We start from the raw sequence: 57,671 nt of genomic DNA on the forward strand, positions 1-57,671 counted from the left end.
GCACTCGCCTCACAGCGAGCAAGCTGAAGATATCGCACTACATGAAAGTGTGTTTATGCAGTTGTTGGTGCAACTGTGGCAAGGGTGTCGGGCGCAGGTGGGTGAGGATCAGGAAGGGCGGTTATGCCAATTATTAGACTGGCTACAGAACCACTACAGTGAGGTAATTGAGTGGCCGGAACTGGCTGATCGCTTTGCTTTACCATTACGCACCCTCCATCGGCAGTTAAAAAACCAGACCGGCATGACCCCACAACGTTATCTGACGCGTTTGCGTTTGCTACAGGCGCGTCATCAATTGTATTACAGCGATAATAGCGTTACCGAGATTGCCTACCAATGTGGTTTTGGTGACAGCAATCATTTTTCAACGCTGTTTAAGCGGGAGTTTTCTCAGTCTCCCCGTGATTTGCGCAGTCAACTGTAGTGCAACCCGTGGAGGCGTGAATAGCATCACGGTAAAAATCGGTAGTTTCATGATAATGAGCTGCTTATTAATTGACCTGTAAATATAGGGCGATAAACATGCGGATACCACTGCGGTTAGAAAGCCGGGATTATTTGCCATCGGAGCAGATGCCGGTGGCGGTAACCAACCGATACCCGCAGGAAGTCTTCGCAGAGCATACCCATCGATTCTGCGAGATTGTGATTGTCTGGCGGGGTAACGGGTTACATGTCCTAAATGATCATCCTTACCGCATTACCTGTGGCGACGTTTTTTATATTCAAGCCACAGATCATCATAGCTACGAATCCGTGCATGACTTGGTATTAGATAACATTATTTATTGCCCGGAACGGTTACACCTAAATGCACAGTGGCATAAGTTATTACCTCTATTTGGGCATGAGCAGAATCAAGGATACTGGCGGTTAACCACGCAGGGCATGGCACAGGCTCGGCCGATTATTCATCAGTTGGCACAGGAGTCACGTAAGACAGATTCCTGGTCGATACAACTGACGGAAGCGCTATTATTGCAACTCGCCATCGTACTAAAACGCCATCGCTACCGAGCTGAACAGGCACATCTATTGCCCGATGGTGAACAGCTAGATCTCGTGATGTCTGCCGTACAACAAAGCCTGGCAACGCATTTTGATATGGCGGAGTTCTGCCATAAAAATCAGTTAGTTGAACGTTCACTTAAACAACTGTTTCGCCAACAGACCGGAATGAGTATCAGCCATTATTTACGCCAAATTCGCCTTTGTCATGCCAAATGTTTGCTGCGGGGAAGTGAGCATCGCATCAGTGATATTGCTGCACGTTGCGGGTTTGAGGACAGTAATTATTTCTCTGCCGTTTTTACGCGTGAAGCTGGCATGACACCACGCGACTATCGCCAGCGTTTTGTTCGAGCACCGTTATTCGCGGGTAAGAATAGGCGTGAAGCAGAACAGCCTCAGGGTACAACCATCATTTAGCGATGCCAATTGGCGAGGACGTTGCTTAACGTCACCCGCCAATACCATTTTATCTTTAGTTTTGCGATTATGCTGCCATACCCAAACCGACTATATTTGCTGCCAGAATGATCACCAGACAACCAATACACAGCACCGTCACTGGTTTCTTGCTTGAGCATTTCCACTCTTTGAGTAACAGACCCACAATACCACCACACAACACATAGAAACTCATGTGCAGCATCCAGCTCATATAGTCATACTGTGGTGGGATTTTGGCGTGACCCCAGGCATAGAAGAAGAATTGCAGATACCACATCAATCCCCCCAAGGCTGAGAACAAAATATTAGTGATCAACAGCGGCTTGGCGATAGAAAAATCGGCTTTGACCGACAAATTCTTGAGGCTGGCTAAACGAATAAAACAGTAACTCAGGTTGATGATGGCCCCACCGCCCATGATGATGACGTAACTTGGTAACGCTACATACAGAGGGTTAATCCCTAATGCGCTGGCGGCTTCATGCATCGGTTTCGCGGCATCCATGGCAAATGACATACCGGCTGAGAAAATACCGCACATCACCGCCAGAATAAGCCCTTTCTTCAGGTTGAACTCTTCCGCCTGAATGCCCATGGCGCGTTCTTTCAGTAATCCAGCGTAACTGACAATAGCTACCCCGATCAGTGCCACGACGACACCCAACAGGGTCATTCGGCCGCCAGCAGTGCCGAGTAGTACATCAAAGCGCCCTTGCAGTATGGGGGTCATTAATGTGCCGATAATCAGGGTGATACCGATGGCAATTCCAATCCCCATCGACATGCCGAGGTAACGCATGGTCAGGCCGTAGTTGATATTACCAATCCCCCACATGGCACCGAACAGAAATACTGGCAGTAGGGTTGCTATACTGAAGGAGCCGTAATATTGCCAAAAATCAGGCAATAACAAATAGCTGACCGTCCACGGTAGGATAAGCCATGACACCAGGCCACCAATCGACCACATGGTCTCCCATGACCACTTTTTAACTTGCTTAAACGGCGCGTAGAAACACGCCGCACTGGCAGCGCCCACCAGATGCCAAATTATCCCCAATATAATCGCATTGTTCATCTTATTATCCTTCGTTGTGATGGTGCGGGTAGGCGCAGAACCAGAAGGGCGCATAAACCGCTGATGACGAAGGAGTCTAAATAGTGTGCAGTCTTGTCACCTTCGGCTGACTGCCTTAGGACAAGGAATACTGGCAAAATTCAGTGGGTAAGAATGATAACGATCACAGAATGGAATTCTGGTGGTTGGCGGCTTGTTGGGGGGAGAGAATCGCCGGAGTATTCGGCTCATTTGATGAGCCGAATAGCGGCTTTAATCGGCTCACGTGATGAGCCGATGTCATATTACTTGGTCATCTTCTTATACTTGATACGGTGTGGTTCCAGTGCTTCGGCACCCAGAGTGCGTTTCTTCCACTCTTCGTATTCAGTAAAGTTACCTTCGAAGAACGCCACTTTCCCCTCATCCTGATAGTCGATGATATGGGTAGCAATTCGGTCAAGGAACCAACGGTCATGGGAAATAACCATCGCGCAACCCGGGAATTCCAGTAAGGCGTTTTCCAGTGCGCGCAGCGTTTCGATATCCAGATCGTTAGTCGGTTCATCGAGCAGCAACATGTTACCGCCAACCTGTAGCAGTTTGGCCAAATGGATACGGCCGCGCTCACCACCGGACAGCTCACCCACACGCTTGCCCTGATCAATCCCTTTAAAGTTAAAGCGGCCTACGTAAGCACGGCTTGGAATTTCAAAGTTACCGATCTTCATGATGTCCTGACCGCCGGAAACTTCTTCCCATACGGTTTTGCTGTTGTCCATGTTGTCACGGAACTGATCAACCGATGCCAATTGCACGGTATCACCCAGTGAAATCGTGCCGGAATCAGGTTGTTCCTGCCCAGATAACATGCGGAACAGGGTTGATTTACCGGCCCCGTTTGGCCCGATGATCCCCACTATCGCCCCTTTCGGCAGCGCAAAGGTCAGATCATCAATCAGCAGGCGGTCACCGTAAGACTTGCTCAGGTGCTCAACTTCCAGCACTTTGTCGCCCAACCGTGGACCCGGTGGAATGAACAACTCACTGGTTTCGTTACGTTTTTGATACTCAACGCTGTTAAGTTCTTCAAAGCGGGCCAGACGTGCTTTACCTTTCGCCTGACGGCCTTTGGGATTCTGACGAACCCACTCCAGCTCTTTCTCAATAGACTTGCGACGTGCGGCTTCAGAAGAGGCTTCCAGTGCCAGACGAGCATCTTTCTGCTCCAGCCATGAAGAGTAATTGCCTTCCCACGGAATGCCTTCGCCACGGTCCAGTTCCAGAATCCAACCCGCCACATTATCAAGGAAGTAACGGTCATGGGTAATGGCGACAACAGTGCCCTCGTAGTCGTGCAAGAAGCGCTCCAGCCAAGCCACGGATTCGGCATCCAAGTGGTTAGTGGGTTCATCCAGCAGCAACATATCGGGTTTTTCCAGCAGCAGGCGGCAAATTGCCACGCGACGACGTTCACCACCGGACAGATTGGCAATTTTGGCCTCCCACGGTGGCAGGCGCAGAGCATCGGCAGCACGCTCTAACTGGTTATCCAGGTTATGGCCATCATGAGACTGGATAATCGCTTCCAGCTCGCCTTGTTCCTTCGCCAACTTATCAAAATCAGCATCAGGATCGGCGTACAGTGCATAAACCTCATCCAGACGGGTCAGCGCGCGTTTAACGTCACCCACCGCCTCTTCAACCGACTCACGCACGGTTTGCTCAAGATTTAGCTTAGGTTCCTGCGGTAGGTAACCAATTTTGATACCAGGCTGCGGGCGGGCTTCGCCTTCAATATCAGTGTCAATGCCAGCCATGATACGCAGTAGAGTAGATTTACCCGAGCCGTTAAGGCCCAGCACACCAATTTTGGCCCCAGGGAAGAAACTCAAGGAGATGTTTTTCAGAATATGTCGTTTCGGCGGAACTACTTTGCCGACGCGATGCATGGAATAGACGTATTGAGCCACGTTGCGTCTGCCTCTCTAGATCAGTTTTTATTAGGATATCTGGTGCGGAGTGTAGCCCGTTTTACTATACCCGTCATCTTTCAAGTCGCAGGCGTGTTCGCTGCTGTCGCTAGCCCGAATCACTTAAGTGATTCGGTGAGAGTCGTTTTATATCTCCCTGTCGCACTAGTCGGGAACGCAACAAGGTTAGGGTGCGGTGACTATCATGGCTACTCGGCGGTTTTCTGCTCGTCCTTTAGGGGTACGGTTATCGGCGACCGGCTCTAACTTACCGCGACCTCGTACCTCAATATTGGCTCGTGGAATACCTATGGTTGCCAGTGCATCCGCTACTGCAGAGGCACGTTGCAGCGATAACTGTTGGTTATACTCATCTTTACCGATGGAATCAGTATGCCCATCAACCCGCAGATGAGTAATGCCCACACTCAATAGCGCACGGCCAATGTTTTGTACTGTCTGCCCGCCAGACGGATTCAATTTTTTCACGTCACTATCGAATAACACTTTGTTTGCCAGACCAAATTCCCAGCCATTTTCAGTTAATTTAAATCCTTGTTCCTGTAAGGCTGCAATCTGCTCGGGTGTTAATCCTGGTGGTTTGGTTGCCTGACACCCCGCCAATATCAATAAACTCATGGCGAAAAAACTCATCCAGATATGGCTTATCAGACTGTTGTTTTTCAATACCTGCATGTCACCTATCCTAAGCTTTCAGTAAGAGTAATATCCGATTGGTAGGCAATGACGCTGCCACCGAACTGGAAACGTTTCTTTGCTTGATACATGGCTTCGTCGGCCCGTTGTAATAGCTCTTCGGGGGTCAGCGCATGATCTGGGTAAATCGCAATACCGATGCTGATAGAGGCGGTTATCTCACTACCATCTACCAAATCAATAGGTTGATTCATACTGTCGATAATATTATTAGCGATGGTTACAACATCATCGGTGTCGTGGATCGGTGCCAGTAATACGGCGAATTCATCGCCGCCCAAACGTGCCACCAAATCGGTTTCACGTAACAGTGCGCGGATACGATCGGCAATCGAGGTCAGCACCAGATCTCCCGCTGCATGACCATAGTTATCATTGATTTCTTTGAAGTGATCACCATCAATAAATAACACGGCCAGTTGTTCATCATCGGCGCAATCACTCAACGTGCGGCTTAGCCGGCCCTCAAAGAAAGCACGGTTAGCCAATCCAGTCAGGCTATCATGGGCAGCACGGTGTGCGAGGAAGTCATTTTCTTGCGTTAAATGGTCTTGCCAAACCTCCAGTTCTTCCAGCAAGCCATTGAAGTCATTGCTTAACTCGTTAAGTTCGGCAATTTTCGCTGACGGCACTCGCTGACCAAAACTGCGGTGGCGGCTAACACTATGAGCAACTTCGGTGATTTTGTTCAATGACTCGATAATGCCAAACAGCATCCGGCGCGACAGGAATAGTGCCACTAACGTGCTGAGAATTAGGCAGACGAATAAGCCCATCAACCCTTGCAACAGAAAACGTAGCAGACTACCACCATGACCAATAATCACGATGCTGCCGACTTCATTACCGGCATGCATCATGGGGAGTACCACCGGCTCAGGCAAAACCCAACGGGCGACTTTTTGTTCCATATCATACATTGGACTATCGTTTGGTAGCGTCCAGTTAGCTATTTCTCGGCCATTCACATCGAGAATTTTAGCTTGGGCAACTTCTTCATTTGCCGCAATCAAGGACAGCGCCTCGTTAGCGGCCACGCTATCACCAAACACTACGGCAGCTTCAGTGGTGTAACTGATTGAACGGGCAATTAAATGTAGGTTATGGTCGGCATACACCCGCAAGGCAAACAGTGCCACCAGTGTGAGAAAAATACCTGCCGTTGCGACCGAGACCAATGCCACCGTCAGATGTATGCGACCGAGTACCCGTCCCAGTGTGGGGAGCTTCGCGATGTTTGGCCGATTTTTTGTCTGTTTGACTGACTTATTCTGTGTTGAATTCATAATGCGTCTGTCTTTTTACGCGCAAGTTGCAACACACTGGGATGAACCTTTACCCCACCGCGTGCCAATGCATCCATATTGACTTTGAAAGAAGCCTGCTTACCTTCCAGTAACAAACAAAATGCACTGCCAAATGTACATTCGTCATAATCTTCACTGATGGTAAGAATCGGATATCCCGACAGTCGGGCTGTCAACTCCTGACGCTGTTGTAGCTCGGTACGCCCCAGATAAACGACATCGCAATTGGTTGCAATCGAGCTATCCGAGAGGGAATAGCGCTGAGTTTTAATGGGATGTGTGGTTTCCATAAACGCGGGATTAAACAGCTCTTCTGCATAAATTGTCGGGGCCACCACACACAAGCGAGTTACGACGGGGGCCACGGGCCAGCGTGCATAGCTGATAATACCCAACACCATTTTGGTGGCGGCATTACTGCGTTCATGGATAAGGGCTTCATTGATGTTATCCGCAGCCATTGATGGTAAGGGGGCAAGTAAGCCAGAGAGAAGTAATAAAATAGAAGCACAGGCCCGCCAGACACGCCATAGCGTCATTAGTTTTAGCGGATAGTAGCATTCATAATTGCTGACGCCGTTAATTGCGCAAGTTGCGGTGTTCATTTTTGCGCTTCCTGTAGGGCGGCATGGTTCACATGTTCATTACAGCGATCGCATAATAAATCGCCGCCATTCTATTATAAGATTTAATTGATGCAATAATAGTCATGCTATCGGCAATATGCGATTTATCTTAAATCATATTTATGGGCGATAAAAAAACCCGGCTAATTAGCCGGGTTTTATGTATCGCAACGTATTGATATCAGACCGGATTCGATCCGCGCTTAAAGCGACCGATAACCCACTTTTCGATCTCTACTACCAAGAAGATGGCGATAGAAACCAACAGTGTTAAGCCCCAGTAATAGGCCGGCAATGGTTCGGTACCGAAAGCAGTATTCATGAATGGCAGGTAGATGATGGCTAACTGCAATACGATCAATACACCTGACACTAACCACAGCCCTTTGTTAACAAAGACTTCTTTGTTCAGTGGGAAGCGGTCCATCACTCGGCAGTTAAACATATAAATCCACTGCGCGGTAACCAGTGTTTGCATCAATACTGTACGGATAAATTCAGTGCTGTAACCGCGTGGCTCCATGTAGGCTTCCAAGGCAAAAGCACTTAAGGCAATCAAGGTACCAACAAACGCGATACGCCAGATGGCATGGCCATCTAACACATGTTTTGATGGGTCACGTGGGTTGCGGCGCATAATGCCTCTTTCTGCCGGTTCAAATGCTAAACCGAAAGAGAGCGTGGTAGAAGTTGCCATGTTTATCCAGAGGATTTGCAATGGCGTTAATGGAATAACAGCCCCCGCGAGGATGGCAAAGATAATGAGCAACCCTTGCGCCAGGTTGGTGGGCAATACAAACAGAATGGTTTTCTTCAGGTTATCGTAGACACGACGGCCTTCTTCAACCGCACTGGCAATGGTCGCGAAGTTATCGTCTGACAGCACCATATCGGCGGCTTCTTTTGTCACCTCGGTGCCTTTGATACCCATGGCGATACCCACATCGGCCTGTTTCAGCGCTGGCGCATCATTCACACCATCACCGGTCATGCCGACAATTTCGCCTTTCTCTTGTAAAGCTTTAACCAAACGCAGTTTATGTTCCGGGCTGGTACGGGCGAAAATATCATAATGAACGGCAGCTTGTGCCAGTTCTTTATCGTCCATATGCTCCAGTTGGCCACCGGTAATGGAGTCTTTACCATTGCCAATTCCCAGCATGGCACCAATCGCCATCGCGGTTTCCTGATGGTCGCCGGTGATCATTTTCACGCGAATACCAGCCTGCTGGCAGGTCGCTATGGCGTCGATGGCTTCAGGACGTGGTGGGTCCATCATGCCAGCGATACCAACAAACACCATGCCCTGCTGGATATCACTGTGGTCCAACTCACTGACAGGTTGTTCTGTTGGGCGGAAGGCTGCTGCTACCATGCGTAGACCTTGCTTGGCATAACGCGCCATCTCGGCTTCCCAGTAATCGCGGCGGAACGGTGCAACACCCTGGTCGGTCAGTTCTTGTTGGCAGAACGTAAACAACACATCAGGTGCGCCGGTCAGGAAGATACTATTTTCTGCTTGAACCTGATGGCTGGTAGCCATGTATTTATAGGCAGAATCAAAAGGAATTTTACCGTGCTGAGTCACTTGACCCAGCTCAATACCGGATTTGGCGGCTAATACTTTCAGTGCGCCTTCTGTCGGGCCGCCAGTAATGGCCCAATGACCTTGGTCGTTCTTCTTAATCTGGCTGTCATTACACAAATTCACCGCAGTGATAAATGTCTTTAACGTGCCGTTGGTATCGAGCGAGGCTTGCTGGTCACTCCCTTCCGGGTAAATGTTGCCAACCGGTTCGTAGCTTTCACCTTCTACGCGATAGCAGTGGTCTGCCAGAATCACTGCTTTAACGGTCATTTCGTTCATCGTCAGTGTGCCGGTTTTATCGGAACAGACGACAGTCATAGCACCTAAGGTTTCTACCGTTGGCAGCTTGCGGATAATCGCGCGGTTGCGCGCCATCGCTTGTACACCAAGGGAGAGGATGATCGAAATAATCGCCGGTAAGCCCTCGGGAACCGAGGCCACTGCCAGACTTATCAACGCCAGTAACAGCTCATCGACCGGTAGGTCGCGCAGGATAAAGGCGAAGACGAACAGGAATGCCATCATGACCAGGATCAGGATGAAAATGGCTTTGCCTAAACGATCCATCTGTTGCAGTAGCGGGGTACGGGTTGATTCAACCGTCGACATCATTTGGTTGATATGGCCCAGTTCGGTATCACCGCCGCTGGCAATCACCAAACCTTTCGCGGTACCGGCACTAATGGTCGTCCCTGAGAATAGTAGGTTTTTGCGATCGCCAATCACCGACTCGTTCTCAATCACGCCGATTTGCTTCTCGACTACCGTTGACTCACCGGTCAGGATAGCTTCTTCAATCTGAAGATTGTGGGCTTCCAGCAACCGCAGGTCTGCGGGGATTTTATCTCCTGGTTTCAAGGTGACGATATCACCAGGGACTAGGTCCTGTGCATCAATAATCTGGGCGCTACCATTACGAATGACCACCGCTTTACTGGAAAGCATATTTTGTATGCTTTTCAGAGATTTCTCGGCTTTATTTTCCTGAACATAACCAATTAAGGCGTTAATAACCGCAACACAAAGGATAATAATAGTGTCAACCGAGTGACCCATCAGTCCCTTGACCAATGCCGCCGCTAATAAAATGTAAATCAGAACATCATTAAAGTGGGCTAAAAACTGTAGCAGGGGATGTTTGCTTTTTTTGGCCGGTAACGCATTGGGACCGTACTGTTTAAGGCGTTCCTCCGCCTCTTGTGGCGTTAACCCTTCTTCGCGGCTATTTAAATGCTGCAAAGACTCTTCCGCAGTAAGTTGATACCAGGCCTTACCCTCTGGGGGCGGGGAGGCGGATTTATGGTCTGATGAGTTTTGCATTGAAAGAACCTTCTTAAAAATTAATAAATCTAAAATCTATCTATTCGTTTCATGGTGGGACGGGGCAGAGAAAGTTTTTATCATTTCTTCCGTGAACAGTGCCAATTCCTTAATGGTTTGATTTTGATTAAAAAGCAAAAAAATATTTTGAAGGATATATTTACAACAACATAGTTATATTAAGCAAGGATAGTCGATTTTTATCAAAGCAGTGCCTTGATCTTAGATAATAAACAAGAAACATTTAGCAACATATGGTTGGTAACCTTGTGAATAGTAAGTAGTTACAGGCTGAACTATTCTGCTGTTGATCTTCTTGCTGGTGTTGAATGTTTCGCGGGTATTAAGTGATAACACAAAGTGATTAATCGTCAGTTCCTATTGCTTTATGTTATTACTGGCTATCAGGTGAAACTCTTCGTTAGTATGTTCTGCTGCCGGAACTAATCGGGCATATGCTAATCAGAGGTTGCGGTAAGCGATATAATGATGTGGCGATAAGTAAAGTGCAGTAGCCAACAACCAGTGAGGAAATAGTAAGTATGGACAAGTGGCGATATCTGGCGATTGGCGTGTGTCTGGTGACGACTTCAGGAGTGGCATTCGCTGACTCTATTGATGCCCAACGGCAACGCTATCAGCAAGTTAAACTGGCCTGGGACAGCAATCAGATGGACACCGTGACACAACTGATGCCCACGTTGCGTGATTATCCCCTGTACCCATATCTGGAGTACCGCCAGTTAACGCAAGACCTGAGCCAGGTGAGCGCGGTGCAAGTGAACGATTTCCTTAGCCGTAATCCAACCTTGCCGCCAGCACGTTCACTGTCATCCCGTTTTGTTAATGAACTGGCTCGCCGGGAAGATTGGCGGGGATTATTGGCATTCAGCCCGACAGCACCGAAGCCGGTTGCAGCCCGTTGTAACTATTACTATGCCAAATGGGCCACTGGCGAACAGCAGGTGGCCTGGGATGGTGCGAGTGAAATTTGGCTGAACGGCCAGACACTCCCGGGCAGTTGCACTAAATTATTCAGTGTCTGGCAACAAGCCGGGCATCAAACCCCACTGGCAACACTGGCGCGGATGAAGTTAGCCTTGAAAGAGGGCAATGCCAGTTTAGTGAGTTATTTACTTAAACAACTGCCAGCGGATTATCAGACCATGGGTACTGCACTGGCGAAACTGCAAAGTGACCCGGCCAGTGTTGAAAGCTTCGCCCGTACGGTCGGACCGACAGATTTTACCCGTTCTGCCACTATCATTGCTTTTACCCGTTTGGCTCGTCAAGACGTGGAGAACGCGCGAGCGATGATCCCGACCTTGGCCCGGCTACAAAAAATGAGTGATAGCGAAAAGCTGGAGCTGGAAGAGGCGGTGGCCTGGCGTTTGATGGGGACCGATGCGACTTACGATCAGGCTAAATGGCGAGATCAAGTCACCTTGCGTAGCCATTCAACGTCGTTGCTGGAGCGGCGTATTCGCATGTCTCTGGGCAGTGGCGATCGTCAGGGGTTAGCGACCTGGCTGGCACGCTTACCGGCCGATGCACAAGATAAAGATGAATGGCGCTACTGGCGTGCATCGCTGTTATTGGAACAAGGTAAAAAAACCGAGGGTGAAGCTATCCTGCGCAGCCTGATGCAGGAACGTGGCTTTTACCCGATGGTTGCAGCTCAAAAGTTGGGCGTTCCTTACCCTATTAATGTTGAGGTAGCGACCAAACCGGATGCATCGTTAGCACAGCGGCCGGAAATTATCCGGGTGCGTGAATTGATGTACTGGAATATGGACAATCTGGCCCGTAACGAGTGGAGCTATCTGGTCGCCAGCCGCAGTAAGCCGGAACAGGAAGCACTGGCGCGCTACGCTTTTAACCAGAAGTGGGCGGACTTAAGCGTACAGGCTACCATCGTTGCCAAATTGTGGGACCATCTGGAAGAGCGCTTCCCGCTGGCATGGCCAAAGGAGTTCCGTCAGGCGACAGAAGGCAAAGGGATAACCCCAAGTTATGCCATGGCTATTGCCCGTCAGGAAAGTGCCTGGAACCCGAAAGCACAGTCACCAGTAGGGGCGACGGGGTTAATGCAGGTGATGCCGCGTACCGCTGAACATACGGTAAAACTCAATAATATCAGTGGTTATGTCAATAGCAGCCAATTACTGGATCCGCTTACAAACATTGAGATCGGTACCAGCTATCTGGAAGAGGTTTACCAGCAGTTCGGGCGCAACCGTATCTTATCCAGTGCCGCCTATAACGCCGGCCCATCGCGGGTGAATACCTGGTTGGGTAACAGTGGCGGGCAAGTGGATGCAGTGGCATTCATCGAGAGTATTCCTTTCTCAGAAACCCGTGGCTATGTGAAAAATGTGTTGGCATACGATGCCTTTTATCGGCACTTTATGAATCGCCCAGCGAAGGTGTTGAGTGATGCCGAGTGGCAGCGGCGTTACTGATCCCCCTTTGTACTTGAAGCCGCAGGGGTGTTAGCTACGCGCACTTACCCGAATCACTTACTTGTGTAAGCTCATCGGGGGTTGCTCGCTTGCTGCCTTGCCGCAACGCCAATGACGTTGAGGATATTCCTTTGTTCTGGGCGCTGCGGCGGTGTTAGCGGCGCTTACGACCTTGGCGTTGCAGGCTGTTTACTGGCAGCCCTACAACGCCAAGTTCTTTGGCTATATCTCACGTTATGGTATGCTCTCGTACTAGTTAAATAGTACCTTGGGTATCTATCATGACAAAACTACGATTGACCGATGATTTGTCGGCTGACGAAATAAACATGCCTAATATCCACAGCCCGGTTAATACTGCTTTCGCGCCAGATCCGGCGTTATCCCCTGCAGATAATCAGCACTGGCTGAGCTTTGTTGCGCTGTTGGAAAACGCGATTGCGCAAGACCTGCATTTGCCCTTGCTGCAATTGATGCTGACACCGGATGAGCGTACGGCTCTGGGCACCCGGGTACGTATCATTGAGGAGTTAATGCGCGGGGAATTAAGTCAGCGTGAATTGAAAACCCAGTTAGGTGCAGGTATCGCGACCATTACCCGTGGCTCTAACAGCTTGAAAACGGCCCCGCCACAGCTCAAAAGCTGGCTTGAGACCCAATTACTGACAAATGATGTAAAGCCTTCCTGAGTTTAGTATCACGGTGCCGGGCGTTGATATATTTCGTTGTGAAATGGTACCAGCGCTAACAGCAGTGCCTGGTGATAAACACTGGTGCGGGTCAATTTACCGTCGGTAAAGATACCGATGGCACCACCCTGATGTTTTACATTCGATATGCCGGTTAAAACTGCCATTTCGTCGCCCAGCTCACGGCCTTGGCGAATCCCATGCAATATAATGTCGGGCAGCATTAAGCTGGCAGAACGGGATTCTCCCCGTAACTGTAAGTGTTCAATTACCATCCAGGCAAAGGTCATATTATCTTCAATACCGGCTTCAACCCCAACCCAAAAATCAGCCTCAGGGCGAATCTTACGTGCGTTACTCACACGCTGTCTGGCGCCACTGTGTGTCTCAAGACTGCCGATGGGTTGCAGGGGAACACCGCTATCGACATTGACACCTTCAATACGATACTGGCCGGGGCCATAAACATCATCGAAGGCGAGGGTGATAGCCTTAATCTTTGCAGGGTTGGTAGTTGCGGCAACAACATGGTACATAATGAGTCTAGTATCCTATTCCCTTGGGACTTGAAGCAGCAGGGCTGTTAGCTGTCTATCTGCCACGCCAACGTCTTTGGGTTTATCTAAAGTAATGGTTTTTGTGCCTATTTTACGCAGTATAACGGAAAAACGACATGTTACAGGTATATCTCGTGCGTCATGGTGAAACCCTCTGGAACGCCTCACGCCGCATTCAGGGCCAATCAGACAGTCCTCTGACCGACATCGGTATCCGTCAGGCCAACTTGGTTGCGCAACGGGTTAGTAGCCAGGGCATCACCCATATTATTACCAGCGACCTTGGCCGCACACAGCAGACAGCTAAAATTATTGCTGATGCTTGCGGCCTAACCATGGTGACAGACTCACGCCTGCGTGAGCTGAATATGGGCGTGTTGGAGGCGCGCCCCATTGAAAGCTTATCGGTGGAAGAAGAGCAGTGGCGTAAGCAGATGGTTAATGGTACCGAGGGCGGGCGTATTCCTGAAGGTGAGTCGATGACTGAACTGGGTAGCCGTATGCATGCAGCGCTGGATAGCTGTCTGAAGTTACCTGCTGGCAGCAAGCCGCTGTTAGTTAGCCATGGTATGGCGCTGGGATGTTTGTTGAGTACATTACTGGGTCTGCCCGCGCATGCCGAACGGCGTCTACGTTTGCGCAACTGTTCGTTATCTCGGGTTGATTATCAAGAAAGCCCTTGGCTGGCCTCTGGCTGGGTCATTGAAAGTGCTGGCGATACCGCTCACTTGGATATGCCAGCACTTGATGAGCTACAGCGTTAACGACGGATAGGAATGAGATATTCACATTTCAACGAGGTTGGAGGCTGATCTTTCGGCCTCCCCTGCGGGAAGAAGCGCTCTATATCGTACCCTCGCCGGCGGGTTAGCCCTAATTGCGGCAGACTGGTGCCATAGAGTGTCAGAATGAAGTTTTGCAATCCCTCCAGCGGCCCCTCATAGCTGAACTGCACGTACTCGCCACCTTGCAAGATAACCGGTTGCCCTTCCGGCACATTGCCCGGAACATGTTGTGGCTCAATGGCGGTGGTATAGAAAATCTCCTGCTCATCATCTTTCTCCTGATTAGGGCGGGAGTGATGTAAACCATAGAGCACTGGCGGCAAGTGATCGGCATCACCGAGATATTGTTGCCAAAAATGCGAGCGTAGTTCAGTACGATAAGTTGATATCTGTTCAAGCGTACAAGAGTAGCTTTGTGTCAGACCAATCAGGTGCTGTTCAGGCAAAGTGATGAATTCAGGTTGAGGTAGCGTATATTCCCCCAGCCGAATCGGTGGGCAAATCCCAGCCGAGTGCCAATCTTCTGCCCGTCGGTACAGCGCCGGTGTTTGTGCAAACTGCTTTTTAAATGCCCGGGTAAAGGTTTGCTGCGAATCAAAGCGATATTGTAGGGCAATGTCCAGAATAGGACGGCTGGTTAATCGTAACGCTACAGCGGCTTTAGATAACCTTCTGGCACGGATATAGGCACCGATAGCATTCCCGGTGACATCCTTGAACATTCGCTGCAAATGCCATTTAGAATAGCCGGCTTTGGCAGCAACATTGTCCAGTGCTAAAGGCTGGTCTAAATGACTTTCTAGCCAGCTAAGCAAATCACGAATGATACTGGCTTGATCCATAGATCTTCCTCGTAAAGCGGCCTAAATTTAGGGTGTTAGTCATATGAAAAGAATAGCTCTGGCGAATAGTAGCAACTTTTTATGTTCCCGACTGCTTAAGAATTTTGTGGCATAGTGTGTTAAAAAAGAACCTAAGATTTATAAAATATCTTTTTAACGAATATTTTATTTTTAGTACAAATAGTTAACGCTGAGTAACGTTATTCAGCGGAATGGAGTAAGTGTATGAAAAAGAATTGGATATTCCTTGGTTGTCTGCTTTCATTTGGGGCCATAACTGCTCATGCAGAGGAAATTGGCTCCGTCGATACAGTCTTTAAACTGCTCGGGCCAGATCATAAAATAGTGGTTGAGGCCTTCGACGACCCCGATGTTAAAAATGTAACTTGTTATATCAGCCGCGCTAAAACCGGGGGCATCAAAGGTGGATTGGGGTTGGCAGAGGATACGTCTGATGCAGCAATTTCTTGTCAGCAAGTGGGGCCGATTGAGCTGAGTGACAAAATTAAGAATAAAAAATCTGAAGGTACAGTGGTTTTCCAGAAACGGACTTCTTTGGTGTTTAAAAAGTTACAGGTAGTGCGTTTCTATGATCAAAAGCGTAATGCCTTAATCTATCTGACCTATTCCGATCGCGTTGTCGACGGCTCGCCGAAAAATGCGATCAGCGCCGTTCCGATTATGCCGTGGTAAAAATTGGATAGATATAAAAAAGCCAGCATAGAATGCTGGCTTTTTACTGTGGATAGCAGCCAGAGGTTTACTCTTCCAGGTCACCACAGAAACGGTAACCTTCACCATGGATAGTGGCGATGATTTCTGGTGTGTCCGGCGTGGATTCAAAATGTTTACGAATGCGGCGGATAGTCACGTCAACAGTACGGTCATGAGGCTTCAGCTCACGGCCGGTCATTTTCTTCAACAATTCGCCACGAGATTGAATCTTGCCTGGGTTTTCACAGAAGTGCAGCATGGCGCGGAACTCACTACGTGGCAGCTTATAATGCTCGCCAGCAGGGCTTATCAGTGAGCGGCTATTGATATCCAGCTCCCAGCCATTAAATTTGTAACTTTCAACCAAGCGGCGCTCTTCACCCACGCTACCCAAATTCATGGTACGTGACAGTAAGTTACGTGCCCGAATGGTTAATTCGCGCGGATTGAAAGGTTTGGTGATGTAATCATCAGCGCCAATTTCCAAGCCAAGGATCTTATCTACTTCGTTATCACGACCTGTCAGGAACATTAGGGCAACACTTGCTTGTTCACGAAGTTCTCGTGCTAGCAACAGGCCATTCTTGCCCGGCAGATTGATGTCCATGATAACTAAGTTGATATCATTCTCAGACAGAATGTGGTGCATTTCTGCGCCATCATTGGCCTCATGAACTACATAGCCTTCCGCCTCGAAAATGCTCTTCAGGGTGTTACGAGTAACTATCTCGTCTTCTACGATCAGAATGTGCGGGGTCTGCATGTTTGCTACCTAAAATTGCCAACAAAATAGAAATAGGAAGTACAGAAGTCTTTGTTATATTAGGATTTTTATTGACTTGTTACTCGTCATCCCGTTCATCACATGACTAAAGTACGTAAACGCGTTCTTGATGCACTTTCCATCAAGGTCAACAACATCACTAGCTTGGTCGGGGTGTTACTCCCTACAGCCCCAAAGGTGACAAAAGCGGCGCATATCCTAACCCTATTAACAGCAATATAACAGTGTGAGCCGAATCTACCACCCAACAAAACTACGCTTTGTTGACATATATCAAATTCAATTGTAGCACGTTAACACTTTTGTGAAAAAGACTTACAAGAATACCAGCTTATGCGCGAGTTGGTTAAATTATGTGATCGATTCAGTGTTATTAATATTAAAAATTGAATGTCAAACGTAACAAAAAAATGATTTTTCTAATCTATTGATTTTTATTGTTTAAAATCAATATTCTTTCAGCATTACAGCCATCAAGGGACTTTTCTTGTCAGCGTCCTATTTCGCCTAAAAGCATAAGAAGAATTATCGTCAATGTTAGTTAAATGTAAAGTAATAGAGGAAACTTTTCATATTTGTTGTTTTTTAAGTCACTTATGCAAATCAATGATGATTAATTTGCCATTTTATGGCTTCAATTGGATTTTGCTATCGCGATCCTATCAATTGTTCGTTGGCGTGTTTTCTGTCATTTAGTCGAAAAAAATCTTACAGTGGATAGTAGTGATTAAAATTAATATTACAGATTTATTATCTGGTTTATCGCGGGATTTTTTATTTTTATCTGCTGATTACCCCTATTGAATTAGTTGATTCCCCATTGTGGGTGGGGGCGTTTCTTCAGGAAATTGGATGAAAAAATTTGACTTGAGGGGGCGATTGCTTTAACCAATAGAGGGACAGCTTCATTTATGAGACAGACAGACGACATGCGATATATCAGCCTGAACACAACAATTATTACCACCACCGAAACCACTGGTTACGGGGCGGGCTGACGCGTACAGGAAACAACAGAAAAAAGCCCGCACCTAGACAGTGCGGGCTTTTTTTTTCAATCAAATCTTTGCAAAAAAAGTTTGCGATAAAAAAGCGCGAAAGCGGGAGAGAATCAGAAATGCGAGTGTTGAAATTTGGCGGGACATCAGTAGCAAATGCAGAACGCTTTATGCGTGTTGCCGATATCATCGAAAGTAATGCACGTCAGGGACAAGTGGCTACCGTGTTATCCGCTCCCGCTAAAATTACCAATCATCTGGTTGCGATGATCGACAAAATGGTCGCAGGGCAAGATATCTCGCCGAATATCAGCGATGCGGAGCGGATTTTTTCCGAGCTGTTGCGTGGGTTGGCCGACACTCAACCCGGGTTTGACTATGAACGCTTGAAAGCGCTGGTGGCGCATGAGTTTGCGCAACTCAAACATGTCCTGCATGGTATCTCATTGCTTGGCCAGTGCCCGGATAGCATCAATGCGTCAATCATTTGCCGTGGCGAAAAACTCTCCATTGCCATCATGGAGGCGCTATTTCAGGCCAAAGGTTATCCAGTTACTGTGATTAATCCGGTCGAGAAGTTGCTGGCTCAAGGCCATTACCTCGAATCCACTGTTGATATCACGGAATCTACCCGCCGTATCGGGTCCAGCAGCATTCCGGCCAACCACATCATCTTGATGGCAGGTTTCACGGCCGGTAACGACAAAGGTGAGTTAGTGGTGCTGGGGCGTAATGGCTCCGACTATTCAGCCGCGGTGCTGGCTGCTTGTTTACGCGCTGATTGTTGTGAGATCTGGACGGATGTTGATGGGGTTTATACCTGTGACCCGCGTACTGTACCCGATGCCCGTTTACTGAAATCGATGTCATACCAAGAGGCGATGGAGCTGTCCTATTTTGGCGCTTCAGTTCTTCACCCCCGCACTATCGCCCCCATTGCCCAGTTCCAGATCCCTTGCCTGATTAAAAACACCTCTAATCCACAGGCACCTGGCACCCTAATTGGCGGGGAAAGCAGTGATGATGGCTTCCCAGTTAAAGGTATCACCAACCTGAATAACATGGCGATGATTAACGTCTCAGGTCCGGGGATGAAAGGCATGGTCGGTATGGCTGCCCGTGTCTTTGCGGTGATGTCACGCAGTGGCATTTCAGTGGTACTTATCACCCAGTCTTCTTCTGAATACAGCATTAGCTTCTGTGTGCCGCAGGGGGAGCTAGAGCGTGCCCGTAGAGCATTGGAAGACGAGTTCTATCTGGAATTGAAAGATGGCCTCTTGGAACCTCTGGATGTGATGGAGCATCTGGCGATTATCTCCGTGGTGGGTGATGGTATGCGCACATTGCGTGGCATCTCCGCTCGCTTCTTCTCGGCGTTGGCGCGTGCCAATATTAATATCATTGCGATTGCGCAAGGCTCGTCTGAGCGCTCTATTTCGGTGGTGGTGAGTAATGATGCGGTTACCACCGGTGTGCGTGTCTGCCATCAAATGCTGTTTAACACTGACCAGGTGATTGAAGTGTTTGTAATAGGTGTTGGCGGTGTCGGTGGGGCATTAATCGAACAAATCTATCGCCAGCAGCCGTGGTTGAAACAGCGCCATATCGATCTGCGGGTGTGTGGTATTGCTAATTCCAAAGCCATGCTGACCAATGTCCATGGCATTGCGTTGGATAACTGGCGTCAGGAACTGGCTGAGGTGAAGGAGCCATTTAACTTAAGCCGCTTGATTCGGTTGGTAAAAGAGTATCACTTGCTCAACCCGGTGATTGTCGATTGTACTTCCAGTCAGGCTGTTGCCGATCAATATGCTGATTTCCTGGCCGATGGTTTCCATGTTGTGACGCCAAACAAGAAAGCCAACACCTCGTCGATGAATTACTACCGTCAGATGCGTGCGGCGGCGGCGAAATCTTGTCGCAAATTCCTGTATGACACTAACGTGGGTGCGGGTTTACCGGTAATCGAAAACTTACAGAATCTGCTCAATGCTGGTGACGAACTGATGCGTTTTTCTGGCATTCTGTCAGGGTCGCTGTCGTTTATCTTCGGCAAGCTGGATGAAGGCATGACATTGTCACAGGCAACCTTGCAAGCCAGGGAGATGGGATACACCGAACCTGACCCACGCGATGACCTCTCTGGCATGGACGTGGCGCGTAAATTGTTGATCTTGGCCCGTGAAGCAGGTTACAAACTTGAGTTGACGGATATTGAAGTTGAATCTGTTCTGCCAGCCAGTTTTGATGCTTCTGGTGATGTAGATAGCTTCCTGGCGCGTTTGCCGTCACTGGATGCCGAGTTTACCCGTTTGGTGGCAGATGCGGCGGAGCAGGGCAAAGTGCTGCGTTATGTTGGGGTTATCGAAGAAGGGCGTTGTATCGTCAGAATGGATGCTGTTGACGGTAACGACCCGCTGTATAAAGTTAAAAATGGTGAGAATGCGTTGGCTTTCTATACCCACTATTATCAGCCTATTCCGTTGGTGCTGCGCGGATACGGTGCGGGTAATGACGTGACTGCTGCCGGGGTATTCGCCGATCTTTTACGCACATTATCCTGGAAGTTGGGAGTTTAAATATGGTTAAGATCTATGCTCCGGCATCGATTGGCAATGTCAGCGTTGGATTTGATGTGTTGGGTGCGGCGGTTTCGCCGCTAGATGGCACCTTACTCGGCGATTGTGTCAGCGTGACGGCGGCAGACCGTTTCAGTCTGCGCAATGAAGGCCGCTTTGTCAGCAAACTGCCTGATGACCCGAAAGAGAATATTGTTTATCAATGCTGGGAGCGTTTTTGTCAGGAAATGGGCAAACAGATCCCGGTGGCGATGGTGCTGGAAAAGAATATGCCGATTGGTTCTGGGCTAGGTTCCAGTGCTTGTTCGGTGGTTGCCGGGTTAATGGCGATGAACGAGTTCTGTGGCAAGCCATTGGATAAAGTCACGTTACTCGGCCTGATGGGGGAGTTGGAAGGGCGTGTTTCCGGCAGTGTGCATTATGATAATGTTGCACCTTGCTATCTGGGTGGCATGCAGTTGATCCTCGAACAGGAAGGTTACATCAGCCAGAATGTTCCCGGCTTTGATGATTGGCTGTGGGTCATGGCGTATCCGGGTATTAAGGTCTCGACCGCTGAAGCGCGCGCCATTTTACCGGCGCAATATCGCCGTCAGGATTGTATCGCTCATGGTCGTAATTTGGCTGGATTCATTCACGCTTGTCACACTCAGCAACCTGATTTGGCCGCTAAGATGATGAAAGATGTTATCGCCGAACCTTACCGCACCCAACTGTTGCCGGGCTTTGCTGCCGCCCGCCAAGCCGCCCATGATATTGGTGCATTGGCTTGTGGTATTTCCGGCTCTGGCCCGACGCTATTTGCTGTCTGCAATGATCATGAAACCGCACAACGCATGGCGGGATGGCTACAAAATCATTACCTGCAAAACGACGAAGGTTTTGTTCATATTTGCCGTCTGGATACCGCAGGCGCACGACTACTGGGATAACGCATGAAACTGTATAACCTTAAAGATCACAACGAGCAGGTCAGCTTCGCGCAAGCGATCAAACAAGGCCTGGGTAAGCATCAGGGGTTGTTCTTCCCACTGGAATTGCCAGAATTTGAACTGACAGAAATTGATAAACTGCTGGATCTGGATTTTGTTACCCGCAGTAGCCGTATTCTGTCTGCTTTTATTGGCAGTGAGATTGCCCCTGAAACCTTAACCAAACGCGTTCAGGCCGCATTTGAATTCCCAGCACCCGTGGCTCAGGTTGAGAATGATATCGCCGCACTGGAGCTGTTCCACGGCCCGACACTCGCGTTTAAAGATTTCGGCGCGCGTTTTATGGCGCAAATGTTGGCTGAAGTGGCGGGTGACCAGCCGGTGACAATCTTAACGGCGACTTCCGGTGACACTGGGGCGGCGGTAGCACATGCATTCTATGGCCTGAAAAACGTGCGGGTGGTTATTCTCTACCCACGTGGCAAAATCAGCCCATTGCAGGAAAAACTGTTCTGTACATTAGGTGGCAATATCCACACCGTGGCAATTGAGGGCGATTTTGATGCCTGCCAGGCCTTGGTGAAACAGGCCTTTGATGATGAAGAGCTGAAGCAGGAACTGAGCCTTAACTCCGCCAACTCGATCAACATCAGCCGCTTATTGGCACAAATCTGCTATTACTTTGAAGCGGTAGCCCAGTTGCCACAAGAAGCACGTAATCAACTGGTTATCTCGGTACCCAGTGGTAACTTTGGTGATTTGACCGCCGGGCTGTTAGCGAAGTCATTAGGTTTGCCAGTTAAGCGCTTTATTGCTGCCACCAACGCCAACGACACAGTGCCGCGCTTCTTGGTTAACGGCCAGTGGCAGCCAAAACCTACTGTTGCGACACTCTCGAATGCAATGGATGTCAGCCAGCCGAACAACTGGCCACGTGTTGAAGAGTTATATCGCCGTAAAATCTGGCAGTTGAAGGATTTAGGCCACGGTGCGGTGAGTGATGAAGTGACCAAAGAGACCATGCGTGAGCTGGCGGAGCTGGGTTATATCTCTGAACCTCATGCGGCGATTGCGTATCGTGTTTTGCGTGATCAGTTGCAGGACGGCGAGTTTGGGTTGTTCATCGGTACCGCTCATCCGGCGAAATTCAAAGAGAGCGTGGAAGAGATCCTCGGCCAGGAACTTCCGTTGCCGAAACCACTGGCTGTTCGGGCGCAACTGCCTTTGTTATCCCATGATTTACCAGCCGATTTTGCGCAATTGCGGGCTTTCTTGATGGCTTTGCCAAAATAATTACCCGTCTTACTTGGTGTTGCAGCGTTGTTAGCCGCTGTCACTCACCCGAATCACTTACTTGAGTAAGTGATTCGGGATGTGCCCGTTTGCTGCCTAGCTGCAACACCAATTACTTAGGGTAATGCTTTTTCTACTTGACGTTGTTAAAACTGCTCAGCGCGCTTAAACACCAGTTCATTTTTTGCCGACAGCCCGGTATCAAACTCATAGCCTTCCAGATTGAAATCAACCAGTTGTTCTGGTTTGGTTAACTTATTCTGGATGATAAAGCGGCTCATCAGGCCACGGGCTTTCTTGGCATAGAAACTGATGATTTTGTATTTACCGTTTTTCTCATCTAAAAATACCGGTTTAATCAGTGAACCTGCCAGGCTGGCCGGTTTAACAGCTTTAAAATATTCATCAGAAGCCAGATTAATCAGCACATTATCACCTTGCTGCGTCAATGCCTGATTCAGTTTTTCAGTTATCTGGTCACCCCAGAACGAATAGAGATCTTTGCCGTGGGGATTAGCCAACTTAATCCCCATCTCCAGGCGGTAAGGTTGCATTAAATCCAGCGGGCGTAACAGGCCGTACAAGCCAGAAAGCATACGCAAATGCTTTTGCGCAAAATCAAAATCGGCGGCGCTGAAATTCTGTGCTTGCATGCCGGTATAGACATCACCTTTAAAAGCCAAAATCGCCTGACGTGCATTGTCCGGGGTAAAATCAGGCTGCCAGTCGCTAAAGCGGGCAGCATTTAAACCGGCCAGCTTGTCGCTAATCCCCATCAGACTGCTGATTTGGGCTGGCGTCAGCTCACGACAAATCTCAATAAGCGCTTGTGACTTATCCAACATTTCAGGCTGAGTAAACTTCTTGGTCGCTAATGGACTTTGATAATCAAGGGTTTTAGCCGGAGAGATAATAATAAGCATAACGATATCCTGTTAATCCAGATGAGACACTGTAGCAAAAAGCGCACGTCAGCAAAAAAAAGATTGGGCGATTGCTAAGATAGGTATCCCCATCGGACATGACGTTGTAGGGTTGTCAGCGATGATAGAGCTTGGCTAAATCGTCTCAGCACGATAAGAATGGACGAAATTGCTATTAACCAACCGGTTTCTGGCTGTTTTGCACGGCGAAAACGGTTGCTAAGCAAAAAGCGTGTCTTTGCGCTTTTTTTAATCAGTTTAACTGCCTTGCACCAAGGCTTACGCATGTTATTATCAAGACAAGGCAGTGCGTCCAGATAGCCACTATTGCGAAATGGCTAACATTTCGAAAGAGCAGAAAGCAGCTTGAGAAAACAGATTCTTGAGAACATGCGTTCTTTAGGAAATGAACAGTTTTGACATGCCAAAAGTTCATGCACAAACGACGAGAAACGACAACATGACCGATAAACTTACTTCCCTACGTCAAATTACCACTGTAGTAGCAGATACCGGGGATATCGCGGCAATGAAGCTGTACCAGCCGCAAGATGCAACCACTAACCCATCACTTATCCTGAATGCGGCTCAAATTCCTGAATATCGCAAACTGATCGATGAAGCCATTGCTTGGGCACGCGAGCAAAGCAGTGACCATGCTCAGCAGATTGTTGATGCCACTGACAAATTGGCTGTGAATATCGGTTTGGAAATTCTGAAACTGATCCCAGGGCGCATTTCTACCGAAGTTGATGCTCGTCTTTCCTATGACACCGTTGCCAGCGTGGCAAAAGCCAAGCGCCTGATTAAACTGTATAACGAAGCTGGCATCAGCAATGATCGTATTCTGATCAAACTGGCCTCGACCTGGCAGGGTATCCGTGCTGCGGAACAACTGGAAAAAGAAGGCATTAACTGTAACCTGACTCTGCTGTTCTCCTTCGCTCAGGCGCGTGCTTGTGCTGAAGCGGGTGTGTTCCTGATTTCACCGTTTGTTGGCCGTATTCTTGACTGGTACAAAGCCAATGGCGACAAAAAAGAGTTCGCGCCACACGAAGATCCAGGTGTCGTTTCAGTAACCGAGATTTATCAGTATTACAAAAAACACGGTTATAGCACTGTGGTGATGGGCGCAAGCTTCCGTAATCTGGGCGAAATCATTGAGCTGGCGGGTTGTGATCGCCTGACTATCGCACCTTCTCTGCTGAAAGAACTGGCAGAAAGCGAAGGCCCGATCGAGCGTAAACTCGCTTATACCGGTGACGTTCAGGCGAAGCCTGCACCACTGACTGAAGCTGAGTTCTACTGGCAGCATAATCAGGATCCAATGGCTATCGATAAACTGGCTGACGGTATCCGTAAGTTTGCTATCGACCAAGGCAAGCTTGAGAAAATGATCTCTGACCTGCTGTAATTCGAGTTGTGTGTCAGATAAAAGGTGGCGTAAGCCGCCTTTTTTATTGCCCGTTAACCAGGCAGGTTTGCGCGCCTACCCCCACGCTAATTACGTTGGATATGCTATTATTCGCCCTGGATAACAGGCATTTCGTCGAGGTAGTCGCATGAATACATTACGTATAGGTTTAGTCTCCGTCTCTGATCGGGCGTCGAGTGGGGTATATCAAGATAAAGGCATTCCGGCGCTGGAAGAGTGGCTGGCAAGTGCGTTAACCACCCCTTTTGAAATAGAAACTCGCCTTATCCCCGATGAGCAAACTCTGATTGAGCAGACATTGTGTGAGTTAGTCGATGAAATGGGCTGCCACTTGGTGCTGACCACTGGCGGTACCGGCCCGGCAAGACGTGATGTTACCCCTGATGCCACGCTGGCAATCGCGGATCGGCAGATGCCTGGTTTTGGCGAACAAATGCGCCAAATTAGCTTACATTTCGTTCCCACTGCTATTTTATCCCGTCAGGTAGGGGTTATCCGTAAGCAAGCATTGATTATCAACTTACCGGGGCAACCTAAATCTATCAAAGAAACCCTTGAAGGGGTTAAAGATGCTGAATCGAAAGTGGTCGTCCCCGGTATCTTTGCCAGTGTGCCTTATTGCATTCAACTACTGGACGGGCCTTATATAGAGACCAATGCTGAAGTGGTAGCGGCTTTTCGCCCGAAGAATGCCATTATCGATATAAAAAACTAAATTAAAATTTTTTACAACATAAGGCACCATTCTAACCGTGTGGGGAATTTTGTACGGTATAGTCCTATTAACTTTACAAAAAGCTGAAAATATTTTTCTTCCCCAACTCTGGTTTATTACGGTGTCATATGTCTCAAGAACACAATTCATCTCAAGTCGACTTATCGCAACCTCATGTTGCTCAAGAGCATAATCCTAACCGTCGATTGAATAAGCAAGATTATAAAACGCTCACTCTGGCTGCATTAGGGGGCGCTTTGGAATTTTATGACTTCATTATTTTCGTCTTCTTTGCTGCGGTTATCGGCGATCTTTTCTTCCCGGTAGATATGCCTGAGTGGCTGCGCCAGGTGCAGACATTCGGTATTTTTGCGGCCGGTTATCTGGCCCGCCCACTGGGCGGTATCATCATGGCGCATTTTGGCGACCTGGTTGGCCGTAAGAAAATGTTTACTCTCAGTATTCTGTTAATGGCTTTACCTACACTGGCGATCGGTATGTTGCCGACTTATGCTTCGATTGGTATCGCGGCCCCATTACTGCTGCTCTTGATGCGTGTGTTACAAGGTGCGGCAATTGGCGGTGAAGTCCCCGGAGCATGGGTTTTCGTGGCTGAACATGTACCGCGTCGGCGCATTGGGATTGCCTGCGGTACGTTAACGGCGGGCCTGACTGCGGGGATCTTGCTGGGGTCGCTGGTGGCTACTGCTATGAATACCGCCTTAAGTCATCAAGCCATCTTAGACGGTGGCTGGCGCGTGCCATTCTTCCTGGGGGGGATTTTTGGTCTGTTCGCGATGTATCTGCGCCGTTGGTTGCAAGAAACACCTATTTTTAAAGAGATGCAGGCACGTAAAACTTTAGCTGATGAGTTGCCACTGAAATCTGTCGTGGTTAACCATAAGAAAGAAGTGTTTGTTTCCATGCTGTTGACCTGGTTGCTCTCTGCCGGGATCGTGGTGGTTATCCTGATGACCCCGACGTATTTACAAAAGCAGTTCGGTGTACTGCCCGCGCTGGCATTGCAGGCCAATAGTTTGGCGATTGTCGCACTGGTGTGTGGCTGCGTGATTGCCGGGCTGGTCATTGACCGCTTTGGTGCCAGTAAAACCTTTATCGTTGGCAGCCTGATGTTGGCGGCATCGACATGGTCGTTCTACCACACTAATTTAACTGATCCAACTCAACTCATTACGCATTATATGATGGCTGGATTTTGTGTCGGCATTGTCGGTGCGGTACCTTATGTGATGGTCCGTGCATTCCCAGCAGAGGTCCGTTTTACCGGGATATCCTTCTCTTACAATGTGGCCTATGCCATTTTTGGTGGTCTGACACCGATTGTGGTGACCCTATTAATGAAAATGACACCGATGGCCCCGGCCTATTACATGCTGTTGTTATCGCTGGTAGGATTGTTGCTGGGGATTTATCTGCGTAATGATATTAATAGCGATGTGAAAGTGCATCTGCCAAAGAAGGTTTTGGTTGAGTAAGAGAGCGGGTAAATAGATCTCATCTTCAAAAATAGCCCATACAATTTATGGGCTATTTTTTGACCCATATAGTTTAAAATTCATTCTTAAAATTAAAGCCGACCTTCTGTTTGACGCGAGCAGAAGGTTGAGAAATGACTTCAGAGTACAATGTACGAGCACCCTGTTGTTGTAAATATCGGCTCAGTTCTCTGACTGCCGCTGTACCAGCACCTCTTACGGTTCCTTCTCGGCCGGGAAATAAGACATAGTCTGGCAGGGTTGCAGATGCGACCAGTTCAACTTCATCCAGGTTATTAAAACGGTCAGCAAGTACTATCGCGATAACTCTTCCCTGCAGTTTAACAATTACATATATTTCACTGGGGCGATGAAGAGTGAGCCTTCGATTGATAATACCCGTCACAATATTTCCTGCACGAAGCAGTTTTATGCGGGCATCATTCATTTCATCTGTAGCTGCATCTGCACTGGCAGCGAGGTCGGGGTAACTTCGGTCATACTGCTGCTCCCAGTGAGTAATGGTTTCTTTCAGCTTTTTCCGCATCGCTTGGGCATTACTCACTGCTACACCTGAAAGTTTTTCCTCCTCCTCGGGGGTTGGTGTTGGGAGCACTTCTATTTCGAATTCCAATTCAGTTTGCTCGACGGGTTCACCTTGTGAAATGATTATTGGAGTCGTCGGTCTAAAGACGAAAGTCTCTAATAACAACTCATAAATGCCTAATGGTAAGAGCTCCACCTGTGATGGTGATTCATTAGATGAAGAAACAGAACTGTAAGATATATAACTAAGCTGAGCATAATCAAAAGCGGTTTTAATATCGGCAAAGGCATTATTAGTGGTTCTATCGGTTATTTTTTCTGTTATAGCATGGATGAACCTATTTTCTACTGCTGCATGTTCGACGGTGACGCCGGTACTTCCTGTTCTTATTATTGAATCTACTATTTGGCCAAAAAATGCAGTATTCCAGGTTGCTAAGCTATTACCAAACAACAAGGTAAAGTCAGTCATAATTTCCAATGTCCAATCAATACAATGGGGCCTTATTTGACGTATTGGACGAGAGTTAAGTAACGAGTGGAACGAAACCATGCAGGCTTTGGCTACCGCTGGGAGACTGAGAGATTGTCTACGTTGGCTGTTATCCATATAAGTTAATGTCATGTAGTTATCGACATCATCAGGCATCTGTAACTCTTCTTCTTTGGCGGACTTTGGTTTTAGTGGGGGACTGTTTCCGGCAATATGTAATGTTTTTCCTTTTGTATTATGGTTAAAAAAATCATCTGCACTGAATACAATGCTATTCAATTGTTGGCATTTACCTCGAACAATATAATTATAAATATTTAAAAAAGGAGTAAAAGCACAGAGTATTTTACTTGTTTGTACTAAATCTCTTTTTTCCCAATCTTTATCTCCTGTATCTGCGGTAAGTATGGTTTTTGCGATAACTAAAGGTTTATCTTTATTGTAGTTGGTTATTACTATCTCTGGAGTTGCACTAATGCCATTATCCCAATCAAATAAAATTATTGGGGATATATTTACTAAATTATTTCGCAATGTTTGAATATATTGTACTTGTACAATATCTTTTTTCATTTGTATAATAAAAGATAGGTTGTCGCTGCGTTTATAATGTTCAAAATAAAACTTAGTGTTCATTTTTTTGTTGTAGAATTCAATTCTACTATTATTAATGTTAATGTTAGCGCCGTTAAATAGCGATAGAACATAATTATCACCTTCGCCTAAATTCATAGTATTAAAAACCAATAAAATTTGCTTATTCTTCAAACGTTCATCATTCCAGTATTTTTTAAATACACTAGCGATTTTTATGGTATAACTATTTATAATGACACATTGTTGATCACAATTAAGGCCTTTTATTTCTGCTACCTTGATGCTAGTAATTGCATTACTCATTTCCAGTGCTTTTAAACTATTATCAGTAATGCTTTCTGTTAACTTAAAAAAAGGAGCATTGAAATTATCATTCTTGTAGATTGTTGCTATCATTCCTTGGGGTATGGTTATGGATTGAATACTATCATTATGAATAGGTAGTACTTCTCTGTCCGACTCAAGGATGTTTTCTGTATCGTGATAAAAATCTATTTGTTGATTGGATGCTAAACAAGTAGTGTCACCCTGAAACTGATCTTCTGTATAAAAACAGATTGCCGGTGCTATTTGATATGATTTTATTCTTTTATAAAACCCTGATGATTTTAGTTGCCGTAGATTAATATCATTCTTTAATGTTATTTTTTTACCAGAAAGATCAATATCATCATAAAGGGTTACAATCATGCCCAGCGGGACCGAAATTGATTCTATTTTATTATTGAATGCATCATTATAAGCAGACATTGATTCATTCTCTGCTGAGCAAAATGATTCCCCACTAAAATCTGCTAGCTCATAAAAACAGACTTTCCCCTCACTTGAATAGACTGATTCTGATATTATTAATATAGCGTTTATCAATAGTTTTGTGACTATTCTCATAGGCTAGCCCTTAAGTCTATTAACTTGAATGTTTCATGTTACTTACCTCATCTTGATGTTATATGATTTGTTTTTTCTTTACTCTATCTATTTTAATTCTTCTATTTAATTATTTTGTAATGCTAATTTTAATCAAGTAATCCATTTTTTTAGACGTAATAAGTAAACATAAAAAAGCCCCTGAAACATGAATGCTCCAGGGGGCTTTAAATCTAAATTTCCTAATTAAACTACATGTTGCGCTTGTAAAGTTGGGCTTGGTTCACCAATAGGCAATACGGTACGGCCATATTGTTCGTTCAATACTTCTGCCATTGCCAGGTAAATTGCACTTGCACCACAAATGATGCCTTCGAAACCGGCGAACACCAGCAGTGAATGGTTGCCGGTGAAGTTACCGACGGCCAGCAGCGCAAACAGCAGCGTCAGGCTACCGAAAACAAACTGCAAAGCACGGTTAGCGGGCAAAGTCCCGAAGAACATAAACAGTGTGAAGATGCCCCATAAACCTAAATAAACGCCGAGGAATTGTGCATCAGTTGCGTCAGCCATACCCATCTTAGGTAACATCAGCAAACCGACCAGGCTCAGCCAAAATGCGCCATAGGAGGTAAATGCAGTGGCCGCGAAAGTATTACCCTTCTTATATTCCAGCATACCCGCCAGAATTTGTGCCAGACCGCCGTAAAAAATCCCCATACTCAAAATAACAGAGGTCAGGGGGAAGAAACCTGCATTGTGTAGGTTGAGCAAGACGGTTGTCATCCCAAAACCCATCAGGCCTAACGGGCCAGGATTTGCCAACTTGGTGGTGTTCATAAGTCCTCTGCAATTAACAGAATGCTAAAAAATGGATAGTTATCCGAATAAGTATCAAACGCCTGAATGACCAAAAAGTCGTCGATTCCCTCAGTGCGCGCCGCATCATAATGATCCACGCGGTTGGAAACAATGATCTCGAGGGTGATAAAAAGTAATTTTTTTTCATCTCCCCCCTTGATGCTGCGTTTCGTGGCCCCATCTTATTCCCAACCGCAGGGACTAATCGTGGATCAGCGGACACATGCATCAGTAAAATATTGGGCATGAAAACATTGATTAACAAAATACGGGCAGTTGAAAACAAACAATCCGCCCACATATAGATTAGTAACTTGACCGAATATGACTTTTTAGTGGAGGCGTTTTAGATGGGTAAAATTATTGGTATCGACTTGGGTACTACCAACTCTTGTGTAGCAATTATGGATGGCACTAAAGCTCGTGTGCTGGAAAACAGCGAAGGCGACCGTACTACGCCTTCTATCATCGCTTATACCCAAGATGGTGAGATTCTGGTTGGTCAACCGGCTAAACGTCAGGCTATTACTAACCCACAAAACACACTGTTTGCCATCAAACGTTTGATTGGCCGTCGTTTCCAGGATGAAGAAGCGCAGCGTGATAAAGATATCATGCCGTACAAAATCGTGGCAGCCGACAATGGTGATGCTTGGGTTGAAGTAAAAGGCCAGAAAGTTGCACCACCACAGATTTCTGCTGAAGTTCTGAAGAAAATGAAGAAAACAGCGGAAGATTTTCTGGGTGAACCAGTAACTGAAGCGGTTATCACTGTACCGGCTTACTTCAACGATGCTCAGCGTCAGGCAACGAAAGATGCTGGCCGTATCGCCGGTCTGGAAGTAAAACGTATCATCAACGAACCAACCGCAGCGGCACTGGCCTACGGTTTGGACAAAGAAGTCGGCAACCGTACTATCGCGGTTTATGACCTCGGTGGTGGTACTTTCGATATCTCTATCATCGAAATCGACGAAGTTGACGGTGAAAAAACCTTCGAAGTTCTGGCAACCAATGGTGATACTCACTTGGGTGGTGAAGACTTTGATAGCCGTCTGATCAACTATCTGGTTGACGAATTCAAGAAAGACCAGGGTATGGATCTGCGTACCGATCCACTGGCAATGCAGCGCCTGAAAGAAGCCGCTGAAAAAGCAAAAATCGAGCTGTCTTCAGCTCAACAGACCGACGTTAACCTGCCGTATATCACGGCTGATGGCAGCGGTCCAAAACACATGAACATCAAAGTGACCCGCGCTAAATTGGAGTCACTGGTAGAAGATTTGGTTAATCGTTCTATTGAACCACTGAAAGTGGCTTTACAAGATGCTGGCCTGTCTGTTTCCGATATCCAGGACGTTATCTTGGTTGGTGGTCAGACTCGTATGCCAATGGTTCAGAAGAAAGTTGCTGATTTCTTCGGTAAAGAACCACGCAAAGACGTTAACCCAGATGAAGCTGTAGCCATTGGTGCGGCAGTGCAGGGTGGTGTTCTGTCTGGTGAAGTGAAAGACGTTCTGTTATTGGACGTTACCCCACTGTCACTGGGTATTGAAACCATGGGTGGTGTGATGACCCCACTTATCACTAAAAACACCACTATCCCAACTAAGCACAGCCAGGTGTTCTCTACTGCAGAAGACAACCAGTCTGCGGTAACCATCCATGTGCTTCAGGGGGAGCGTAAACGTGCTCAGGATAACAAGTCTCTGGGTCAGTTCAATTTGGACGGTATCCAGTCTGCTCCTCGCGGTATGGCGCAAATCGAAGTGACTTTCGATATCGACGCCGATGGTATTCTGCATGTGTCTGCTAAAGACAAGAATACCGGTCGTGAGCAGAAGATAACCATCAAGGCATCTTCTGGTTTGAACGAGGAAGAGATCCAGAAAATGGTACGTGATGCAGAAGCTAACGCAGAAGCAGACCGTAAGTTTGAAGAACTGGTTCAGACTCGCAACCAGGCTGACCATCTGATTCACGGCACCCGTAAACAGTTGGAAGAAGCCGGCGACAAACTGCCAGCAGAAGACAAAACTGCGATCGAAGATGCTTTGAAAGCGCTGGAAGCTGCTCTGAAAGGCGAAGACAAAGCTGAAATTGAAGCGAAAACTCAGGCTCTGGTGCAGGTTTCTGGCAAATTGCTAGAAATGGCTCAGCAGCAGCAAGCAGCCGCAGGCGGCGATGCTGGTGACACCAGTGCCAAGAAAGAAGACGACGTGGTAGACGCCGAATTCGAAGAAGTGAAAGACAAAAAATAATCGCCCTTAAGCGGGCACAGCAGTGGTAGGCCTTACTGTTGCTGGAAACCAGCACGGGCGTCGAGGAAACTCTACGCCCGTGCACGCATGTTAAGGGTAGGAAAAAAAGAGAATGGCGAAGAGAGATTATTACGAGGTTTTAGGCGTCAGTAAGGGCGCCGATGAACGTGAAATCAAAAAGGCCTATAAACGCCTGGCAGTAAAGTATCACCCGGACCGTAATCAGGACGAGAACGATACCGGTGAAAATTTTAAAGAAGTTAAAGAAGCTTACGAAATTCTGACTGACCCACAAAAACGTGCAGCATATGATCAATATGGTCATGCAGCCTTTGAACAAGGTGGCATGGGCGGCGGCGGTTTTGGTGGTGGCGGTGGTGCTGATTTTAGCGACATTTTTGGTGATGTTTTCGGTGATATCTTTGGTGGTGGCCGCCGTCAGCGTGCTTCCCGTGGTTCCGATCTACGCTACAACATGGATCTGACACTGGAAGAAGCCGTACGCGGCGTGACTAAAGAAATTCGCATCCCAACGCTGAATGAGTGTGATGTTTGCCACGGTAGTGGCGCTAAGCCGGGAAGTTCGCCAGTCACTTGTTCGACTTGCCGTGGTGCAGGTCAGGTACATATGCGCCAAGGGTTCTTTACCGTCCAGCAGGCATGTCCTACTTGTCAGGGGAATGGTCAAATCATTAAAGATCCTTGCAACAAGTGCCATGGGCATGGCCGTGTTGAAAAATCCAAAACACTGTCGGTTAAGATCCCCGCCGGTGTTGATACCGGTGACCGCATTCGCTTAAGTGGCGAAGGTGAAGCGGGTGAACATGGCGCGCCAGCAGGTGATTTATATGTTCAGGTGCAAGTTAAAGCGCACCCAATCTTCGAACGTGAAGGCAATAACCTGTATTGTGAAGTGCCAATTAACTTTGCTATGGCAGCCTTAGGCGGCGAGATTGAAGTCCCAACGCTGGATGGCCGGGTTAAGCTGAAAGTCCCAGCAGAGACCCAAACCGGCAAGCTGTTCCGCATGCGTGGCAAGGGTGTTAAATCTGTGCGTGGCGGAAGTCAGGGTGACCTGTTATGTCGTGTTGTGGTTGAGACACCAGTCCATCTGAGCGAAAAACAGAAACAGCTACTGCGCGAACTGGAAGAGAGTTTCGTCGGTGCTGCGGGTGAGAAAAATAGTCCCCGATCTAAAAGCTTCTTAGATGGCGTTAAGAAATTCTTTGACGATTTGACTCGCTGATCAATGAGTTGTTAATCGGCTAAGAACGTGCAAGAAAACGAAAAATCCTCGATTAACGTCGGGGATTTTTTTCATCGCCAACTAAATATATATGTGAAGTAAATCATTAATAGCTCGGTTTTTTCGATCATTTGATGCCATAAAAACGACTTTTTTCGAGTTGAAGACTATCTTAAAATTGATGCATTGATTCGCCGAGCACAGGCTCACTGTCCGATGTAAGGAGTTATTCATTGTGACAAACATGATCCGTCAATTTTTACGCCAAGAGGCCGCAGGTGGGCTGATTCTAATTTTAGCTGCCACCGTCGCCTTATTTATGGCTAACAGCCCCCTATTTAGCATTTACCAATCATTTCTTGATGTACCGGTATCGGTAAAGATAGCCTCGCTGGATATCAGCAAGCCACTATTACTGTGGATTAATGACGGTTTAATGGCGATATTCTTCCTGATGATTGGGTTGGAGGTTAAGCGCGAATTGATGGAAGGTTCGTTAGCTGGCCGCGATAAAGCGGTTTTTCCGGCCATAGCAGCATTAGGTGGTATGCTGGCACCGGCTTTGATTTATCTATTATTTAACGGTGCTGATGAGGTTACCCGCCAGGGCTGGGCAATTCCTGCGGCTACTGATATCGCCTTTGCGTTAGGGGTGATGGCTCTGTTGGGAAATCGGGTTCCAACCAGTCTTAAAGTCTTTTTACTGGCACTGGCCATTATTGATGACTTGGGTGTCATCATCATTATTGCGTTGTTCTATACCCACGAGGTTTCACTGCAAGCCTTAGGCATAGCTGCTGCGGCTATTGCGCTACTGGCTTACATGAATTGGCGTGGGGTAGGGAAAACCTCTGCCTATCTACTGGTGGGATTGGTATTGTGGGTCTGCATCCTCAAATCAGGTGTGCATGCGACCTTAGCCGGGGTCATTGTCGGCTTTATGATACCGCTGCACACTAAAGATAAGCGTTCACCGTCAGAATCGCTCGAACATGGTTTGCACCCATGGGTTGCTTATTTGATCTTGCCACTGTTTGCGTTTGCCAATGCGGGGGTTTCATTGCAAGGCGTTTCACTCGCTGGATTGACATCGCTATTGCCTCTGGGGATTGCGAGCGGTCTGTTTATTGGTAAGCCACTGGGGATTTTCCTCTTTAGTTGGCTCGCGGTTAAGTTAGGGGTGGCTAAACTACCTGACGCGATAAACTTTAAGCAGATTTTTGCGGTGTCGGTGCTATGCGGTATCGGTTTTACTATGTCGATATTTATCGCGTCGCTGGCATTTGATGGCGCCGATCTCGCTTTGCTTACCTATTCTAAGTTGGGCATATTATTAGGCTCCACCACCGCAGCCATTGTGGGTTATAGCTTGTTGCGTATGGCCTTGCCAGCAACAAGAAAAATAACTCGCTGATTAATATTTGAATGACCAGTGCCGCTCATAAAGGTACTGGTGTTCTACCTGATGGATTTCTAGGCTTACCGTCAGAACAGGGAACGTTTAGTCGTGCATGAGGTTATATACACCCTAAATAATTCGAGTTGCAGGAAGCCGGCAAGTGAAAGGCAGATTGGTTGTAAACCATTTTGAACGCTGCCAATGCACATGCAACTTGAAGTAGGACGGGTATATCTGGCTCGCCGATATGTTAAGGGGATAACAACATGCGAATGTCACATATCAATTTCAATCATCTTTATTACTTTTGGCAGGTCTGTAAAGAAGGTTCAGTCGTCGGTGCAGCAGAAGCATTATTCCTGACGCCACAAACAATTACCGGGCAAATTAAAGCGTTGGAAGAGCGTCTGGGGGGGAAGTTATTTAAGCGACAAGGGCGAGGCTTGGTGCCATCAGAGTTGGGGCAGTTGGTCTTTCGTTATGCGGATAAAATGTTCATGCTTAGCCATGAAATGCTGGATATCGTTAATTATCGCAAAGAATCTAATCTACTTTTCGATGTTGGTGTTGCCGATGCATTATCCAAGCGTTTGGTGAGCCAGGTTCTGGAAACGGCTGTCGTTGAGAACGAAAAGATTCATCTGCGCTGTTTTGAATCGACCCACGAAATGCTGCTGGAGCAGTTGAGTCAGCACAAACTGGATATGATTCTGTCCGATTGTCCGGTTGACTCCAGCCAACAAGAAGGGTTGTTCTCTGTCAAACTGGGCGAATGCAGTGTGAGTTTTTATTGTCGTCAGCCCATCCCTGATTTACCTTTCCCTGCTTGTTTGCAGCAAAAGCGTTTGTTGATACCGGGCCGTCGTTCCATGCTTGGGCGCAAATTGCTGAACTGGATTAACAGTAAAGGGCTACAGGTAGAGATTTTGGGTGAGTTTGATGACGCGGCCCTGATGAATGCTTTCGCTATTTATAACAATGCTATTTTTGTTGCACCGACAATGTACGCTGCTGATACCTACGCTAAAGATGACCAGATAGTCGAAATTGGCCGCTTAGACAGTGTGCAGGAAGAATATTATGTGATTTTTGCCGAGCGTATGATCCAACATCCGGCAGTGCAGCGGGTATGTAACAAAGATTTTTCCGCGCTCTTTAGTGGCTAAATAGCCACGTTACCTTGCAAACTACAGCTGTGTTGATTGCACTCGTTGATAAATATGTCAGCTTATCGGGATTAATGAGTGCCACCCTAGGGGCTGACATAAATGCTGTTACATCGGGCTTATACCAATTTGTCATTTGATGGCTGATTTTCTGACTTTCTGACTTTCTGACTTTCTGCGTTTTGAAGTCTATAGGCTATAAATGGGTCTTGCCGTGAATAGGCTAAATTATAAGCAATTCAAAAAATAGATATAAAAAAACCGGCCTGGGCCGGTCTTTTTACTAAGCAGTCGACGTAATGCAATTACTGCATTGCGTTGATTTGCGCGACTAAGTTAGACTTATGACGTGCTGCTTTGTTTTTGTGGATCAGACCTTTACAGGACTGACGATCCACGATTGGTTGCATTTCATTAAATGCTTTTTGCGCTGTGTCTTTATCGCCAGCTGCGATTGCCGCATACACCTTCTTAATGAAGGTACGCACCATTGAGCGACGGCTAGCGTTATGCTTGCGGCGTTTCTCAGACTGTACGGCGCGTTTCTTAGCTGATTTGATATTAGCCAAGGTCCAACTCCCAAATATATTCTATTGAGGACAATTCAAAGGCCAAGGAATATGCCCTTTCAGCCTTCGTTTGTCAATGGATTTGTGCAAATAAGCGCCGTTTGTACGGGCGGCACTTGCTACGTTGTGATGGAGCGGGATTTTACCAGCTTCGCGCTGCGGAATACAGTCTTTCGAAAGAAAAATCCACAGTTCACTGCCTTGAAGGGATTCGACGGTGGTTCTTGTAAAAATCTCAGCCTGCTTCTGTATTCAAACTCCGTGCGCATTCTACAGGATAAAGTCAGTAAAAGGGATTTTACCTGCACAATATTGGCAAAATGGTATGACTTTCGGTTAAAGGTGCCAATCGCGGGTTAACCTTAACGGCTGTACAAGGTATAATCCGGCGATTTCCACTGTTTTGAGCCAGCTATGGAGCTAATTCGCGGTATACATAATATCCGGGCACGCCACCATGGTTGCGTGCTAACTATCGGTAACTTTGATGGTGTCCATCGTGGACATCAGGCCTTATTGGAGCAGCTAAAGTGTGAAGGTCAGCGCTTGGGTTTGTCCGTAATGGTTATGATATTTGAACCGCAACCACTGGAATTGTTTGCAGCGGACAAAGCACCAGCAAGGCTAACGCGCCTGCGGGATAAAGCCAGATATCTGGCTGAGGCCGGCGTTGATTATCTGTTGTGCGTAAAATTTGATCCGCGTTTTGCAGCTAATACTGCGCAAGCTTTTGTTGCTCAGTTGCTGGTAGAGAAGTTGGGTGTTAAGTTTTTAACTGTTGGTGATGACTTCCGCTTTGGCGCAGAGCGTCAGGGGGATTTTCAACTGTTACAGCAAGCCGGTGCTGAATTTGGTTTCGATGTTATCAGCACAGATAGCTTTTGTGATGGTGGGTTACGCATTAGCAGCACCGCAATTCGTCAGGCACTTTATAATGACGATTTGGTGTTGGCTGAGGCGTTGCTTGGCCACCCCTATAGCATTTCCGGCCGAGTGGTTCATGGTGATGAACTGGGGCGTACGATTGGTTTCCCCACGGCGAATTTGCCATTAAAACGTTTAGTCGCTCCGGTGAAAGGAGTGTATGCGGTTGATGTGTATGGCTTGGGTCCAAAGCCATTACCCGGAGTTGCCAATATTGGTACCCGGCCTACCGTTGCTGGTGTTCGCCAGCAACTAGAGGTTCATCTGCTGGATGTAACTATGGATCTTTATGGGTGCCATATTGACGTGGTGCTCCGCGCGAAACTGCGCAACGAACAGCGTTTTGCTTCGCTCGATGCCCTGAAGCAGCAAATCGCCCATGATGTGGTGACGGCCCGAACATTTTTCGGGCTAAAGACACCGGTTTAATATTTCTAGCCGAAACGGAACCGAGAATCTAATGAGTGACTACAAGAATACCCTGAACTTGCCTGAAACAGGGTTCCCGATGCGCGGCGATCTGGCTAAGCGTGAACCTGACATGCTGAAACGTTGGTATGAGCAGGATCTGTACGGGATTATTCGTACGGCCAAGAAAGGTAAAAAAACCTTTATTTTGCACGACGGCCCTCCTTATGCGAACGGCAACATTCACATTGGTCACTCTGTTAACAAAATTCTCAAAGACATTATTGTTAAATCGAAAGGAATGGCGGGTTACGACTCCCCTTATATTCCAGGGTGGGACTGCCATGGTTTGCCGATCGAGTTAAAAGTTGAACAGTTAATTGGTAAGCCGGGCGAGAAAGTCAGTGCCGCAGAGTTCCGTGCTGCCTGCCGTAAATATGCTGCTGAACAGGTTGAAGGCCAGAAGAAAGACTTCATCCGCCTGGGAGTATTGGGCGATTGGGACCATCCTTATCTGACGATGGATTTCAAAACTGAAGCCAATATCATTCGTGCATTAAGCAAAATCATTGATAACGGCCACCTGCACAAAGGCGCGAAGCCAGTGCATTGGTGTACCGATTGCGGTTCGTCACTGGCTGAAGCAGAAGTTGAATATTACGATAAAACCTCACCTTCTATCGATGTGCGCTTTAATGCCGTCGATGTAGCGGCTGTTGCCGCCAAATTTAATGTTGCGGCGATTAACGGCCCGATTTCACTGGTTATCTGGACGACAACTCCGTGGACCTTGCCCGCTAACCGTGCGATTTCACTGAATGCTGAATACATTTACCAACTTGTTCAGGTCAATGGCGAATGCCTGATTCTGGCAGAAGACCTGGTTGAAAGTGTCATGAAGCGCGCAGGTATTGCTGAATGGACGGTATTGGGGAGCTGCAAAGGTTCTGATTTGGAACTGCTGCGTTTCAATCATCCGTTTATGGGCTTTGATGTGCCAGCAATTTTAGGCGATCACGTCACACTGGATGCCGGTACTGGTGCGGTTCACACTGCACCTGGTCACGGCCCGGATGACTTTGTTATCGGCCAGAAATACGGTTTGGAAGTTGCCAATCCGGTTGGTCCGAATGGCTGCTATTTGGCGGGGACGTATCCTACTCTGGATGGCATGTTCGTCTTTAAAGCCAACGATGTGATTGTTGAGTTGCTGCGTGAAAAAGGCGCACTGCTGAAAGTTGAAAAACTGGTTCACAGCTACCCGTGCTGCTGGCGTCATAAAACACCTATTATCTTCCGTGCTACACCACAATGGTTTATCAGCATGGATCAGAAAGGCCTGCGTAAGCAGTCGCTGGAAGAGATTAAAGGCGTGCAATGGATCCCCGATTGGGGTCAGGCGCGTATCGAAACCATGGTGGCAAACCGCCCTGATTGGTGTATCTCGCGTCAGCGTACCTGGGGCGTGCCGATGTCCCTGTTTGTGCACAAAGAGACTGAAGCACTACATCCACGTAGCACTGAGCTGATGGAAGAAGTCGCCAAACGCGTTGAGCAAGACGGTATTCAGGCATGGTGGGATCTGGATCCTGCGGAAATCCTCGGTGCTGATGCCGCCGATTACACCAAAGTGCCAGACACCTTGGACGTATGGTTTGACTCCGGTTCAACTCATTCGTCGGTGGTTGACGTGCGTCCTGAATTTGGTGGTCATAGCCCGGATATGTACCTGGAGGGTTCTGATCAACACCGTGGCTGGTTTATGTCTTCACTGATGATAGCAACCGCGATGAAAGGCAAAGCGCCTTATCGCCAAGTGCTGACCCATGGTTTTACCGTTGATGGGCAAGGGCGCAAAATGTCCAAATCCATCGGTAACACGATCAGCCCGCAAGATGTGATGAACAAACTGGGTGGTGACATTCTGCGTCTGTGGGTGGCATCAACCGATTACACCGGTGAGATCGCGGTTTCTGACGAAATCCTGAAACGCTCTGCTGACTCTTATCGCCGTATCCGTAACACTGCGCGCTTCTTGCTGGCGAATCTAAATGGGTTTGATCCTGCGCTGCATCAGGTGAAACCGGAAGATATGGTAGTAGTGGACCGCTGGGCAGTCGGCCGTGCCCAGGCAGCTCAAGCTGAGATCATGGCAGCGTACGAAAGTTACGATTTCCACTTGGTGGTGCAGCGCTTGATGCAGTTCTGCTCGGTTGAAATGGGATCCTTCTATTTGGATATCATTAAAGACCGCCAGTACACCGCGAAAGGCGACAGTGTTGCCCGCCGCAGTTGCCAGACTGCGTTGTTCCATATCGCAGAAGCATTGGTGCGCTGGATGGCACCTATTATGTCCTTTACCGCAGATGAGATCTGGAACCAACTGCCAGGCAGTCGTCCACAGTATGTCTTCACCGAAGAGTGGTATGACGGTCTGTTCGGGTTGGCGGGTGATGAAAGTATGAACGATACTTTCTGGGCCGAGCTGTTAAAAGTCCGTGGCGAAGTCAACAAGGTGTTAGAGCAGGCCCGTAGTGATAAGCGTATCGGTGGTTCATTGGAGGCGGCAGTTACCTTGTTCGCCGAACCTGAACTGGCTGCGCGATTGAACAGTTTGCAAGATGAATTGCGTTTTGTGCTGTTGACCTCAGCTGCGAAAGTTGCCCCTTATGCTGATGCGGGTGATGATGCGCTGCAAAGTGAGTTGATTGCCGGGCTGAAAATCACCTTTAATAAGGCTGATGGTGAGAAGTGCCCGCGTTGCTGGCATTACACTCAAGATGTCGGTTTGGTAGCGGAACATGCTGAATTGTGCGGCCGCTGTGTCACTAACGTTGCCGGAGACGGTGAAGAGCGTAAGTTCGCCTAATGAGTAAACCTATTTGTTCGACCGGATTGCGCTGGTTATGGCTGGCGGTATTGGTGGTTATTTTGGATCTCAGCAGCAAACAGTGGGTCATGACCCACTTTGCCCTGTATGAGTCAGTGCCGGTGATCCCGTTTTTTAACCTGACCTACGCACAGAATTTTGGCGCAGCCTTTAGCTTCCTTGCCGATAAAAGTGGCTGGCAGCGTTGGTTCTTTGCGGGCATAGCTATCGGTATTTCAGTGGTATTAATGGTGCTGATGTATCGCTCTACTGCCAAACAACGCCTGCTCAATTGTGCTTATGCTCTGATTATTGGTGGGGCATTAGGTAACTTATTTGATCGCATGGTGCATGGTGCGGTGATCGATTTTATCGATTTCCACGTCAATAACTGGCATTTCCCAACCTTTAACATCGCCGATACCGCTATCTGTATCGGTGCTGCGTTGGTTATCTTTGAGGGTTTTTTAAGCCCTGCTGAAAAAACGGCCATGAATAAAGGTGAATGAGATGTCCGAGCGTGTACCAGCTAATCAAGTACAAGACCATTTTGTACAAGACCATGTTATACAAGACAAAAGCGCCGTATTGGTGCACTTCATTCTGAAACTGGAAGATGGTTCAACGGCGGAATCAACACATATTCACGGTAAACCTGCGCTGTTTCGTTTAGGTGATGACAGCCTCTCTGATGCACTTGAGCAGCAGTTAATTGGTTTGAAAGTAGGTGATAAGCATGCTTTCACTTTACAACCTGAAGATGCGTTTGGTTTGGAAAGCCCTGATTTGATTCAGTACTTCACCCAGCGTGACTTTGCTCAAACTGGCGTGCCAGATGCCGGTACTATTATGCTATTTACCTCCCGTGATGGCAGTGAAATGCCAGGTGTGGTGCGGGAAGTGGCGGAAGAGTCTATTACTGTTGATTTTAATCACCCGTTGGCAGGGCATTCCATTAGCTTTGAAATTGAAGTGTTGGAGATTGACCCGCAACAGGAGGCAATGCATGCAGATATTGCTGGCTAATCCACGCGGCTTTTGTGCCGGAGTTGATCGGGCTATCAGTATTGTTGAACGCGCGATCGAAATGTATGGCGCGCCAATTTATGTGCGCCATGAAGTGGTACACAACCGTTATGTGGTTGATAGCTTGCGTGAACGTGGTGCTATCTTTATCGAGGAGATTTCAGAAGTGCCAGATGGCTCTATTCTGATTTTCTCGGCCCATGGCGTGTCGCAGGCTGTGCGAGCAGAAGCTCGTGAGCGCAAGCTTACTATGCTGTTTGACGCAACCTGCCCATTGGTGACCAAAGTTCATATGGAAGTCGCACGTGCTAGCCGCAAGGGTAAAGAAGCCATCTTGATAGGCCACGCCGGTCACCCGGAAGTGGAGGGTACCATGGGGCAATACAGCAACCCGAAAGGGGGGATGTATCTGGTTGAATCACCTGATGATGTATGGGCTTTGCAGGTTAAAGATGAGAACAATCTGTGTTTTATGACACAGACGACCTTGTCGGTTGATGATACCTCTGCAATTATCGATGCCTTACACCAGCGTTTCCCGAAGATTGTCGGTCCACGCAAAGATGATATCTGCTATGCCACGACCAACCGGCAAGAGGCGGTGCGCAATCTGGCTAATGATGCCGATGTGGTCTTAGTGGTTGGCTCGAAAAACTCCTCTAACTCTAATCGGTTGGCTGAGTTGGCACAGCGGATGGGTAAGCCTGCTTATCTCATTGATTCAGCGGCCGATATACAAGAGTTATGGTTACAGGGGGCTGCGTGTATCGGTGTTACCGCTGGCGCATCTGCTCCCGATATTCTGGTACAGCAAGTTATTGCGCGCTTGCAAGCTCTCGGTGCTGGTGGGTCTATCGAACTTAGTGGCCGTGAAGAGAGTATCGTCTTCGAAGTACCTAAAGAATTACGTGTCGATGTAAAACAGATCGACTGATTGATATCGTGCTTCAGCGTTAAAAAGCAGCCCTCAGTGGCTGCTTTTTTATGGGTGTATTTCACCATAACTGCATGAATATGCGAAATAACCGCACTATGCCAGATGAAGTGTTTCCGAGTATTTTACCCTAAATAATTCGAGTTGCAGGAAGGCGGCTTGCGGCGGCCTTAACGAGGCGAGGCCCAAGGGTGGGCCGAGTAACGAACGCAGTCAACGCACATGCAGCTTGAAGTATGACGGGTATGTAAGGAATTAAGTGGTTTCACTGATAAAAGCATGCGTATATCATTTTTTTCTAATACAGATTAAATAGGCTGGCAGAGTCCATAGCGGGCGGCTAATCTGAACCTTGGTCAGGGTAGATGACACAATATGAGAGGAAGTATGACTGATTCAACAATTCGTATCGCTGTTGTCGGCGCGGGTGGCCGTATGGGCCGACAACTTATCCAGGCAATTACTCACACTGAAGGTGTGGTGCTGGGGGCTGCTGTTGAACGTGTCGGATCCACATTAGTGGGGAGCGATGCCGGCGAACTGGCCGGAGCGGGGTTGTTAAACATCACAGTAAGTGATGATTTATCTGACGTAGTTGATCATTTTGATGTGTTGATCGATTTTACCCGGCCTGAAGGCACGCTGGAGCATTTAGCCATTTGTCGTCAATATGGTAAGGCGATGATAATTGGCACTACTGGCTTTGATGATGCAGGTAAAGAAGCCATCAGGGCTGCGGCAACGGACATTGCTATTGTGTTCGCTGCCAATTTCAGTGTTGGGGTTAATGTGGTGCTAAAGCTGCTAGAAAAGGCAGCGAAAGTGATGGGCGACTATACCGATATCGAAATAATCGAGGCACATCATCGGCATAAAGTTGACGCACCTTCAGGTACTGCGCTGGCGATGGGGGAGGCAATTGCTGACTCACTAGGGCGTTCACTGAAAGATTGCGCGGTTTATAGCCGTGAAGGTCATACCGGCGAACGCAAACCCGGCACTATCGGTTTCGCAACCGTGCGTGCTGGCGATATTGTTGGAGAGCATACGGCTATGTTTGCTGATATTGGCGAGCGCGTTGAGATCACACACAAAGCGACCAGCCGTATGACTTTTGCCAATGGTGCGGTTAAATCGGCTATTTGGGTGTCAATGCGGGATAATGGCTTGTTTGATATGCGTGATGTATTGAATTTGAATGAACTTTAAAGGTTTAAAGCACAGCCAGTGATGTGGTTGTTTTTATCATAATCGTTTGATAACAGGGCAATATTTTATTGTCCTTTTTTATTTGTTTTAATAAATAATTATTTCATCAATAATTATTGATATAACCTTTATTTATCTATGTTTTTGTCTATTTTTTTATCTTTTAATCCCTTCCTTGGTCATTGGTTCTGATTTTTACTGCTCTGGAACGATATTTCTCAGTCACTACACCTCGCAACCGTTTACTATGTTAAGTTAGCATGTGTTTTTACCGCTATAATCCACTCATTTTAATGAGAACGGTAAAAAACAGAGAAAAAATGGCACTTTGGCTAGACAAAAGCGTCACTCATCATTAAAATGCGCCCAATTTGCCAAAAATTAGCTTTGGGGGCGGTTTTTGCATTGATTTAGATCGCCAGATATGAATTAATATGCAAATAATGTGACTGTTTATTCCTTGGAGGATGTTTTGATTAAGTCAGCGCTATTGGTTCTCGAAGACGGAACCCAATTTCACGGTCGGGCCATCGGGGCAGAGGGTACGGCAGTGGGGGAAGTGGTCTTCAATACGTCGATGACCGGTTATCAAGAAATCCTCACTGATCCTTCCTACTCCCGCCAGATCGTTACTCTTACTTATCCTCATATCGGCAATGTCGGCACTAATGCTTCCGACGAAGAATCCTCCGCAGTACACGCCCAAGGTCTTGTTATTCGCGACCTGCCTTTGATTGCCAGCAACTACCGTAATGAAGAAGGCTTAGCTGAGTATCTCAAGCGCCACAACATTGTTGCGATTGCTGATATCGATACGCGTAAGCTGACACGTTTGCTGCGTGAGAAAGGGGCACAAAACGGCTGCATTATTGTGGGTGACTTGTCTGATGCCACTTTAGCACTAGAAAAGGCGAAAGTATTCCCGGGCCTGAAGGGGATGGATCTGGCAAAAGAAGTGAGCACGAAAGAGCGTTATGACTGGTTGCAAGGTAGCTGGACTCTGGAAGGTGACTTACCTGCGGCAACGCCACCAGAAGATTTGCCATTCCATGTGGTGGCATACGACTACGGCGTGAAGCGCAATATTCTGCGCATGCTGGTGGATAGAGGCTGTCGCCTGACGGTAGTTCCGGCACAGACACCGGCAGAAGAGGTGCTGAAGCTGAACCCAGATGGCATTTTCTTATCCAACGGCCCAGGTGACCCAGAGCCATGTGATTATGCTATCGCGGCCATTAAGCGTTTTCTGGAAACCGACATTCCGGTGTTCGGCATCTGTTTAGGCCACCAATTACTGGCGCTGGCCAGTGGTGCAAAAACGGTAAAAATGAAGTTTGGTCACCACGGTGGCAACCATCCGGTGAAAGATTTAGATGCCGATTGCGTGATGATCACCGCACAGAACCACGGTTTTGCGGTAGATGAAACCACATTGCCATCCAACCTGCGAACGACACATGTTTCTTTATTCGATGGTTCTCTGCAAGGGATTCACCGCACTGATAAAGCCGCATTTAGCTTCCAGGGGCACCCAGAGGCCAGCCCAGGTCCGCATGATGCAGCGCCATTGTTTGATCACTTTATCGAACTGATTGAAGCTTACCGCGCAACAACTGCAAGCCGTAACAGTAGCCATACCAATAAATAATCAGGAGCCTCAAACCATGCCAAAACGTACAGATATAAAAAGCATCCTGATTCTGGGCGCTGGCCCAATCGTTATCGGCCAGGCCTGTGAGTTTGACTACTCTGGGGCTCAGGCTTGTAAGGCACTGCGTGAAGAAGGTTACCGTGTCATTCTGGTGAACTCCAATCCGGCAACCATCATGACTGACCCGGAAATGGCCGACGCCACTTATATCGAGCCAATCCACTGGGAAGTGGTACGCAAAATTATTGAAAAAGAGCGTCCAGATGCCGTTTTGCCCACTATGGGTGGCCAAACCGCACTGAACTGTGCGCTGGAGCTGGAACGCAAGGGCGTTCTGGCTGAGTTTGGTGTCACCATGATTGGTGCCACTGCCGATGCTATCGATAAAGCAGAAGACCGCCGTCGCTTTGATATCGCGATGAAGAAAATTGGTTTGGACACTGCACGTTCTGGTATCGCGCACAATATGGAAGAAGCACTGGCCGTAGCGGCTGATGTGGGCTTCCCTTGTATTATCCGCCCTTCCTTTACTATGGGCGGCACCGGCGGCGGTATCGCGTATAACCGTGAAGAGTTTGAAGAGATTTGTGAACGTGGGCTGGATTTATCGCCAACCAAAGAGCTGTTGATCGATGAGTCGCTGATTGGTTGGAAAGAGTATGAGATGGAAGTTGTGCGTGACAAAAACGACAACTGCATCATCGTCTGCTCCATCGAAAACTTCGATGCGATGGGTATCCACACCGGTGACTCGATCACCGTTGCTCCAGCTCAGACGCTGACTGATAAAGAATACCAAATCATGCGTAATGCCTCGATGGCAGTGCTGCGTGAAATCGGCGTAGAAACCGGTGGCTCCAACGTGCAGTTCTCGGTTAACCCGAAAAATGGCCGTTTGATTGTTATCGAAATGAACCCACGGGTATCCCGTTCTTCCGCTCTGGCCTCTAAAGCAACCGGCTTCCCGATTGCTAAAATTGCCGCCAAGCTGGCAGTAGGTTACACGCTGGATGAGTTGATGAATGATATCACTGGTGGTCGCACGCCGGCCTCCTTTGAGCCATCTATCGACTATGTTGTGACCAAAATCCCACGTTTTAACTTCGAAAAATTTGCCGGTGCGAATGACCGTCTGACCACACAGATGAAATCGGTTGGCGAAGTGATGGCAATTGGCCGCACCTTGCAGGAATCGCTGCAAAAAGCCTTGCGCGGTCTGGAAGTGGGCGCGACCGGTTTTGACCCGAAAGTGAGTTTGGATGACCCAGAAGCACTGACAAAAATTCGCCGCGAATTGAAAGAGGCCGGCTCTGATCGTATCTGGTATATCGCCGATGCTTTCCGTGCAGGCATGTCGGTTGATGGCGTTTTCAATCTGACTAACGTTGACCGCTGGTTCCTGGTGCAGATTGAAGAGTTGGTTCGTCTGGAAGAGAGCGTGGCAGAGTGCGGTATCAATGGCCTGAATGCTGATTTTATGCGCCAGTTGAAGCGCAAAGGCTTTGCCGATGCCCGTTTGGCAAAATTGGTCGGCGCGGCGGAAAGTGAAGTGCGTAAGCTGCGTTACAAGCAGGGTTTGCATCCGGTTTACAAGCGTGTAGATACCTGTGCGGCTGAATTCTCTACCGATACCGCCTACATGTACTCAACCTACGAGGAAGAGTGTGAATCCAACCCAACCAGTGATCGTCCGAAAGTGATGGTACTGGGCGGCGGCCCGAACCGTATCGGCCAGGGTATTGAATTCGACTACTGTTGTGTACATGCGTCACTGGCGCTGCGTGAAGACGGTTATGAGACCATCATGGTGAACTGTAACCCTGAAACGGTTTCGACCGACTACGATACCTCTGATCGCCTCTATTTCGAATCTGTCACCCTGGAAGATGTGTTGGAAATCGTGCGTATTGAGAAGCCGCAAGGCGTTATCGTGCAGTACGGTGGTCAGACTCCATTGAAATTAGCACGTGAACTGGAAGCTGCCGGTGTTCCTGTTATCGGTACCAGCCCGGATGCTATCGACCGTGCAGAAGACCGTGAGCGTTTCCAACAGGCGGTAAATCGTCTGGGCTTGAAACAGCCCGCGAACGCGACGGTTGCTACTATCGAACAAGCCGTAGAGAAAGCCACGGGTCTGGGTTATCCGCTAGTGGTCCGCCCATCGTATGTCTTGGGTGGTCGCGCGATGGAAATTGTTTATGACGAAGTTGACTTGCGCCGCTACTTCCAAAATGCAGTGAGTGTCTCCAACGATGCACCCGTGCTGTTGGATCGTTTCCTCGATGACGCTGTTGAAGTGGATGTTGATGCCATTTGCGACGGTGAGCGCGTGTTGATCGGTGGCATTATGGAGCACATTGAGCAAGCAGGGGTGCACTCCGGTGACTCAGCCTGTTCATTGCCCGCTTACACCCTGAGTAAAGAAATTCAGGATGTGATGCGCCAACAAGTTGAAAAACTGGCGTTTGAACTCTGCGTGCGCGGTTTAATGAATGTGCAGTTTGCCGTAAAGAATAACGAAGTTTATCTGATTGAAGTTAACCCTCGAGCAGCCCGTACCGTACCATTTGTGTCTAAAGCCACCGGTATGCCACTGGCAAAAATCGCCGCACGCGTGATGGTGGGGCAGTCATTGACAGAGCAGGGTATTCTGGAAGAAATTATCCCGCCTTATTACTCGGTAAAAGAAGTGGTATTGCCGTTTAACAAGTTCCCAGGTGTGGATCCGATTTTAGGACCAGAAATGCGTTCTACCGGTGAAGTGATGGGGGTCGGCCGGACCTTCGCTGAAGCTTTCTCTAAAGCCATGTTGGGCAGTCAATCTGGTATGAAAAAGAGTGGCCGCGCACTGTTATCGGTTCGTGAGGGAGATAAACACCGAGTGGTTGACTTGGCTGCCAAGTTGCTCAAACAGGGTTTTGAATTGGATGCAACCCACGGTACTGCGGTGGTTCTAGGCGAGGCAGGGATAAATCCACGCTTAGTCAACAAGGTACATGAAGGCCGTCCACACATTCAGGACCGTATCAAGAATGGCGAATATACTTATATTGTGAATACAACGGCAGGGCGTCAGGCGATTGAAGATTCTAAACTGATCCGCCGTAGTGCTTTGCAATATAAAGTGCATTACGACACTACCTTGAATGGTGGCTTCGCAACCGCGATGGCTTTGAATGCGGACCCTACCGAGCAAGTGATTTCAGTACAAGAAATGCATGCCAAGATTAAGAATATGAAAGCTTAATTTGGGCGCTAAGAAAGGGGGCGATGGAAACATCGCCCTTTTTTATGCTTACTATTTATAAAATCGCGCTTTTTACCCGCATAAACAGTATTTTTTATGCGCAGAAGTATTATTCATAAACGATAGTATTGTTCATAAACAATATTGGTGAAGATCAATGTTCGTGCGGGTTGTGGATAGTAGCTTATAGCTAGGCGTTAACAATCGGCGCAGCTAGCTTAATGCAACTTTGATACCCAGGCCGATCAACAGGCCGCCCAGTAATTTATCGACAACTTTTTGCACTTTCGCCAAACCGCGGCGTACGGGCGCACTTTGAATCAGAATTACCAGTAGGGGCCACCAGATAACGGCCAGTAGCCAGATGATTGAGGCGTACCACAGTTTCTCACCCACGCCGGAGTCTATCTGTAATATTTGTGTGAAAACGGCGAGAAAGAAAAGAGTCGCTTTGGGATTCAATAAATTGCAAAGATATCCCTGCAAGAATGCGGCTTTCAGCGTGACGGGATATTGTGCAGTGTTATCGATACTAAGCTTACTATCTCCTCGTGATAGCAGTGCCTGGATACCAATCCAGATCAAATAACAGGCTCCGGCATATTTCAGCAGGTTGAATAGCCATGGTGTGGTAGTGATAACAACTGCCAGGCCAGCCACGCAATAAGACATATGTGTCGCAACACCCAAAATTACACCAAGGGCTGTCATCATGGCTGCGGGGCGGCGATAGCGGGCAGCATTTTTGATTACCAGAAAGAAATCTGGCCCAGGGGAGAGCATGCCCAAGGTAGCAAGGGTGGCAACAAATATAGAGGTTTCAAGCATAAGGATTACCGAGTGATAGTGGTGCTGTCTGGCGATCATAACGCCACTTGGCTCCCTCTGCATTATTCTTATTTGTTATCTGTGGTGGTTTGGTTATCAGTAGTGATGGGATTGCAACAGATGTCTTTTACTTTTTGACGGATAGCGATGCACGAATATGAGCCTGGAAAATGTAATAAACAGTGATGTTTCGCATCAACAGCAGCGAGAGATTACGCGATTGTGCATCAAATGCGCCCTAATGCTGTTGCAGCATGGGGCAGAAAGTATGCTAGTTGAGCAGCTATCTGCACGGCTTGGTATGGCTCTGGGGATGGACAGCGTTGAGAGTTCTATCTCGGCTAACGCAATCGTGTTGACCACTATCAGCGAAGGTAACTGCCTGACATCTACCCGTAAAAATACCGATCGTGGCATCAATATGCAGGTAGTCACTGAAGTGCAGCATATTGTGATTATGGCGGAGCATCGCTTATTGGATGCAAAAGATGTGGAAAAACGCTTCGAGCATATCAAACCTCTGCGTTATCCGCGCTGGCTGGTCGTTGTGATGGTGGCGCTCTCTTGTGGCTGTTTCAGTAAATTAAACGGTGGTGGTTGGGATGCGTTTTCCATTAGCTTTTTAGCCAGCGGGTTGGCGATGTTTGTTCGCCAGAGTCTGACGATTAATCATATGAATCCGCTGATTAATTTCTGCATCACTGCTTTTGTTGCCACATCCGCATCCGGTTTGTTGATGCGTTTACCGTTTTTCCAGGAAGCATCCAGCGTGGCGATGGCGGCCAGCGTACTGCTACTCGTGCCTGGGTTCCCGTTGATTAATGCGGTAGCCGATATGTTTAAGGGCCACGTTAATACCGGTTTGGCCCGTTGGGCGATGGCAAGTTTATTAACGTTATCAACCTGTATTGGGGTGATATTCGCGATGGCGTTATGGGGATTGCGGGGGTGGTAATGAATTTACTCTGGGCATTATTACAAGACATGGTGTTGGCGGCTATCCCGGCACTGGGTTTTGCTATGGTATTTAATGTGCCGGTGCGGGCATTGCGTTACTGCGCATTACTGGGAGCGGTCGGGCACGGTTCGCGTATGTTAATGATCCATTTTGGTATGAATATCGAGCTGGCTTCATTATTGGCTTCAATTATGATTGGCGTCATCGGGATTAACTGGTCACGCTGGTTGCTGGCACATCCAAAAGTTTTCACTGTCGCGGCTGTTATTCCTATGTTTCCGGGTATTTCCGCCTATACCGCAATGATATCGGTCGTTGAGATTTCTCACTTGGGTTATAGCGAAGCGTTAATGTCCACGATGGTGACCAATTTCTTGAAAGCGTCATTTATTGTTGGAGCGTTGTCGATTGGTTTATCTTTGCCAGGATTATGGTTATATCGCAAACGTCCTGGTGTATAAGACTTTTTTTCTGCTCTGTTCTTGTATCAGGCTAAGAGCAATCTTATATGTGTGATTAGCCTGCTTATCGCTATCGACGCTTGATTAGGCTTTACGTATAGTGTGAGCAATTTTTCGGTACTGGCTCTTGTAGCCTACAGGGTTTAAAAATGATTATCAGCCTGATCGCTGCGTTGGCGGCGGATCGCGTTATTGGTATGGAAAACGCCATGCCATGGCACCTACCGGCTGATTTAGCGTGGTTCAAACGTAACACGTTAAATAAACCGGTAATTATGGGTCGTAAGACCTTCGAATCAATCGGTCGTCCTTTGCCGGGGCGGTTGAATATTGTTATCAGTAGCCAGCCGGGTACTGATGAGCGCGTGACCTGGGCTACGTCAATTGAAGAAGCTCTCTCTTTCGCAGGTGACGTAGAAGAAGTTATGGTGATGGGGGGGGGACGGGTCTATAAGCAATTCTTAGCTCGCGCGAATCGTATGTATCTTACCCATATCGATGCGGAAGTAGGGGGGGACACTCATTTCCCTGACTATGAGCCGGATGAGTGGGAAAGCACATTCAGTGAGTTTCATGACGCAGATGAAGCGAACTCGCACAGCTATTGTTTTGAGATCCTTGAGCGCCGCTGATTATTGCTACCATCCCAAATAAGACCTGCCTGCCTCAAACAAGAACGTCACCAAAAATAAAGGCGCATATTATGCGCCTTTATTTTTTAACATCTAATTATCAGTATGTTACAGATAACTAAAGGGATCTTTTGCCGCTGCTATTTCATCAGTGTTACTTACTTCTGCTTCCACTTTGAATGCATGCTGTGTGAAATAGCGTTTATCTTCCCAGCGCAGCAGCGTTAAATCGCCGCCCCAGCAACAGCCGGTATCCAAGCCATAAATACCTTCAGGAACACCTTTCCCTTCCAGCGATGCCCAGTGACCAAAAATAATTGAATAGTCAGGGGAGACCAATCTTGGCAACTCGAACCAAGGCTTGAGTGGAGCGGGGGCATTTTCTGGCGTATCTTTACAGATCATATCCAACTGCCCGTTCGGGAAACAAAAACGCATGCGAGTCAGTGCATTAGTACTAAAACGCAAGCGTGCTAGCCCGGATAGCTCTGGTGACCAGTTATTCGGCATATCGCCGTACATGGCATCGAGGAAGAGTGGATAGCTATCACTACTTAATACCGCCTCCACTTCACGTGCACACATTTGGGCGGTTTCAATATCCCATTGAGGTGTTATCCCGGCATGAGCCATGATCAATTTTAATTCATCATCAACTTGTAAGACCGGTTGGCGACGCAGCCAATTAATCAGCTCATCAGCATCCGGCGCCTCAAGCAGTGGAGTAATACGATCTTTGGGTTTATTACGGCTGATACCGGCATAAACGGCCAGTAAATGCAGGTCATGGTTACCCAGAACCATACGAACAGCAGGCCCTAATGAGCGGACATAACGTAAAACATCCAGTGATGCTGGGCCACGGGCAACTAAATCACCGGTTAACCACAAAGTATCCTGCTGCGGATCAAAGCTCACCTGTGCTAATAGCGCAAGCAGCTCATCGAGGCAGCCATGAACATCGCCAATAAGATAAGTAGACATAGTTGAAAGGTCAGAGTTAATGGATCAGTGCTGGGATCGCTAAGCGGAACACCGGAATTGCAGTACGGAAGGGCTGACCAAGGTGATCAACCATCTCATAATGCCCTTCCATGGTACCCAGCGGGGTTTCCAGTACAGCACCGCTGGTGTATTGAAACTCATTACCTGGCTGGATCAACGGCTGTTCGCCGATGACCCCTTCACCCTGAACTTCAGTCTGCCGGCCATTACTATTAGTGATTAACCAATAACGGCCAATCAGTTGCACATTTGAACGACCCAAATTGCGTATCGTCACGGTATAGGCGAAGACGAAACGTTCTTCATCAGGTATCGACTGGGTTTCCACATAGATACTCTGCACCTGTACACAAACGCGGGGCTGTTCAATCATAATGTGCTCCTGCTTATTCTTGCGGTGTCGATTGAGCTGAAAGCCAGTTAGCCAGCTTACAGTATTGCGCTACCGAAATATTCTCTGCCCGTAATATCGGGTCAATACCTAATTCGATTAACTGCTCTGGAGTGAATAGATCACCTAAGCTGTTACGCACGGTTTTTCTGCGCTGATTAAATGCTTGCGTGGTAATGCGGCTAAGCATACGAACGTCACCAACCGGATTCGGCATGTTGACATGCGGAATCAAGCGCACCACGGCCGAATCAACTTTTGGCGCGGGGGTAAACGCCGTTGGCGGTACTTCTAGCACCGGGATAACATTGCAATAGTATTGCGCCATCACCGTCAGTCGGCCATACGCTTTACTATTAGGTCCTGCGACCAGACGATTAACCACTTCTTTTTGCAACATGAAATGCATGTCACGAATAGCATCAGTATAGCTGAAAAGATGGAACATCAGCGGGGTGGAAATGTTGTATGGCAAGTTACCAAACACACGTAATGGCTGCCCTGCAAGCTCTGCTAACTCAGAAAAATTAACTTTCATCGCATCTTGTTGATGGATGGTTAGCTTGTCTTTCAGTTGCGGATGGCTGGCTAAACGAGCCGCCAGATCGCGATCAAGCTCGATCACCGTCATATGATCCATACGCGCAGCAACAGGTTCAGTCAATGCCCCTAAACCGGGACCTATTTCAACTACGGCTTCGCCAGGAACGGGGTGAATTGCAGAAACAATACTGTCGATGACAAACTGATCGTTTAAAAAGTTTTGTCCAAAGCGTTTGCGGGCAAAATGCCCTTGGTGGACTCTATTATTCATTGCTGTTATTTATCATTTTAATGGCTAAGTTTAATGCCGTAATGAAACTGCCAACATCGGCAGAACCGGTTGCGGCGAGTTCTAAAGCGGTACCGTGATCCACAGAAGTGCGGATAAAAGGCAAACCGAGAGTGATATTTACTGCTCGGCCAAACCCTTGATACTTCAGCACTGGCAATCCTTGATCATGATACATCGCCAGAACCGCATCTGCATGTTGTAGATATTTAGGCTGAAATAGGGTGTCTGCTGGTAGAGGGCCGATAAGATTTATACCTTGCTGACGCAGTGCATCTAGTGCAGGAATAATGGTATCGATCTCTTCATGGCCCATATGGCCACCTTCACCTGCGTGAGGATTCAGTCCGCACACGTAAATCTGTGGTTGGCTAATGCCAAATTTGGTTTTCAGGTCACTATCAAGAATGGTGATCACTTCATGCAGGCTAGCTTGAGTGATTGCGCCAGGTACGGCCAGCAGAGGTAAGTGGGTTGTCGCCAATGCCACACGTAACTCTTCAGTTGCCAGCATCATCACTACCCGTGGGCAGAGGCTGCGATCTGCAAAAAACTCGGTGTGTCCGATAAAAGGGATGCCAGCATCATTGATAATACTTTTTTGTACCGGGCCGGTGACCAATGCAGAAAATTCCCCGCTTATCGCGCCATCACAAGCCTTGGCCAATGTTTCCACAACATAGTGGCTGTTTTGGATGTCGAGTTTGCCGGGGATCACTTCTGTGGCCGTTTTTACCGGCAAGATAGTCAGTGACCCCGCTTGTTGCGCTAACGCAGGCTTGCTGGCTTGATATTCACGCAACTGCAAAGGCAGATTAAGCTGACGGGCCCGAGCAAGTAGCAAGGCCGGATCGGCACACACCACTAACTCAACAGGCCAATCCTGTTGAGCCAGGGCGACGACTAAATCGGGCCCGACCCCGGCTGGCTCACCGGGGGTAATAACAATACGATTATTATGGTTGTGCATTACTACCATCAAGAATTTTTACATAAGCAGCAGCACGCTGCTCTTGCATCCAAGTTTGAGCTTCTTCAGCAAATTTACGGCTAAAGAGCATACGGTATGCCTTGTCTTTCTGTGCTGCATCAGTCTTGTCTACCTGACGTGTATCGACAACCTGAATTAAGTGCCAGCCGAAAGAAGAGTGAACCGGTGCACTGATCTCACCTTTTTGCAGTTTCATCAGCGCATCACGGAACGCCGGGTCATAAATATCTGGTGATGCCCAACCTAAATCACCGCCTTGCATTGCAGAACCAGGATCCTGAGAGATCTCTTTGGCAATAGTGGCGAAGCTGGATTTACCACTCTTAATATCTGCCGCCGCTGCCGCTAACTTGGCACGAGCCTGATCGTCGGTCATTACCGGTGAAGGTTTCAGCAAGATGTGGCGGGCGTGAACTTCAGTCACGGAAAAGGTCTTATCCGCACCACGGATATCATTTACTTTCAGGATGTGGAAACCGACACCAGAACGGATTGGCCCGACAACATCACCTTTGTTCGCAGTTTGTAATCTTTCAGCAAACAAAGAAGGCAGTTCCTGTAATTTGCCCCAACCCATCTGGCCGCCTTTCAGCGCCTGAGAGTCCGCCGAGTTGGCGATAGCCAATTTACCAAAATCAGCGCCGCCTTTAATGTCGGAGACTAATTTGTTAGCCAGCTCTTCAGCCTGATCAACTTGTTGCTGAGAGGGATTTTCTGGCAATGGGATAAGAATGTGGCTGAGGTTCAGTTCAGCATCACCGCTGGTCTGGTTCCCAACTTGTTTGGCCAGTGACTCAACTTCCTGTGGCAGGATAGTTATTCGGCGGCGTACTTCGTTGTTACGCACTTCAGAAGTCAGCATCTCTTTACGGATCTGCTCGCGGTAAGTGTCATAATTCAGGCCATCAGCAGCCAGACGACTACGCATCTGAGCGGGAGTCATGCGGTTTTGCGCAGCGATATCAGCAATGGCTTTATCCAATGCTTCATCACTGATAGTAATGCCCATCTTCTTCGCCATCTGTAACTGGATATTATCCATGATCAGACGCTCAAGAATCTGATGACGTAACGTCGCATCATCAGGAACTTGTTGCCCAGACTGCTGTGCATTCAGTTTCACGGATTGTAACAGACCGTCAACGTCACTTTGCAAAACGACGCCGTTATCAACCACTGCGGCAACTTTATCAACTTCTTGTGGTGCTGCGAACGCGGTATTGGCACAGACAACCAATCCGAGAATAAGCGTTCTCCAGTTCTTCATACCTTTTCCATTTATGTAATCCGCTTTAGCGGGTTAAAATTCACTGTATTCAGTGTGTTACACAGTATCAGAATGCACTTTGATAAGGCAGAATGCCTGAGCGCAGCATTTGTGCAGTACCCAGGTTGTGGTCGCTGCTCAGACCACGTAATTCAATGTTAAAACCAATCTTGTTATCATACTTACTGGCTTCTGTTTGTGAATTCCAGCCAGTAATTTTACGTTCATAGCCCACGTTTATAGCCCAGCAACACGTGTTGTATTGTAAACCAACTAACTGGCTAGCGGGCTGATTGGCTTTGGTATCGTAGTAATAAGCACCGACTAGTGCCCAACGATCCGCAATCGGCCAACTGGCGGTAGCACCAATCTGAGAAATGCCTTGCTGATAACCAGGACTTTTTACATTCGGTACTGCTGCCTGAATATATTCTGGGCTGGCATAGCGGTAATTCAATTGAATCATACGCTCTGAGTCTTTTCTATACTCCATTACCGCGTTACCCAGGGTCAAACTCCCCAGACGGGTATCATACTGCACGCCACCTTTTAGACCCACTTGATCACTGATACGCCAGAATGTATCACCAGCCCAAACAAGGCTACCAGTATCATCACTGTTATCAATTGTTTCGCTATTACCGGTACGCGAACGGCTGAAGTAATAGATTTGACCCACAGAAGCATTAAAACGTTCAACCAGTGCATCATCATATATGCGTGAAGTTAAACCGGTAGATACCTGATTCGCAGACGCTATGCGGTCCAAGCCACTATAGGTACGGT

At 47.8% G+C, this 57,671-nt stretch carries 48 protein-coding genes and 1 other annotated feature (2 of these 49 only partly in view); of the genes, 28 read left to right on the forward strand and 20 right to left on the reverse strand.

Annotation, left to right across the window (positions count from 1 at the left end):
• Together rhaS and rhaR are read left to right on the forward strand one after the other, a co-directional pair.
• A protein-coding gene (gene rhaS, locus Q2T72_RS03420; protein WP_083160665.1) for an HTH-type transcriptional activator RhaS crosses the window boundary here: on the forward strand, positions 1-427 show its 3' portion. Its footprint begins 395 nt before the window's first position; only the last 427 of its 822 coding nucleotides appear in the window; its start codon lies off the left edge, out of view; its stop codon occupies positions 425-427.
• A gap of 98 nt (positions 428-525) precedes the next feature.
• Entirely contained in the window at positions 526-1,431 is a 906-nt protein-coding gene (rhaR, locus tag Q2T72_RS03425) for an HTH-type transcriptional activator RhaR (protein WP_372568647.1), read from the forward strand.
• A 67-nt stretch (positions 1,432-1,498) separates the two neighbouring features.
• On the opposite strand, the gene rhaT is transcribed toward rhaR, so the two are convergent.
• The 6 genes from rhaT to Q2T72_RS03455 form a co-directional block, all read right to left on the reverse strand.
• On the reverse strand, positions 1,499-2,533 hold the full coding sequence (gene rhaT / locus Q2T72_RS03430; RefSeq protein ID WP_372568648.1) for an L-rhamnose/proton symporter RhaT: 1,035 nt from the start codon (positions 2,531-2,533) through the stop codon (positions 1,499-1,501).
• A gap of 284 nt (positions 2,534-2,817) precedes the next feature.
• Complete coding sequence (ettA, locus tag Q2T72_RS03435; RefSeq protein WP_372568649.1) at positions 2,818-4,485, reverse strand: energy-dependent translational throttle protein EttA; 1,668 nt, start codon at positions 4,483-4,485, stop codon at positions 2,818-2,820.
• Positions 4,486-4,671: 186 nt separating this feature from the next.
• The gene (locus Q2T72_RS03440; RefSeq protein WP_083160657.1) at positions 4,672-5,181 is read right to left on the reverse strand and encodes an OmpA family protein; all 510 of its coding nucleotides are present in this window, start codon (positions 5,179-5,181) and stop codon (positions 4,672-4,674) included.
• 5 nt (positions 5,182-5,186) lie between these two features.
• Positions 5,187-6,488, reverse strand: coding sequence for a diguanylate cyclase domain-containing protein (locus Q2T72_RS03445; protein ID WP_372568650.1), 1,302 nt, complete (start codon positions 6,486-6,488; stop codon positions 5,187-5,189).
• Positions 6,485-7,114, reverse strand: coding sequence for a YfiR family protein (locus Q2T72_RS03450; protein ID WP_083160655.1), 630 nt, complete (start codon positions 7,112-7,114; stop codon positions 6,485-6,487). Before Q2T72_RS03450 ends, Q2T72_RS03445 begins: the two co-directional genes overlap by 4 nt.
• A 202-nt stretch (positions 7,115-7,316) precedes the next feature.
• Entirely contained in the window at positions 7,317-10,043 is a 2,727-nt protein-coding gene (locus Q2T72_RS03455) for a cation-transporting P-type ATPase (RefSeq protein ID WP_372568651.1), read from the reverse strand.
• Between the two features lie 542 nt (positions 10,044-10,585).
• On the opposite strand from Q2T72_RS03455, the gene sltY reads away from it, so the two are divergent.
• Together sltY and trpR are read left to right on the forward strand one after the other, a co-directional pair.
• A complete protein-coding gene (gene sltY / locus Q2T72_RS03460; protein ID WP_083160651.1) occupies positions 10,586-12,505 on the forward strand; it encodes a murein transglycosylase in 1,920 nt (639 codons plus the stop codon).
• Between the two features lie 281 nt (positions 12,506-12,786).
• On the forward strand, positions 12,787-13,194 hold the full coding sequence (gene trpR / locus Q2T72_RS03465; protein ID WP_193784730.1) for a trp operon repressor: 408 nt from the start codon (positions 12,787-12,789) through the stop codon (positions 13,192-13,194).
• Positions 13,195-13,202: 8 nt separating this feature from the next.
• Here the strand turns inward: trpR and yjjX are convergent, their stop codons facing one another.
• Complete coding sequence (yjjX, locus tag Q2T72_RS03470; RefSeq protein WP_083160649.1) at positions 13,203-13,730, reverse strand: inosine/xanthosine triphosphatase; 528 nt, start codon at positions 13,728-13,730, stop codon at positions 13,203-13,205.
• Positions 13,731-13,867: 137 nt separating this feature from the next.
• On the opposite strand from yjjX, the gene gpmB reads away from it, so the two are divergent.
• On the forward strand, positions 13,868-14,515 hold the full coding sequence (gpmB, locus tag Q2T72_RS03475; RefSeq protein WP_372557963.1) for a 2,3-diphosphoglycerate-dependent phosphoglycerate mutase GpmB: 648 nt from the start codon (positions 13,868-13,870) through the stop codon (positions 14,513-14,515).
• Here the strand turns inward: gpmB and robA are convergent.
• Positions 14,512-15,378, reverse strand: a complete 867-nt coding sequence (gene robA / locus Q2T72_RS03480; RefSeq protein ID WP_083160645.1) for an MDR efflux pump AcrAB transcriptional activator RobA — start codon at positions 15,376-15,378, stop codon at positions 14,512-14,514. The genes gpmB and robA overlap by 4 nt on opposite strands.
• Positions 15,379-15,603: 225 nt before the next feature.
• Here robA and creA point away from each other — a divergent pair, with 225 nt between their 5' ends.
• Positions 15,604-16,071 carry a protein CreA gene (gene creA / locus Q2T72_RS03485; RefSeq protein WP_083160643.1) on the forward strand — a complete coding sequence of 156 codons (468 nt, stop codon included), beginning with the start codon at positions 15,604-15,606 and terminating at the stop codon, positions 16,069-16,071.
• A gap of 67 nt (positions 16,072-16,138) precedes the next feature.
• Here the strand turns inward: creA and arcA are convergent, their stop codons facing one another.
• Positions 16,139-16,855 (reverse strand): two-component system response regulator ArcA, encoded by a 717-nt coding sequence (arcA, locus tag Q2T72_RS03490; RefSeq protein ID WP_004706052.1) that lies wholly within the window; start codon positions 16,853-16,855, stop codon positions 16,139-16,141.
• Positions 16,856-17,805: 950 nt separating this feature from the next.
• Here arcA and thrL point away from each other — a divergent pair.
• The 4 genes from thrL (at position 17,806) to thrC (ending at position 22,678) form a co-directional block, all read left to right on the forward strand.
• Positions 17,806-17,874: a thr operon leader peptide gene (gene thrL, locus Q2T72_RS03495; RefSeq protein WP_002231504.1), complete on the forward strand. Its 69-nt coding sequence runs from the start codon at positions 17,806-17,808 to the stop codon at positions 17,872-17,874.
• Positions 17,813-17,931: a sequence feature (Thr leader region), on the forward strand. Its footprint overlaps the gene before it by 62 nt.
• 62 nt (positions 17,932-17,993) lie before the next feature.
• Complete coding sequence (gene thrA, locus Q2T72_RS03500; RefSeq protein WP_083160639.1) at positions 17,994-20,453, forward strand: bifunctional aspartate kinase/homoserine dehydrogenase I; 2,460 nt, start codon at positions 17,994-17,996, stop codon at positions 20,451-20,453.
• Between the two features lie 2 nt (positions 20,454-20,455).
• A complete protein-coding gene (gene thrB / locus Q2T72_RS03505) occupies positions 20,456-21,385 on the forward strand; it encodes a homoserine kinase (RefSeq protein WP_372557966.1) in 930 nt (309 codons plus the stop codon).
• A 3-nt stretch (positions 21,386-21,388) separates the two neighbouring features.
• Positions 21,389-22,678 (forward strand): threonine synthase, encoded by a 1,290-nt coding sequence (thrC, locus tag Q2T72_RS03510; protein WP_083160635.1) that lies wholly within the window; start codon positions 21,389-21,391, stop codon positions 22,676-22,678.
• 146 nt (positions 22,679-22,824) lie between these two features.
• On the opposite strand, the gene yaaA is transcribed toward thrC, so the two are convergent.
• The gene (gene yaaA / locus Q2T72_RS03515) at positions 22,825-23,601 is read right to left on the reverse strand and encodes a peroxide stress protein YaaA (RefSeq protein ID WP_372568652.1); all 777 of its coding nucleotides are present in this window, start codon (positions 23,599-23,601) and stop codon (positions 22,825-22,827) included.
• 460 nt (positions 23,602-24,061) lie between these two features.
• Between yaaA and tal the strand changes: the two genes are divergently transcribed.
• The 3 genes from tal (at position 24,062) to Q2T72_RS03530 (ending at position 27,247) form a co-directional block, all read left to right on the forward strand.
• Complete coding sequence (gene tal, locus Q2T72_RS03520) at positions 24,062-25,015, forward strand: transaldolase (protein ID WP_083160631.1); 954 nt, start codon at positions 24,062-24,064, stop codon at positions 25,013-25,015.
• A gap of 148 nt (positions 25,016-25,163) precedes the next feature.
• Positions 25,164-25,751 carry a molybdopterin adenylyltransferase gene (gene mog / locus Q2T72_RS03525; RefSeq protein WP_083160629.1) on the forward strand — a complete coding sequence of 196 codons (588 nt, stop codon included), beginning with the start codon at positions 25,164-25,166 and terminating at the stop codon, positions 25,749-25,751.
• A 128-nt stretch (positions 25,752-25,879) separates the two neighbouring features.
• Positions 25,880-27,247: an MFS transporter gene (locus tag Q2T72_RS03530; protein WP_083160627.1), complete on the forward strand. Its 1,368-nt coding sequence runs from the start codon at positions 25,880-25,882 to the stop codon at positions 27,245-27,247.
• A gap of 73 nt (positions 27,248-27,320) precedes the next feature.
• Here the strand turns inward: Q2T72_RS03530 and Q2T72_RS03535 are convergent, their stop codons facing one another.
• Together Q2T72_RS03535 and satP are read right to left on the reverse strand one after the other, a co-directional pair.
• Complete coding sequence (locus tag Q2T72_RS03535; RefSeq protein ID WP_372568653.1) at positions 27,321-29,771, reverse strand: peptidase inhibitor family I36 protein; 2,451 nt, start codon at positions 29,769-29,771, stop codon at positions 27,321-27,323.
• 225 nt (positions 29,772-29,996) lie between these two features.
• Positions 29,997-30,590, reverse strand: coding sequence for an acetate uptake transporter (gene satP / locus Q2T72_RS03540; RefSeq protein WP_083160623.1), 594 nt, complete (start codon positions 30,588-30,590; stop codon positions 29,997-29,999).
• Between the two features lie 371 nt (positions 30,591-30,961).
• On the opposite strand from satP, the gene dnaK reads away from it, so the two are divergent.
• From dnaK to nhaR, 4 genes are all read left to right on the forward strand, one after another.
• Complete coding sequence (gene dnaK, locus Q2T72_RS03545) at positions 30,962-32,872, forward strand: molecular chaperone DnaK (protein ID WP_083160621.1); 1,911 nt, start codon at positions 30,962-30,964, stop codon at positions 32,870-32,872.
• Between the two features lie 112 nt (positions 32,873-32,984).
• Positions 32,985-34,118, forward strand: coding sequence for a molecular chaperone DnaJ (dnaJ, locus tag Q2T72_RS03550; RefSeq protein ID WP_083160619.1), 1,134 nt, complete (start codon positions 32,985-32,987; stop codon positions 34,116-34,118).
• A gap of 235 nt (positions 34,119-34,353) precedes the next feature.
• Positions 34,354-35,532, forward strand: coding sequence for a Na+/H+ antiporter NhaA (nhaA, locus tag Q2T72_RS03555; protein WP_083160617.1), 1,179 nt, complete (start codon positions 34,354-34,356; stop codon positions 35,530-35,532).
• Between the two features lie 251 nt (positions 35,533-35,783).
• Positions 35,784-36,683 (forward strand): transcriptional activator NhaR, encoded by a 900-nt coding sequence (gene nhaR / locus Q2T72_RS03560; protein WP_083160614.1) that lies wholly within the window; start codon positions 35,784-35,786, stop codon positions 36,681-36,683.
• Between the two features lie 305 nt (positions 36,684-36,988).
• Here the strand turns inward: nhaR and rpsT are convergent, their stop codons facing one another.
• Entirely contained in the window at positions 36,989-37,252 is a 264-nt protein-coding gene (gene rpsT, locus Q2T72_RS03565; RefSeq protein WP_050086134.1) for a 30S ribosomal protein S20, read from the reverse strand.
• A 414-nt stretch (positions 37,253-37,666) separates the two neighbouring features.
• Between rpsT and ribF the strand changes: the two genes are divergently transcribed.
• The 8 genes from ribF to carB all read left to right on the forward strand — a co-directional run bounded on the left by ribF (position 37,667) and on the right by carB (position 49,520).
• A complete protein-coding gene (gene ribF, locus Q2T72_RS03570) occupies positions 37,667-38,605 on the forward strand; it encodes a bifunctional riboflavin kinase/FAD synthetase (RefSeq protein WP_372568654.1) in 939 nt (312 codons plus the stop codon).
• 31 nt (positions 38,606-38,636) lie between these two features.
• Positions 38,637-41,453 carry an isoleucine--tRNA ligase gene (gene ileS / locus Q2T72_RS03575; protein ID WP_372568655.1) on the forward strand — a complete coding sequence of 939 codons (2,817 nt, stop codon included), beginning with the start codon at positions 38,637-38,639 and terminating at the stop codon, positions 41,451-41,453.
• The gene (gene lspA, locus Q2T72_RS03580) at positions 41,453-41,962 is read left to right on the forward strand and encodes a signal peptidase II (RefSeq protein ID WP_083160608.1); all 510 of its coding nucleotides are present in this window, start codon (positions 41,453-41,455) and stop codon (positions 41,960-41,962) included. Before ileS ends, lspA begins: the two co-directional genes overlap by 1 nt.
• A 1-nt stretch (position 41,963) precedes the next feature.
• Positions 41,964-42,479: an FKBP-type peptidyl-prolyl cis-trans isomerase gene (gene fkpB / locus Q2T72_RS03585; RefSeq protein WP_193784729.1), complete on the forward strand. Its 516-nt coding sequence runs from the start codon at positions 41,964-41,966 to the stop codon at positions 42,477-42,479.
• Positions 42,460-43,413, forward strand: coding sequence for a 4-hydroxy-3-methylbut-2-enyl diphosphate reductase (gene ispH / locus Q2T72_RS03590; RefSeq protein WP_372557977.1), 954 nt, complete (start codon positions 42,460-42,462; stop codon positions 43,411-43,413). The genes fkpB and ispH overlap by 20 nt, the downstream gene beginning before the upstream one ends.
• Before the next feature lie 387 nt (positions 43,414-43,800).
• Positions 43,801-44,622 (forward strand): 4-hydroxy-tetrahydrodipicolinate reductase, encoded by an 822-nt coding sequence (dapB, locus tag Q2T72_RS03595; RefSeq protein WP_083160604.1) that lies wholly within the window; start codon positions 43,801-43,803, stop codon positions 44,620-44,622.
• Between the two features lie 472 nt (positions 44,623-45,094).
• A complete protein-coding gene (carA, locus tag Q2T72_RS03600) occupies positions 45,095-46,270 on the forward strand; it encodes a glutamine-hydrolyzing carbamoyl-phosphate synthase small subunit (RefSeq protein ID WP_372568656.1) in 1,176 nt (391 codons plus the stop codon).
• A gap of 16 nt (positions 46,271-46,286) precedes the next feature.
• Entirely contained in the window at positions 46,287-49,520 is a 3,234-nt protein-coding gene (carB, locus tag Q2T72_RS03605) for a carbamoyl-phosphate synthase large subunit (protein ID WP_372568657.1), read from the forward strand.
• Between the two features lie 213 nt (positions 49,521-49,733).
• On the opposite strand, the gene Q2T72_RS03610 is transcribed toward carB, so the two are convergent.
• Positions 49,734-50,348, reverse strand: coding sequence for a LysE family transporter (locus tag Q2T72_RS03610; protein WP_083160600.1), 615 nt, complete (start codon positions 50,346-50,348; stop codon positions 49,734-49,736).
• 157 nt (positions 50,349-50,505) lie between these two features.
• On the opposite strand from Q2T72_RS03610, the gene Q2T72_RS03615 reads away from it, so the two are divergent.
• The 3 genes from Q2T72_RS03615 (at position 50,506) to folA (ending at position 52,399) form a co-directional block, all read left to right on the forward strand.
• Positions 50,506-51,303 (forward strand): threonine/serine exporter ThrE family protein, encoded by a 798-nt coding sequence (locus Q2T72_RS03615; RefSeq protein ID WP_083160598.1) that lies wholly within the window; start codon positions 50,506-50,508, stop codon positions 51,301-51,303.
• On the forward strand, positions 51,303-51,767 hold the full coding sequence (locus Q2T72_RS03620; RefSeq protein ID WP_193784728.1) for a threonine/serine exporter: 465 nt from the start codon (positions 51,303-51,305) through the stop codon (positions 51,765-51,767). The genes Q2T72_RS03615 and Q2T72_RS03620 overlap by 1 nt, the downstream gene beginning before the upstream one ends.
• A 149-nt stretch (positions 51,768-51,916) precedes the next feature.
• Entirely contained in the window at positions 51,917-52,399 is a 483-nt protein-coding gene (gene folA, locus Q2T72_RS03625; protein ID WP_083160596.1) for a type 3 dihydrofolate reductase, read from the forward strand.
• Positions 52,400-52,507: 108 nt separating this feature from the next.
• On the opposite strand, the gene apaH is transcribed toward folA, so the two are convergent.
• The 6 genes from apaH to lptD form a co-directional block, all read right to left on the reverse strand.
• Positions 52,508-53,383, reverse strand: a complete 876-nt coding sequence (gene apaH / locus Q2T72_RS03630; protein WP_083160594.1) for a bis(5'-nucleosyl)-tetraphosphatase (symmetrical) ApaH — start codon at positions 53,381-53,383, stop codon at positions 52,508-52,510.
• Positions 53,384-53,399: 16 nt separating this feature from the next.
• Positions 53,400-53,777, reverse strand: coding sequence for a Co2+/Mg2+ efflux protein ApaG (gene apaG, locus Q2T72_RS03635; RefSeq protein ID WP_083160592.1), 378 nt, complete (start codon positions 53,775-53,777; stop codon positions 53,400-53,402).
• A 13-nt stretch (positions 53,778-53,790) separates the two neighbouring features.
• A complete protein-coding gene (rsmA, locus tag Q2T72_RS03640; protein WP_083160590.1) occupies positions 53,791-54,609 on the reverse strand; it encodes a 16S rRNA (adenine(1518)-N(6)/adenine(1519)-N(6))-dimethyltransferase RsmA in 819 nt (272 codons plus the stop codon).
• Positions 54,602-55,597 carry a 4-hydroxythreonine-4-phosphate dehydrogenase PdxA gene (pdxA, locus tag Q2T72_RS03645; protein WP_083160588.1) on the reverse strand — a complete coding sequence of 332 codons (996 nt, stop codon included), beginning with the start codon at positions 55,595-55,597 and terminating at the stop codon, positions 54,602-54,604. Before pdxA ends, rsmA begins: the two co-directional genes overlap by 8 nt.
• Positions 55,584-56,885 carry a peptidylprolyl isomerase SurA gene (gene surA, locus Q2T72_RS03650; RefSeq protein ID WP_372568658.1) on the reverse strand — a complete coding sequence of 434 codons (1,302 nt, stop codon included), beginning with the start codon at positions 56,883-56,885 and terminating at the stop codon, positions 55,584-55,586. Before surA ends, pdxA begins: the two co-directional genes overlap by 14 nt.
• A gap of 67 nt (positions 56,886-56,952) precedes the next feature.
• Positions 56,953-57,671: the 3' end of an LPS assembly protein LptD gene (gene lptD / locus Q2T72_RS03655; RefSeq protein ID WP_372568659.1), read on the reverse strand. 1,645 nt of this gene lie beyond the right edge of the window; the window shows 719 of its 2,364 coding nt (coding positions 1,646-2,364); its start codon lies beyond the right edge, outside the window; its stop codon occupies positions 56,953-56,955.

This window comes from Yersinia sp. 2466 StPb PI (assembly GCF_041538325.1).
In the GTDB taxonomy this organism is placed as follows: domain Bacteria; phylum Pseudomonadota; class Gammaproteobacteria; order Enterobacterales; family Enterobacteriaceae; genus Yersinia; species Yersinia enterocolitica_E.

What these genes read in the sequence shown, in the direction of transcription:
- rhaR (WP_372568647.1), top strand. Translation starts at nt 526, where the DNA reads ATGCGGATACCACTGCGGTTAGAAAGCCGGGATTATTTGCCATCGGAG.
- rhaT (WP_372568648.1), bottom strand. Translation starts at nt 2,533, where the DNA reads ATGAACAATGCGATTATATTGGGGATAATTTGGCATCTGGTGGGCGCT.
- Q2T72_RS03440 (WP_083160657.1), bottom strand. Translation starts at nt 5,181, where the DNA reads ATGCAGGTATTGAAAAACAACAGTCTGATAAGCCATATCTGGATGAGT.
- Q2T72_RS03445 (WP_372568650.1), bottom strand. Translation starts at nt 6,488, where the DNA reads ATGAATTCAACACAGAATAAGTCAGTCAAACAGACAAAAAATCGGCCA.
- Q2T72_RS03450 (WP_083160655.1), bottom strand. Translation starts at nt 7,114, where the DNA reads ATGAACACCGCAACTTGCGCAATTAACGGCGTCAGCAATTATGAATGC.
- Q2T72_RS03455 (WP_372568651.1), bottom strand. Translation starts at nt 10,043, where the DNA reads ATGCAAAACTCATCAGACCATAAATCCGCCTCCCCGCCCCCAGAGGGT.
- sltY (WP_083160651.1), top strand. Translation starts at nt 10,586, where the DNA reads ATGGACAAGTGGCGATATCTGGCGATTGGCGTGTGTCTGGTGACGACT.
- trpR (WP_193784730.1), top strand. Translation starts at nt 12,787, where the DNA reads ATGACAAAACTACGATTGACCGATGATTTGTCGGCTGACGAAATAAAC.
- yjjX (WP_083160649.1), bottom strand. Translation starts at nt 13,730, where the DNA reads ATGTACCATGTTGTTGCCGCAACTACCAACCCTGCAAAGATTAAGGCT.
- gpmB (WP_372557963.1), top strand. Translation starts at nt 13,868, where the DNA reads ATGTTACAGGTATATCTCGTGCGTCATGGTGAAACCCTCTGGAACGCC.
- robA (WP_083160645.1), bottom strand. Translation starts at nt 15,378, where the DNA reads ATGGATCAAGCCAGTATCATTCGTGATTTGCTTAGCTGGCTAGAAAGT.
- creA (WP_083160643.1), top strand. Translation starts at nt 15,604, where the DNA reads ATGAAAAAGAATTGGATATTCCTTGGTTGTCTGCTTTCATTTGGGGCC.
- arcA (WP_004706052.1), bottom strand. Translation starts at nt 16,855, where the DNA reads ATGCAGACCCCGCACATTCTGATCGTAGAAGACGAGATAGTTACTCGT.
- thrA (WP_083160639.1), top strand. Translation starts at nt 17,994, where the DNA reads ATGCGAGTGTTGAAATTTGGCGGGACATCAGTAGCAAATGCAGAACGC.
- thrB (WP_372557966.1), top strand. Translation starts at nt 20,456, where the DNA reads ATGGTTAAGATCTATGCTCCGGCATCGATTGGCAATGTCAGCGTTGGA.
- thrC (WP_083160635.1), top strand. Translation starts at nt 21,389, where the DNA reads ATGAAACTGTATAACCTTAAAGATCACAACGAGCAGGTCAGCTTCGCG.
- yaaA (WP_372568652.1), bottom strand. Translation starts at nt 23,601, where the DNA reads ATGCTTATTATTATCTCTCCGGCTAAAACCCTTGATTATCAAAGTCCA.
- tal (WP_083160631.1), top strand. Translation starts at nt 24,062, where the DNA reads ATGACCGATAAACTTACTTCCCTACGTCAAATTACCACTGTAGTAGCA.
- mog (WP_083160629.1), top strand. Translation starts at nt 25,164, where the DNA reads ATGAATACATTACGTATAGGTTTAGTCTCCGTCTCTGATCGGGCGTCG.
- Q2T72_RS03530 (WP_083160627.1), top strand. Translation starts at nt 25,880, where the DNA reads ATGTCTCAAGAACACAATTCATCTCAAGTCGACTTATCGCAACCTCAT.
- Q2T72_RS03535 (WP_372568653.1), bottom strand. Translation starts at nt 29,771, where the DNA reads ATGAGAATAGTCACAAAACTATTGATAAACGCTATATTAATAATATCA.
- satP (WP_083160623.1), bottom strand. Translation starts at nt 30,590, where the DNA reads ATGAACACCACCAAGTTGGCAAATCCTGGCCCGTTAGGCCTGATGGGT.
- dnaK (WP_083160621.1), top strand. Translation starts at nt 30,962, where the DNA reads ATGGGTAAAATTATTGGTATCGACTTGGGTACTACCAACTCTTGTGTA.
- dnaJ (WP_083160619.1), top strand. Translation starts at nt 32,985, where the DNA reads ATGGCGAAGAGAGATTATTACGAGGTTTTAGGCGTCAGTAAGGGCGCC.
- nhaR (WP_083160614.1), top strand. Translation starts at nt 35,784, where the DNA reads ATGCGAATGTCACATATCAATTTCAATCATCTTTATTACTTTTGGCAG.
- ribF (WP_372568654.1), top strand. Translation starts at nt 37,667, where the DNA reads ATGGAGCTAATTCGCGGTATACATAATATCCGGGCACGCCACCATGGT.
- ileS (WP_372568655.1), top strand. Translation starts at nt 38,637, where the DNA reads ATGAGTGACTACAAGAATACCCTGAACTTGCCTGAAACAGGGTTCCCG.
- lspA (WP_083160608.1), top strand. Translation starts at nt 41,453, where the DNA reads ATGAGTAAACCTATTTGTTCGACCGGATTGCGCTGGTTATGGCTGGCG.
- fkpB (WP_193784729.1), top strand. Translation starts at nt 41,964, where the DNA reads ATGTCCGAGCGTGTACCAGCTAATCAAGTACAAGACCATTTTGTACAA.
- ispH (WP_372557977.1), top strand. Translation starts at nt 42,460, where the DNA reads ATGCAGATATTGCTGGCTAATCCACGCGGCTTTTGTGCCGGAGTTGAT.
- dapB (WP_083160604.1), top strand. Translation starts at nt 43,801, where the DNA reads ATGACTGATTCAACAATTCGTATCGCTGTTGTCGGCGCGGGTGGCCGT.
- carB (WP_372568657.1), top strand. Translation starts at nt 46,287, where the DNA reads ATGCCAAAACGTACAGATATAAAAAGCATCCTGATTCTGGGCGCTGGC.
- Q2T72_RS03610 (WP_083160600.1), bottom strand. Translation starts at nt 50,348, where the DNA reads ATGCTTGAAACCTCTATATTTGTTGCCACCCTTGCTACCTTGGGCATG.
- Q2T72_RS03615 (WP_083160598.1), top strand. Translation starts at nt 50,506, where the DNA reads ATGAGCCTGGAAAATGTAATAAACAGTGATGTTTCGCATCAACAGCAG.
- Q2T72_RS03620 (WP_193784728.1), top strand. Translation starts at nt 51,303, where the DNA reads ATGAATTTACTCTGGGCATTATTACAAGACATGGTGTTGGCGGCTATC.
- folA (WP_083160596.1), top strand. Translation starts at nt 51,917, where the DNA reads ATGATTATCAGCCTGATCGCTGCGTTGGCGGCGGATCGCGTTATTGGT.
- apaH (WP_083160594.1), bottom strand. Translation starts at nt 53,383, where the DNA reads ATGTCTACTTATCTTATTGGCGATGTTCATGGCTGCCTCGATGAGCTG.
- apaG (WP_083160592.1), bottom strand. Translation starts at nt 53,777, where the DNA reads ATGATTGAACAGCCCCGCGTTTGTGTACAGGTGCAGAGTATCTATGTG.
- rsmA (WP_083160590.1), bottom strand. Translation starts at nt 54,609, where the DNA reads ATGAATAATAGAGTCCACCAAGGGCATTTTGCCCGCAAACGCTTTGGA.
- pdxA (WP_083160588.1), bottom strand. Translation starts at nt 55,597, where the DNA reads ATGCACAACCATAATAATCGTATTGTTATTACCCCCGGTGAGCCAGCC.
- surA (WP_372568658.1), bottom strand. Translation starts at nt 56,885, where the DNA reads ATGAAGAACTGGAGAACGCTTATTCTCGGATTGGTTGTCTGTGCCAAT.